Origin of the sequence: Pseudomonas sp. ICMP 561, from assembly GCF_002699985.1 — a bacterium.
GTDB classification, from domain to species: Bacteria; Pseudomonadota; Gammaproteobacteria; order Pseudomonadales; family Pseudomonadaceae; genus Aquipseudomonas; species Aquipseudomonas quasicaspiana.
On sequence record NZ_LKBT01000024.1, the window covers coordinates 1 to 46,872 of the forward strand.

A 46,872-nucleotide genomic window follows, 5' to 3' on the forward strand; every position below is an offset into this window, starting at 1 on the left:
CCGGGTAGCAGTGTTCAAAAAGCGGGTTGAAAGTAGGGGCGAGTCCATACATAGGACCGGCTTTAGCCGGGAGAGCGGTGGTTCTGGCGAAGAAGGTTTGTCGGATGTTCCGACGTCCTCCCGGCTGAAGCCGGTCCTACAGGGATAGGACCGGCTTTAGCCGGGAGAGCGGTGGTTCTGGCGAAGAAGGTTTGGCGGATGTTCCGACGTCCTCCCGGCTGAAGCCGGTCCTACAGGATTGCGCGGTCTCTGTGGGAGTAAGGCTTGCCCGCGATCACCGCAAATCAAACGCCTCATCATCCAGCAACGCCAGTTGATAGCCGTCATCGCCCACCGCGTGAATCAGCTTGGGCAGATAGCGTTCGTCGATTTTGGAGCGCAGGCGCTGGAGGGCGACGGTAACCGGACGAGGATCGTCATCAAAAATCTCTGCTGCGATTTGCTTGCGGGTAAGGACTTCGCCCTGGCGGCTCGCAAGTAGCTGCAACAAGGCAAACTCCCTATCCCCCATGGAAATCCGCTGGCCGCCACGGCTGACACGTTGCAACGTCATGTCGATTTCCAGATCAGCAATGCTGATGCTGGCCGCGTCGCCTGTCGGGCCGCGACGCAGTAACCTGTGCACACGGGCCAACAGCTCTTCGTAGCTGAAGGGCTTGAGCAGGTAATCATCAACGCCAAGCTCCAGACCGCGCAGACGGTCTTCGATGGCATCCGGAGCGGTCAGGAACAACACCGGCGTTTCGCCGCGCTTACGGATCAGCTGCAACAGTTGCCAGCCATTGAGGCCGGGCAGCATGACGTCGAGAATGATCAGGTCGTAGTGTTGCTCTTCAACGAAATGGCGACCGTCCAGACCGTTGAGCGCCACGTCCAGGGTAAAACCCGACTCGGCAAAGCCTTCGGCCAGCTCGTTCGCCGTGCTGGCATCGTATTCCACTAACAGCAGCCGCATGCATCACCTCGATTGTTCAGGCCTTCAGCATAACGATTTGGCGCGCAGGGCGTTGGCCGCTTTACGTAATTTGACCACATCGAAGATTTCCACCTGCTCGTCTACCAGACGCAGGATCTTGCGTTGATGCAGGTCCTGCAATACTTCAAGCAGCTCTTGTGGCGAGAGGTCCGCGGTGCGCTGCGCATCAATTTCGGCAAAGCTCATCAAACGTCGCGCATGACTGAGGTGACCATAACCTTCAGCCAGCATCAACAAACGCCAGGCCACGCGAGCCTTGGCGGGCAGCAATTTGATGCGCTCCGGGCGCAGCAGGTTGATGCCCATTTTCTGGCTGAGCAGGTCGGCGAAAGGGCGCCAGTGAGCAGGGTTTTTCTCCAGCAGTTCGTTGACCACCGGGTGTGAAACGTGAAGAAAGATGCTCTGTTCCATGGAGTAGACATCAAATCGACGAGGCATGCCGTCGAACAACGAGACTTCACCGAACCAGTAAGGCATGCGGATGCGCTCAAGACGCGGCACCAGACGTTGATCGGCAGCACCGCCGAAGCGAACGGCCCCCTCTACCAGCGCATACAACCCGCAAGGCTCGTCCCCCTTTTCGAACAGGAATTTACCCGGTGTCTTGCGCGTCTGGCGAGCAGCGTCCAACAAGCTATCCTGCAAGGCGGCAGGCAGATGACTGAACCAAGGGTCGTTCATTAATCGCGAGCGCCATCCAGCTCCATTTGTCATGTATTGCTCCCTGTTACTGCTGATCACATCGCGTTAAAAACGAAACCGTAGCAGAATCGTTTATCGCTCAAAGAGGAATAATAATGAAAACCCTCACCGACCACCTCAGTCAATACGCGGCCTACCACCGCGACTCGCGGAATATCGCGACACACTTTGTAGGAATTCCACTGATCGTCGTTGCCGTCACGGTGCTGCTGTCCCGCCCGGGCTGGATAATGGGCGGCTTTTGGCTCTCCCCCGCAGCCGTGGTCGCGGCAGCCTCGGTGATCTTCTATTTACGCCTTGACCGGCAGTTCGGCGTGTTGATGGGCGCGCTGCTGGGCCTTTGCCTGTGGGCAGGCGCCATCCTCGCGCAACAGGCGACCATGGTCTGGCTCAGCGCCGGGGTGGCTTTGTTTGTGGTGGGCTGGATCATTCAGTTTGTCGGCCATTACTACGAAGGCCGCAAACCGGCATTCATCGATGACATCAGTGGGCTGATTATCGGGCCATTGTTTGTGGTGGCTGAACTGGCATTTCTGATGGGGCTGCGCAAGCCGTTGCAGCATGCGATTGAAGAAAGATCAGGGCCCGTGCGCAAGCGGGATTTGAAGCCGGTGGTTTGATAGAAAACCACACCTCGTAGGACCGGCTTCAGCCGGGAGAGGGCCTGTACATTCACTGCATATACCTTGTCAGGAATGGTGCCCTCCCGGCTGAAGCCGGTCCTACAAATGAATCACCTAAATATTCGCAACCTTCTGCCAGACCTTCGGCTTGAAGAACAGCGTTTCGCCACGCGCCAGGCCGGTCAGGCTGTCGTGGTCTTTCACCACTTCGGCCTCGATCAGTTCACTCTGGCCTTCGACCTTCAGGGTGATCCGGGTGGTCGCGCCCAGCGGGCGGATGTCGCGCACTTCTGCCGCGTGGTGGTCTTCCAGTTCCGAACGTGACAGCGACACTTCATGCGGACGGAACAGCACCTGCTCTTCGCCTACATGCAGGCGGTTGGAGTCGCCCAGGAAGTGGTAAACGAAATCGCTGGCAGGGTTTTCGTACACCTCGCCCGGCGAACCGATCTGCTCGATCACCCCTTTGTTCATGACCACGATGCGATCCGCCACTTCCATGGCTTCTTCCTGGTCGTGTGTCACGAAAACCGAAGTCAGGTTGATATCTTCGTGCAGACGCGCCAACCAGCGACGCAGCTCTTTACGCACCTTGGCATCCAGTGCACCAAACGGCTCATCCAGCAGCAACACTTTGGGCTCTACCGCCAGGGCGCGGGCCAAGGCGATACGCTGACGCTGGCCACCGGACAACTGCTCCGGATAGCGATCAGCCAGCCAGTCCAGCTGGACCATGTTCAGCAGCTCATGAACCTTGACCGCGATCTGGCTTTCATTCGGGCGCTGATTCTTGGGTTTCATGCGCAGGCCAAATGCGACGTTGTCGAACACGGTCATGTGACGAAACAGCGCGTAGTGCTGGAACACAAAACCGACGTTGCGATCACGCACGTCATGGCCGGACACGTCTTCACCGTGGAACACGATACTGCCGTCATCGGGCGTTTCCAGACCGGCAATGATCCGCAGCAAGGTGGTCTTGCCGCAACCGGAGGGACCTAGCAACGCCACCAGCTCGCCACTCTGGATGTCCAGATTGATGCTGCTCAGGGCTTTGAAGGCATTGAAGTTCTTGCTGACATTACGGACTTCGATTGACATGAATTATTCCTCCGCCGCACTTTGGCGCAGACGGTTAATGCGCGCTTCGCTCCACTGCTTGAGCAGCAGGATAAACAGCGCAAGGATCAGCAACAGGCTCGCCACGGCAAAGGCTGCGACGTGGTTGTACTCGTTGTAGAGAATTTCGACGTGAAGCGGCAGGGTATTGGTGACGCCGCGAATGTGACCGGATACCACCGAGACCGCCCCGAACTCACCCATGGCCCGGGCGGTACAGAGCACCACACCGTAGATCAAGCCCCATTTGATATTCGGCACCGTCACGTACCAGAACATTTGCCAGCCATTGGCGCCGAGCAGACGTGCCGCTTCTTCTTCCTGAGTGCCCTGCTCCTGCATCAGCGGGATCAACTCACGGGCCACAAACGGCACGGTGACGAAGATGGTCGCCAGAATAATGCCCGGCAAGGCGAACACGATCTGGATGTCGTGATCCTGCAACCACGGACCGAAGAAGCCTTGGGCTCCGAACATCAAGACGTAGACCAGACCGGCAATCACCGGCGAGACCGAGAACGGCAGGTCGATCAACGTCACAAGGATGCTTTTACCCCGGAACGAGTATTTGCTCACACACCAGGCAGCGCTGACGCCGAAGACCAGATTGAGCGGGACCGATATGACCACCGCGATCACGGTCAGCTTGAGGGCCGACAGCGCGTCGGGTTCCAGAATCGCCGTGAAAAAAGCGCCGAGGCCGTTTTTCAAACCTTGGGACACCACGATAAAAAGCGGCAAGCCCAGGAACAGCAGAAACACCAGCCAGCACAGGATGATCAGAATCCGGCGCGACACCGCGCTGCCACGGCGGGCAGCGTTAGCGGAGGCGGCGGCTGAAACAGATGAATGGGACATGTTCTGCGCCTCCTCAGGATGGGGTTTCGATACGCCGCTGCAGCAAGTTGATCAGCAGCAACAGAACGAAGGAAACCACCAGCATCATCACGCCGATCGCTGTCGCGCCGGTGTAATCGTACTGGTCCAGCTTAACCATGATCAGCAGCGGCAGGATCTCGGTTTTCATCGGCATGTTGCCCGCAATGAAAATCACCGAACCGTACTCGCCCACGCCCCGGGCAAACGCCAATGCGAAACCGGTCAGCCAGGCAGGCAACAAGGCCGGTACGAGAATATGACGGAACACTTGCAGCGGACGCGCGCCAAGACAGGCAGCAGCCTCTTCGACTTCACGGGGAATATCGGCCAGTACCGGCTGCACCGTACGCACCACAAAGGGCAACGTAACGAAGGTCAGCGCAAGGGTGATACCCAGTGGCGTGTAAGCGATTTTGAAGCCGAGATCAGCAGCGAACTGCCCGACCAGACCGTTAGGTGCGTAGAGCGCGGTCAAAGCGATACCGGCGACAGCGGTGGGCAACGCGAATGGCAGGTCGATCATTGCATCGATGATCTTGCGCCCCGGGAAGGTGTAACGCACCAACACCCAGGCCAGCAGAACACCGATCACGCCATTGATGACAGCGGCATAGAACGCTGCGCTGAAGCTCAGTTTCAGAGCAGCCAGCACGCGTGGTGCGGTGATGATTGCCCAGAATTGATCCCAGGTCAGCTGAGCGGCATGGATGAACATGGCCGCCAGCGGAATTAGCACAATCAGACTGAGGTACACCACGGTGTAACCCAGCGTCAGCCCGAAGCCGGGTATGACGGGAGAAATGCGACGTGACATAGAAGTCCTTGGTTAACACACGGAACCCGCAAACGAGTGCGGGTCCTATAGTTCAGCAGTCAGCGAATAGCTGCTGCAGGAGCGCGCTTGCCCGCGAAAAATCTGACGACCACCAAAAATGTGTCTGATTGGATGGCCTCATCGCGGGCAAGCGCGCTCCTACAGAGCCTGTGTTACTGAGGCGTGTAGATCTGGTCGAAAATGCCGCCGTCATTAAAGAATTTCGGCTGCGCAGTTTTCCAGCCGCCGAAGTCTTTGTCGATAGTCAGCAGATCCAGTTTCGGGAACTGTTTTTCGTACTTGGCAGCGACTTCCGCGTCACGTGGACGGTAGAAGTTCTTCGCTGCGATTTCCTGCCCTTCCTTGCTGTACAGGTGCTTCAGGTAAGCCGTCGCGATTTCGGTGTTGCCTTTCTTCTCGGCGTTCTTGTCGACAACAGCCACAGGTGGCTCAGCCAGAATCGACAGCGAAGGTACGACGATGTCGAACTTGTCCGCGCCGCCGTCTTCTTTCAGCGCCAGGAACGCTTCGTTTTCCCACGCCAGCAGCACGTCGCCCTGACCGTTGTTAACGAAGGTAATGGTCGAACCGCGAGCGCCGGTGTCCAGAATCGGCACGTGCTTGAACAGCTCTGTCACGTATTCGTTGGCTTTGGCTTCACTGCCACCGGTTTTCAGACCATAGCCGTAGGCCGCGAGGAAGTTCCAGCGAGCGCCGCCGGAAGTCTTCGGGTTAGGCGTGATGACAGAAACGCCTTGCTTGGTCAGATCGCCCCAGTCCTTGATGCCTTTCGGGTTGCCTTTACGCACCAGGAAAACGATGGTGGACGTGTAAGGCGTGCTCGCGTCCGGAAGACGGGTCTGCCAGTTCTCCGGCAGGCTTTTGCCGAGTTTGGCGACTTCATCGATGTCACCAGCCAGTGCCAGCGTTACGACGTCAGCGCGCAGACCATCAATGACTGAACGCGCTTGCTTGCCTGAACCACCGTGGGATTGCTTGATATCAACCTTGTCGTCCGGATGGGACTTTTTCCAGAAGTTGACGAACTCAGCGTTGTATTCCTGATACAGCTCGCGAGTGGGGTCATACGAGACGTTCAACAGCTCGTAATCCTTTGCAACTGCAGAACCGGCAAATACGGCACTGGCAAGTGCGGCCAGCGCATAACGGCGAATGGACATGGGTCAAGCTCCTGGAAATCTGGTGGTGTTGTTGGCTTTTTCTAATTTTATTGTGACGCTACGCCCCGTAGGACCGGCTTTAGCCGGGAGGAGGCAGGTACATACGCTGCATTTCCTTTGTCAGAAATGTCGCCCTCCCGGCTAAAGCCGGTCCTACAGGTAATCTGTGAATCAGCTCGGTTTGTTACCCGGATTCTGCAAACGAAACTTTTCCTTGCGTTCGATCTGCACGACCTGCGCGTTGTGCACGGTGATTTCAACGGCCCCGAAACGCAGATCGCGAAGCGCACTCTGAATCTCGCGCAGAATCGCTGCTTCGTCCTGACCGTCAACGCTACGCAGAGATGCACTCATGATCGAACTCCTTGAAATTGATTGGCCTGCAGCCGCGACCGCGTGAATCTGCTAATGGCATGGAGGCAATCTTAGAGACGTGCGGATATTCTTAAAAATACTATTTAAGAATCTACATATAACCAAAGTGCATTTACTGCCCAGTCAGGACCGACATTGCCGCGTAGGACCGGCTTTAGCCGGGAGAGCGTATTTCCAGATCTGCGATATTTAGCGCACCTATCGACGCCCTCCCGGCTAAAGCCGCTCCTACGGGTTGCGTTGATGAGCCATGACGTGTGTTGGGTGATTGATTCCCCTCTTTGTAGGAGCGCACGAGCACCGCGAGGCCGCGATAGCGGTGTGTCAGGCTGACCGCCATCGCTGCCTCGCGGTGCTCGTGAGCTCCTACAGGGTGTTTTCATTTCTGTGGTTAGCAGGCAGTTGCACGGAACTGCCAGATCGATTGGCTAAAACCCCGGCGCGTGCGCCCAGTCAATCTGCTCCGCCGGCATTGGCCGTGCGAACCAGTAGCCCTGGCCCATCGGGCAATTGTTGGCCAGTAGAAACGACGCCTGATCCACCGTCTCGATGCCTTCAGCCAGCACCCGCATGCCCATGCTTTGCGCGAGGGAAATGATCACTCGCACGATAGCGATATCGTCTTCATCGCCGGGCAGCCCGGCAACGAAGCCCTGATCGATTTTCAGCTTCTGCACCGGCATGCGCTTGAGGCGTAGCAGGGATGAATAACCCGTGCCGAAATCGTCGATGGCCAGACTCAGCCCCAATTCGCGCAGCCGGTGCATCTGCTCGATGGCTTGATCCGGGTCATCCATGACCGCGCTTTCGGTCACTTCCAGCTCCAGATGCGCGGGGTTCAGCCCGGTGTCGCTCAACACCTTCGCCACCCGCTCAACCAGATGACCACTGGCAAACAGACGACTGGAGATGTTGACCGCCACAAAGGAAATATCCACGCCCGCTGCCAGCCAGGCACACATCTGCTGGCAGGACGTGTTCAACACCCAGGCATCCAGCTCGGCAATCAAACCACTCTGCTCGGCGATGGGGATGAACTCCCCGGGTGACACCAGCCCCCGCTCCGGATGCTCCCATCGCACCAGTGCTTCGACGCCCAGGATGCGGCTGTTGTGCAGGTTGTGAATCGGCTGATAGAACACCCGCAGCTCATTTCGCTCAATGGCACCCCGCAACTCGCTGGCCAGATGCACCCGCTGCTGGGCGTGGGCGGTCAGCTCCTCGGTATAGAGAGCATAGGTCTCGCGACCATCACCTTTGGCTTTGAACAACGCCGAGTCTGCGTTGCGCAGCAGCTGCGCGGGACTGGCTGCGTCCTCAGGGAACAAACTGATCCCGACGCTTGCGCTAATGAACAGCTGTCGGTTCTCCAGCACGAACGGGGTTTTGAAGCCGTCCAGAATCCGCTGGGCATACCCGGCCACCTGCACCACTTGCTGGCAATTCTCGATCAGCAATGCAAACTCGTCGCCGCCCAGCCTTGCCAGCGTCATGTCGTTATCGAACAAAGACCTGAGCCGCTCGGCGACCGCTTTAAGCACGTCATCACCGACGTTATGCCCGAGGCTGTCATTGATGTTCTTGAAATGATCCAGGTCGATCAACAACAGCGCACAGCCGCGCTTGCTGGAACGGGCATAGCTCAGTGCCTGGGTCGTGCGGTCAATGAACAGCAGACGGTTGGGCAAATTCGTCAGGGGGTCGTAATGAGCGAGCTGTAACAAGTCCTGCTCGGAACGCTTGATGGCAGTGATGTCGGAAAAGACCGCGACGAAGTTTTTTATCTCGCCGCTGTCACTTTTCACGCTACGAATGCTTTGCCATTGCGGATAAACCTCACCGCTTTTACGCCGGTTCCAGATCTCGCCGCTCCATTGCCCGGCGCTGAAGATCGAGCGATACATCTGCCGATAAAATTCCGGGCCATGGCGACCGGATTTGAATTTGCTCGGGTTGGCGCCCAGCACTTCGTCCAACTGGTAGCCAGTAATTTCCATAAAGGCACGATTGACGTGGACGATTTTCCCATCGCCATCAGTGACCACCACGCCTTCCAGCGTGCTGTCGAAAACAGCGGCCGCCAGGCGCAGTCGCTCATGGTCTTCGCGTTGTCGGCGCAGCGTGAGTTCGATGCCCATGAAGCGCAGTAACTGGCTACGAGCCACGAAGATAAAAATGGCGCTGACCGCCACCCAGACGTAACCGCTCATCTGTTGGGCAAACTTCAATCGAGCCGGATTTTCGATCAAAGCGGGTAGCCAGTGATCGCTCATGACGAACCAGAGAATGGATAAAACCCCGTAAAACAGGGATGTTCGCAGTGCGTCACGCGAAGAGTCAGTCATAAGAAAGCTAGTAACCTTATGAGGTGCGGGATTAAAGATTAGGAAACATCTGGCGACTCTTATCTCCAAGGCCGACTGGTTTTATCTGGCGGCTCAGTGATAATGCGCACTGTTGGTTTTTTTTCAAAGCGTCTTTTCGAGGGCCCTATAGCCTATGTGGTACAACGGTTTGCTTGACCTTTCCGTCTGGCAGTTAGTAGCAGTCACGCTGGCGATGACCCATGTGACGATCGTCGCCGTCACAATTTATCTCCACCGCTACTCCGCCCACCGCTCCCTGGAGCTGAATGCAGGTCTGAAACACTTCTTCCGCTTCTGGCTGTGGCTGACCACGGCGCAGAACACCCGCGAGTGGACGGCCATCCACCGCAAACACCACGCTAAATGCGAAACCGTCGATGACCCGCACAGCCCGGTCGTCAAAGGGCTTTCTACTGTACTGCGCAAGGGTGCGGAACTGTATCGGGCCGAGGCAGAAAACCCGGACACTTTGCGAATTTACGGCAAAAACTGCCCGGAAGACTGGATCGAACGCAAAATCTACACGCCTTACCCGTTACTCGGCGTGGCGATCATGGCGGTCATCGACCTGCTGCTGTTTGGCGCACTGGGCATCACCGTCTGGGCGATCCAGATGATGTGGATTCCGTTCTGGGCCGCAGGCGTCGTGAATGGCCTGGGGCATGCCGTGGGTTATCGCAACTTCGAATGCCGCGATGCGGCGACCAATCTGGTGCCGTGGGGCATCATCATTGGCGGCGAAGAACTGCATAACAACCATCACACCTACCCGAATTCGGCCAAGCTGTCGGTCAAGAAGTGGGAATTCGACATCGGCTGGGCGTGGATCAAAGTGTTCAGCGCCTTGCGTCTGGCCAAGGTCCAGCGGGTCGCACCCATCGCGCACCGCGTCGAGGGCAAAGGCAGTATCGACATGGACACCGCCATGGCGATCCTCAACAACCGGTTCCAGATCATGGCTCAGTACCGCAAGCTGGTGATTGGCCCGTTGGTCGCCCAGGAACTGGCCAAAGCCGATGCTTCGGTACGCCACCAATTCCATCGCGCCAAGCGGTTGCTGTCCCGTGAAACCAGCCTGCTGGATGACAAGCACCATCTGCGCATCCAGACCATGCTGGAACACAGCCACGCGTTGAAAGTGATCTACGAAAAGCGCCTGGCCCTGCAACAAATCTGGGTCAAGACCAGCAGCAACGGCCACGACATGCTGGCTGCCATGAAAGACTGGATCCACGAAGCCGAGGCCAGTGGTATCCAGTCCCTGCGTGACTTCGCCGACCAGCTCAAAACCTACTCGCTGCGCCCTGCGCACGCTTGAAGCCACTGATCAGCGCGCCTCAATTGGGGCGCGCCTGATTTGAACTTCACCTCCTAAATCCACTCAGAACATCTGCCCGCGACCCCGTGCGGGAAATGTTGTGGCTGTGCGCCGCACCTTATTCTGAGATGCAGTGCCATGGACAACAAAACTCTACTGACACCCAATATTGATACCCCCGCCGCCGCGGAGACGCTACTGGCGCTGATGCACGCCCAGGCAGAGGTCGCACGCCTGAGTGAGCGTGAGCAGCTGTTCAGCTCGCTGCTGGTCAGCGTCAATGCCGTGCTCTGGGCATTCGACTGGGCTACCCAGCGGATGATCTACGTCAGCCCGGCTTACGAACGCATCTTCGGTCGCTCTGCGGGTTTACTGCTGGCCGACTATGGCGAATGGCGCGACAGCATCTACCCCGATGACCTCAACTACGCTGAGCGCAGCCTCAACGAAGTTATCGAGAAAGGCGCTGTGGAAGATCGCGAATACCGGATCATCCGTGCCGACGGCGAAGTCCGCTGGATCAGCGATAAATGCTTCGTGAGTCACCAGACCGACGCCGAGCAGCGTCTCGTCGTGGTGGGCATCGCAGAAGACATTACCGAAAAGAAAGAGCTGGAAAGCGAGCTGCAGCGCCTGGCAACCACCGACGTACTGACGCAAAGTAGCAACCGTCGGCACTTCTTCGAATGCGCCCAGCGCGAATTCGAACTGGCTCGCCTGCACGGCACGCCGTTGGCGTTTCTGTTGCTGGACATCGATGACTTCAAACTGGTCAACGACACCTACGGTCACCAGGAAGGCGATCTGGTGCTGCAGAAAATCGCTGAATGCGGCAGGACCACGCTACGGCGCGGCGACCTGTTCGGACGTATTGGCGGCGAAGAGTTTGCTGCAGTGTTCCCAGGCTGCGCGCCAGACATGGCCAAGCAAATCGCCGAACGCCTGCAGCGGGAAATCCAGCGCCTGAGTTTCCAGCGCGGCGACAAAAGCTTCGGTATCACCGCCAGCCAGGGCCTGACCAACATGGGTGAGGATGACCAAAGCCTGGAAATCCTCTACGCCCGTGCCGACGCGGCGATGTACCAGGCCAAGCGTCAGGGCAAGAATCAGATTGTGTTGGTGTAGGTAATTCGCGCAAGAGCCTGTTAGAGCGAGGCTTGCCCGCGATGAACGATTACGCGCCATGACTGACAAACCGCAGCGCCTGAATCGCGGGCAAGCCTCGCTCCAACAGACTTGCGGCGCCCTGTAGGAGCCGAGCTTGCTCGCGATGAACGATAACGCGCCACAACTGATACACCGCAGCGCCTGCATCGCGGGCAAGCCCGGCTCCCACAGTAAATCTCAGTCCCGTTGGAGCGAGGCTTGCCCGCGAAGAACGATTACGCGGTTTGACTGACAAACCGCTATCGCGGCCTCGCGGTGCTCGTGCGTTCCTACAGGTCGGTGTTTGCTTCAGGCTCCGCCTCCGGCGCACCATCCAGCAGATCCGGACCTTCATCCTCGTCATCAGCCAATGTTTCCACCACCAGCCCCACCGGCGCTGCCAGCAGACTTGGATCAGTCACACCAGTCAGCTTCTTGCGCAAGCGCTGCAAGTCCGCGACAGTCAGTTTCAACAAGCGGGCAGGCTTGGTTTTGAGCAACGTCGTCACGCTGTCCTCGTCACCCAAACGCGCCATATGCCCGGCCAGGTTCATGACCAGCACTTCGCGGGTATAAACCCCGGTGTTGTACTGATAAACCGACGACGTCAGCTCCCGCAACTCAAGCGGCAAACGCCAGCGGACACGCAATGCCGAACCGTAAGCCGCCGAGTACTGCTCCAGCGCTTTTTCGATCTGTTGATCATCCAGCTTGCCGCCAGCCAACAACCACTCCTGCAAACAACCCAGCACCGCCAGATCGCCCAGTGACAGCAGCAGCCCTGCACAGAAACAACGTTCGGGGTCGACCTCAAGCATGCCCGCCAACACCCGGGCGTATTCCGCAGTACGTTGCGACATCTCCCAGAACTCGCTGGCCTTCATCTGCAACGCATTGTTGGTCAGGATCGACACACGCTTCTTGGTCAAACCCGAAACAATGCTGGCACTCTGGGGAGCCCCCAGAAGCGCCAGCGCCGCACCCAGCGTCTGTACAGGCTTGACCAGATGCTTGGCCGCCGTATTGGCAGCAGCAATCAGCACTGCAGTGATATGCGGGTCAGCGCGCAACTCCTGCTCAAGCAACACAGCATCGACGCTACTCCCGACCTGACTAAGCTTCAGCGCAGTGGCGACATCCACAAACAACGGCGCACCGTCAGCTGTGTCCCGATGTTTTTCAAGGTACTTGCTCAGCGTCTGACCCGGTGCGAGCGCTGGCACGGCACCCGGCACCGGACACGCCAGCAGCAAGCCTTCAAGACGTTGGCGCAGCTTTTCAGTGTCCAGCGGCTTGGTCAGGTAAGCGGTTGGCGCCAACGGTACAACCTCGCGAACACTGGCCGTGTCACCGCGGTTGCTGATCAGGATAAAAGGCAATGGAGGCTGACGACGCAAACCGCGTACGCCACGCAACAGGCTTAAACCATCGATAACAGGCAACTCTCTGGCTGCGATGATCAGATCAGGAATGTGTTTCTTCATGAACTCGACGGCCTGCTTGCCATCGCTGCAAATCTCGAGCGCAACGTCGTCACGCACGCTCAGGATCAACTCACTGAGCGTTTCACGAATCCATGGATCGGACTCAGCAATCAATACCCGAGGTCCCGCAGGCAAATCTACAGCTGTCATCAGAACTCTCTCGTCGAGCAACTCATAACCAATGAACTGAAATGTATCTCTATGAACCGACCTTACTGCATCCGTTGAACTGGAATGCAGCTCCTATCAAACAAAATATACCCCCCTGAATAAGCGGGTTTCCGTAGGACCGGCTTTAGCCGGGAGAGGGCCATTACATTCACACAGTAGTCTTCGCCTGAAGTAATGTCCTCCCGGCTAAAGCCGGTCCTACGGCTCCTAGCCTGCCAGGCGACAACGCCGTATCAGGAGCATCGAAACAAATAGGCCAAGATCCCCTTCCATCAATGCACCCACCTTAGCCAATGCATACGAAGGGATATAGATAAAAACCCTCATTTACCCCTTTTAGACGCAAAAAAACCCGCCGAAGCGGGTCTTTTTTGTCTGTTTGGTCACATTTTAATCAATTGCGACCCTGGCATTTTCACGCCAGCTCAGCGAAACATTCTTCGATGATTGCCAGACCTTTATCCAGTTGCTCGTCCGGCGAGGTCAGCGGTACCAGCACGCGCAATACGTTGCCGTAGGTGCCGCACGACAGCAGGATCAGACCCTTGTCGCGAGCCTTGGCCACAACCTGCGCAACAGCAGCGGCGTTTGGCTTGTGGGTGTCGCCGTTTTCGAACAGCTCAACCGCGATCATCGCACCCAGCGCACGGACTTCACCGATCACTGGATACTTGGCTTGAATGGCTTTAAGGCCAGTAACCAGACGCTCGCCGACCGCTTTGCAACGATCCAGCAGATGCTCTTCTTCAAAGACCTGCAACACCGCCAGCGCAGCAGCACACGCCACCGGGCTACCGGCATACGTGCCGCCCAGACCGCCAGGGGCAATGGCGTCCATGTATTCAGCTTTACCGCACACACCGGCCAACGGGAAACCGCCAGCGATGGATTTAGCAAACGTAGTCAGGTCAGCCGTAACGCCCATCTGCTCCATGGCGAAGAACGTACCGGTACGACCCGCGCCCGTTTGCACTTCGTCAGCGATCAGCAGGATGCCGTGCTTGTCGCACAGCTCACGCAGGCGTGCCATGAACGCTTTCGGCGCGACGTAGAAACCACCTTCGCCCTGAACCGGCTCGATGATGATTGCCGCGATGTCTTTAGGCTCGGCGTCGTTCTTGAAGATACGCTCGATGCTGGCGATGGAATCGTCAACGCTGATGCCATGCAGTTCACACGGGTACAGCGCACGGAAGATACCGCCCGGCATCAGGCCCATGCCTGCCGAGTAAGGCACGACTTTACCGGTCAGGCCCAGGGTCATCATGGTGCGACCGTGGTAAGCGCCAGTGAACGCGATCACGCCAGCACGGCCAGTAGCTGCGCGAGCGATTTTCACGGCGTTCTCTACCGCTTCGGAACCGGTGGTGACCAGCAGGGTTTTCTTGGCGAAATCACCTGGCACCTTGGCGTTGATCTTTTCGCACAGCTCAACGTACGGCTCGTAGGCCAGCACCTGGAAGCAAGTGTGAGTCAGCTTGGTCAGTTGCTCTTGCACGGCGGCAATGATTTTCGGGTGCAGGTGACCGGTGTTCAGTACGGCGATACCGCCCGCGAAGTCGATGAACTCACGACCTTCAACGTCGGTAACCGTAGCGTTCTTCGCGGACTCGGCGAAGATCGGGTGAATCTGGCCAACACCGCGTGGAACAGCGGCTTCGCGGCGTTGCATCAATTCTGCGTTTGTCTGGGACATGTTTCCTCATTCGCCGCTCATCGGTCGGCGTGGTTCAAGGATCAAGTGGTGGATCAACACGTGACAGCATTCGATGATCGACTGTCACGGCCTCCAGCCACCAAAAAGGTTTGGGGTGCCACTAAAAACCGCCGAAACGTCGCTCTCGCGCCCCGGCGGCTGCAAACCCCTGCGTTAAACCGACAGGCAGAGGTATTTGATTTCCAGATAATCTTCGATGCCATACTTCGAGCCTTCACGGCCCAGGCCCGAGGCCTTGATGCCACCGAACGGCGCGACTTCGTTGGAGATCAGGCCGGTGTTGATACCCACCATGCCGTACTCCAGCGCTTCAGCCACGCGGAACACGCGGCTCATGTTCTGGGCATAGAAGTACGACGCCAGACCGAACTCAGTGTCGTTGGACATGGCGATCACTTCAGCTTCGTCTTTGAAGCGGAACAGCGGAGCCAGCGGGCCGAAGGTTTCTTCTTTGGCTACGGCTGCATCTTTGGACACGTTGACCAGAATGGTCGGCTCGAAGAAGTTACCTTCGATGCTGTTACCACCGAACAACACTTTCGCGCCTTTGCTCACCGCGTCGGCAATGTGCTCTTTAACCTTCGCCACAGCCTTGCCATCGATCAGCGGGCCAGTGGTGGTGCCCTCTTCCAGACCGTTACCGATCTTCAGCTTGGCCACAGCGACCTTGAGCTTTTCAGCGAACGCATCATAAACCGCGTCCTGCACGTAGATCCGGTTGGCGCAGACGCAGGTCTGACCGTTGTTGCGGTACTTGGAAATGATCGCGCCTTCGACGGCCTTATCCAGGTCCGCGTCGTCGAACACGATAAACGGCGCGTTGCCGCCCAGTTCCAGCGAAACCTTCTTGATGTCCTTGGAGCATTCAGCCATCAACTGGCGACCAATCTCGGTCGAGCCCGTGAAGGACAGCTTGCGCACGATCGGGTTACCGGTCAGCTCGCTGCCGATGTCACCAGCGCTGCCAGTGACAACGCTGAACACGCCCGCCGGAATGCCTGCACGCTCAGCCAGTTCAGCCAGCGCCAGTGCGGAGTAAGGGGTTTGCGAAGCAGGCTTGAGCACCATGGTGCAACCGGCAGCCAGCGCCGGGCCTGCTTTACGGGTGATCATCGCAGCCGGGAAGTTCCAGGGCGTAATCGCGGCGGTCACACCAATCGGCTGCTTCAGCACGATCAGGCGCTTGTCCGGCTGATGGCCCGGAATCACATCGCCGTAAACGCGCTTGGCTTCTTCAGCGAACCACTCAATAAAGGAAGCTGCATAACCGATCTCGCCTTTAGCCTCGGCCAGCGGCTTGCCCTGCTCCAGCGTCATCAGGCGAGCCAGGTCATCCTGATTCTCGATCATCAGCTCAAACCAGCGACGCAGCTTGTTGCCACGGTCCTTGGCGGTGAGTGCACGCCAGGCGGGCAACGCCTTGTCAGCCGCTTCAATCGCACGACGGGTTTCAGCAGCGCCCATCTTCGGCACTGTGCCCAGGACTTCATCCGTTGCCGGGTTGTTGACCTTGATCGTCTCGCCATTGTCCGCATCCAGCCAGGTGCCATTGATATAGGCTTGCTGGCGGAACAACGTGGAATCTTTGAGCTGCATGTCGGCCTCCGCTTTGATATACCGAAAATGCGCCGCACACCGGCGGTGCAAGTTTTTGATCGTACAAAAGGCGCCTCGAACAAGGCCGCCATCAGGAAATCATTCGCCGGCCCCCGCAACGCAGAGTCACAAAGTGCAGGAAAACCGGACAAGAGCGTTTGAAATCTCAAACGAATCCTAGGGACTGCTAGGGCAAAGGACAATAGGCCGTTCGAAAAAAAGAACGCAATTGCCGACATCAGCCGGATTTTCTGATCAACGTCGTCCAAACACCTTGAAACGTGCAAAATCTACAACAGCACACACCAGCATGGACGCCCGCCAACCAGATGAGTATCATGGCGCCCGCATTGCACCAGTAGCTCAGCTGGATAGAGTACTGCCCTCCGAAGGCAGGGGTCGTGGGTTCGAATCCCGCCTGGTGCACCATATTTGATTTCAGGGCTGATTAGCAGACTGAGATTATCCAAAGCCCGCCTTGTGCGGGCTTTGTTGTTTTTGCCATATAGATTGGTCAAGTAAAGCGCAAAAGCTTCCAAAAAAGGCTCGGCACCCCCACCTAGGCAGCATAATCGAGACCTGGAGCGAGCGAGGTTGAAATCGGCCTCGCTCCCGTCCGCGAGCGCTCAAAAGGGTGCTGGCGGTAGGTAGTGTCCCCATGCGGAAATACGCTCAGCGGTGAGCAGCCCCAACATGATCAAGGTGAGAAAGGTCAGACAAAGGACTACAAGGGGCAATTTAGTGACTGCAAACCGGACACCACCCACTAGTCCAGGATATTGCTTCAGATACGCTTTGGCGACGCGCCGGTAAGAGACTCCAGACAAAAATCCCCACAGAAAAAATAGAGCTGTAACGATCATCGCGAAAGGGCGCGGGTCCTCGAATTGCAGGCAGGTAAGCCCTGCACTGATTCCAAACAACGCGCCAACGTCTTGGGAAGAGCGAAAATATCTCTCGGCAATGATTTCTTCGTCAGTTTTGAAAAGCATCGTCTCTCCTAAAATAAATCCGTTACGGTTAGATCTCTATTTTATCTGTGACACGCCACTGATCATCGCTTGGATTTAAATCTGCCAAGACGAGCAACTCTTCAAGAAAACCCATATTTCTGACGATGCTTTTCAACCGCCACAGGGCGGGCTATAAAGCAGCGGCGATTTGTGTTCAAGGGAATGCAAGCATTTGCAGGGTTATCACGGATGTATATCTACAAAATGGTTCAAGTGCCGCCGAACATTGAGGTTCGAGCAAAGGAACAGCGCGGCAATGAGGCAGCAGCCTACCTACAAAACGTAGTGAACTCTCACGCGGAGGATGGCTGGGAGTTTTATCGAATCGATACGATTGGTGTTTCGGTCAAGCCCGGTTGCTTCGATGCGTTGCTCGGCAAGAAAGACGTATTGAGCCACTACTACGTCATCTCGTTGCGCAAGCCCCGGTGATCAAGAGCTGCGCCCTTGCTGCAATTCGCTGGTATCAGCGAGTTGCACCGGCCCGATTGCGAGACGCATGCCGTTTCGAACCGACCTGCTCAAACTACGCAATTCAGACGATCGAGATGCATGGTGTTGTGAATGGCTGCCTTAAGGCAGCCGGACGCATTTGCAGGTGCCGGTATCCGAATGGTGGTCAGGATCTGCCGTGAACGTGCGCATGATTGGGAAAACACACCATCATTACTTTGCCCTCTTACGGACATAGTTTAGTCACCAACGCCCTCCGCAATGGCTGCGACCAATCGGGGATATGAACTGAGACAGGGTAGGGTTTGTACTACCGCCATCAATGACGCACGTACAACCGGGAACGCGACGGCTGCTTCTCTTCTTTGCTTTGCCTACCGTCCCCGATCGGTGCCCCCATACACGGCAACTGCTTGGAGAGTTTGTAGGAGCAGAGGGAAAATTGGGTCAGACCACCATTGTTTTAAATGTGGTCTGACCCCGATGTTATTTACCCCGATGTTATTCCCTGACTGTTTAACTTCAGTCCGAGGGCTGTCTGGGTTGAAAAGGGCCTGCTCAGGCGGGCGCTGGATTATTTATGATTTAACACGTCAGAGGATCGGTCAGGCATTGAGATATAACGCTCAGTGAAATCATGAGCCGTCATAGGGCGACCATACAGGTAGCCTTGCCCCTCTTCGCATAAATAATGCCGCATCAAACTTTCCTGTTCGCGGGTTTCTATGCCTTCGGCAGTGACTTGAAGATCAAAGCCGGCCGCCAGCCTGATAACGGCCTCGATGATTACTTCGTCTTTTTTGCTACGTTCGACGCCGCTTACAAACGATCGGTCAATCTTCAGGCGTGTGACCGGGTAGTCTTTCAGAAGGCTCAAAGACGCATAGCCTGTACCAAAATCATCGAACGCAATGCCTACACCCAATGAGCGAAGGTGGTGCAGGGGCTCCATAATTCGCTGTTCGTTTCGCAAAATTATATTTTCTGTAATCTCCAGTTCGAGTGCGCTCGCCGGTAAAGAAAAGTCGTTAAGTGCACTTTCGACCATTTCAGCAAAGTCGCGCGTACGAAACTGAGCGGCAAACAAATTAACGCCGATCCTAAAGCCATCTCTACCGGTCTTTCGCCAATGAGCTGCCTGTTCACAAGCTGAGCGCAATATCCATTCACCCACCGGTACCGCTAAAAGCCCTGCTTCTAGCACAGGTAAAAAAACCGCTGGGGACACGACGCCCAGTGTCGGATGGTTCCATCGGATAAGTGCTTCGGCCCCGGTAATAGCGCCATCTGCAAGCCGTACCTGAGGTTGGTAGTACAGCTCAAACTCTTTGTTCGCCCATGCCTGACGCATTGATGAGCTGAGAGCCCCTCTCTTTGAGGCCGTCTGTCGATGCTCGCTGGTGAACACGCGAACAAGGGATCGCCCGTCAGACTTGGCTTGATAGAGCGCCAAATCCGCGTTGCCAAGCATTTGCTCGCCATCGTAATCGGAGCCTGACCTCATGGACACACCGATGCTGGCTCCGATAAAAATAGAATTGTCCTCAAACTCTATAGGTTCTTCAATGACTGCGATGAGCGCCAAACCAAGCTCAATCGCTTTGGCCTGATCTGCTGTGTCTGATATGAAGACTACAAATTCGTCCCCACCCAGACGGGCGACCATATGACACGTCGGTACGCGTTCGCGAAGGCGATTTGACGTCACTCTGAGGACAAAATCACCCGCAGCGTGGCCGAGCGTGTCGTTAACATCCTTGAAGCCATCCAGGTCGATCAGAAGAATTGCAGCTGATATCTGTGCGTCACAAGCCTCCTTGATCCGATGCTTAAGTGTTGAGCGATTAGCGAGGCCTGTCAGATGATCGTATTCAGCCGCGTGCTTGAGTAGTTTGTCCGCCGCTACACGTTGGGTGACGTCACGAATGATCGCCCCAAATTGTGGCTCGCCTACATCAGTCCATTGTGAAAGCGAGAGCTCAACGGGTATTTTATGGCCGTCGCGATGTATGGCCGTCAGGTTTACGGATTTTCCGATAATACTGACTGGGCCGCCTGAGACGACCCTTGAGAAACCGGCATGATGCCTGGACCGCATCTCTTGCGGAATAATGATGTCGAGAGCCTTTCCTATGACGTCTTCAGACTTATGTCCGAAAATGAGCTCGGCTGAGTTATTCCACGAGGTGATTTGATTTTTGCTGTTTGAGCAAATAATGGCATCGGGTGAAGTCGACGTCATATTGATGAAACGGGTATGGCTATCCGCATTCTCGAGTTCGAGCCGACGCAACTCCATTTTTTCAATAACGATGACGGCCAAGTCCTGAAGAATAAGCTGGTCACGGTCTGAGAACATCTCTCGGGGCTTATTGTCGATCAGGCATAAGCTACCCAGCACATGACCGTTGGTTGTTATCAATGGCGCCCCCGCGTAGAAGCGAATATGAGGAGCGCCAACAACCAAAGCGTTTGAGCTAAATCTCGCATCCTGCGACGCATCAAGTACCAAAAAAACGTTACGGCCCATGAGCGCAAAATTACAAAATGAAACGTCACGACCCGTTTCGCACACATCGAGGCCAACACGTGCTTTGAAGAATTGTCGGTCGCGATGCACTAAAGAAATCAGAACAATGGGGACATCAAAAATCCGAGATGCCATTTGGACGATCTGATCATATTCGTGCTCAGGTGGCGTATCCATCAGCGCGAAAGCATTCAAAGCCTGAATGCGCTCTTCATCATTATCACTTACTGGGTAAGTAATCATTTGAGGTTCTCGCTAGAAGCTGACCGCACATGGAATGCGAAGCGATTGATAGGGATCGCTGCCACTTCAGCATTCATGAAAATAAACTGCAGAAGAATTTTCATATCATGAAAAAAAGGAAAATCTGTACATCTCATCACCTGTCAGCAGCTTATTGGCAGCTATGTCGAGCAGCTCATAAACTGTATCGTCAAAAAAACGGATATCTGTAGAAAAGCGAGCAGCATGCCAGGCATGAAGCGCAAACGCCTTGTGCGGGCTTTGTTTTTGGTGAGAGGGTTTCGCACTGGAGCCTATGCCGACATGGCAACAATCAGGATTCCCGGTGAGTATCCTTGGGAAGCGCGAATTCGCCGTAGCGCGTCGTTGATGGCGGACATTATCTCTATCGAGACACCGCGGGCTTGACTCATCCTGCCGGGCAGTATCCCGCGGCAGGTGCACTCGCTCTGATCGATCAGCGGTTGATGTACAGGCTGTTCATCTTCATGCCACCGCGCATTTTCTTGACGCCCGGCTCCATGTCGGCCGGACATGCGCCTTGAAAGCTGCCATTGACGATGGTGCGTTGCGTCTCGGTTTTTCCGTTCAGGTCGAACGAAGTGTCGGCCGTCAATATGTACGATTTCGTCAGATCGCCCTTGAACGAGGCGGCCAGCTTCGCGTCTGGGCAACTGGATATAAAGCTGTAGCCGTCGCCGTTTCCGCTTTTTGACTGGATCTTGCATTCCTGTTCGAAGTTGGCCCACAAGTCGTCGTCAATCAGACGGTCCTTTGCCTGGGCGACGCAAATTTCCCAGGAAAACGGCGAGGTGGCCGGTGTCACTTTCCACAAGCCTGAGGCGCGTTGCATACGCTGGGATGATTCATCGGCCGCCACAGGAATCGCGACCGCAAGCGCTATAGCGGGAATCGACAACAGTATGGCCGCGTACTTCATCATGAATCCTTTCTGTAAAACGCTAAATTTAGTACCGAAACCGAAGCGCGCTGCGCCAATCTTCTATGGCATGCGCTATTCAAGGTTCTCTAATACTTCACCCTATGGTCGGCTTTTGGCCGAAAGCGGTAATCGCAAAGCTCTTTCCGATGAGGCCGACGCGCAACAGGGGAATGATTCTGACCTATAGAAACAGCACAGCCAGCGAGTGACTTCGGCTGTAGGCCATTCATTACCTTGTGCATCTTCGGCTCTATTTCAGAGAGAATTGCTTCGAGTCAGACCGAGACTTAGCCCTTTGGGAAGATTCTCGATCGCAATAAGTGCGAGGTTGTCTGTGATGATCCGATCATCATTTAATACAACGAACGACGGTGCCCACAGAAGTGCTTCTTTATCGAACTCATAGACCATTTGCCGACTTATCTTTCCTTGAGATTTCAGCTTCGAAATTACCCGAGCAGCTTGAGCCGCTTCACCTGCCAACGTGTCCATGGCTTCGTGAAGCTTTTTCTCATCTTTACCTCTGAATAAAAATGAGACCTGACAGCCGTCCTGGTATGAATGGAAATCGAGAATAGGGTTACGTCTGTCGGGCATCCGACTAAGCAATTTTCGAAACCACGCATGTATTCCGGCATAGGAAGCCTTGCCCGCTTCTGCAGCTATCGCAGTCACAAAGGGATTCCAAACCAAGAGTACGTAGGGCAGGCCCACCCTAATCAGTTCTTGTAATGAATCTGCTGCGTTGTGCGACAGCTCAGAACGTTCGACTCTAACGGGTGAGTCATTCGTAATCTGATCTAACCAATCTTCATCCACCTCCCTTGCATCCGTCGCGATCTCGACCCACACATCATCCAACAGTCTTGGAAGCTGCTGGGGTGGCAACACGGCCGAGTCAACATCTATGCCCAAACCTAGGAAACTCAGTACGTCTCCTCCCGCGTAATATCCCAGGAGTGCGGCAACAAATTGTCGACCATCAGGGCTTTTGAACGATTCACTTTCCAATATCTGTCCCTTCGGACGTCCGGGATCGTGATTCTCAAGAAGAGTGAAAGGATTGCTGTTTATCTGAGCAACCAATCTGTCTGGATCGACAGCCACCAACAACTGGCCATCTGGGCCGCACGCATCCGTCCAGATCACTGCTCGCACAATTTCGCCAAATTTACACGCGTGGTGTCTCAGTTCAGCCTCTTCAGCCCATCTACCGGCGGCTGGCGTATCTTGAAGTAAATCAGACATAGATTCTCCACCCCCGCTGTAGCGTGTCAAAAGATACATCCTATCCTTAGCTTACGTCCGCGTCTGGCCGATAGCGGTGTCCATGGCTAACGGTTAGTCTCCAAAGCAGGCTAGCCCCCCCCCCCGCTCGTGCTCCATTCACGCCGTATATGAATTCTTTAAACCAAAGTTTTCAGGTGGGGAAATGCCTTCGACCAGTGAAGAATTCTAAAACTCTTACGCAGACCTTCGATCCAGAACGGGTCTGTATGAATCAAACGAGTTACTGTTTCTTTGCTTTCCGCCTCGACCAGCCACAATCCCCCTAAAGGATCTGAGGACGGATGCTCTCGGAGTGATCCACCTACTAAAATCAAATCTTCGTGGCGTTCTAACCATTGGATATGGTCGATGAGAGTTTTTTTCCGAATCTCCGATGCCTCAGGTTTATCCTCAAAAAATACGGCAAACAACATCTCATCTCCTTTTGAAATTAGTAGCGCCCTTGGCACATCACCCACTAGCAGAGTAGTCGACTTGCCTGCGTAAACGCACTCCACCTCCAAACTGATTTACGGAATCCCCCTACACCCTCCGTCCGCTTCAAATCCTTGTCGCTCCAGCCCCACAACCCTAGAGTCCACGCCGTCGCCGCAAACGTAGCGACCGGGCTTGGCCGCTCGACTAAACTCCAGGCGCACAGGCGCTCACCATTCGATCTCTGGGATGTATTCCGTCTGCGATATCGAGTTATGGCAGCTGTGCGTGGGACACCTTCGGGTGTGCCGGGTGCCTGGAGTTCCGGTCGGCCAACCCGCGTACAGTTGCCACCCTGATTTGCTTGGCCGCAAACGGTGGCAGCTTCTAACTCCAGGAGCAGTCAATGAAGCAACCGCATACCTCAAACAAAACCCTCGGCACCACCACCTTCTCCACCCGCGGCCCATCCCGTCAGCCGCTGTTCCGCATCAATCCCGACATCCCCATCGAATCTGCACTGGAGCACGCTTCCAGCTTATTGGCGTGTATCCATGAATTGAGCCTCGACGCGGCGTTGGGTGATGCGGGCAAGCAGAGTGTCTGGGCGGTTCATCATTTGAGTGATATGGCGAAGGCGATTCTGGAGGATGCGTTGTCAGCGGGCGCGGCAAAGAATCAGCTGAGTTGAACGGCCCTTGGCTAATGCCCCGGGCCGTTTTTGTCGGTCATGAATTACGCGCTGCGAAGCTCCACGGTCAGGTGCGTCACTTCGTGCACCGGCGCCAGGCGCTCGCGGATCATGTCGGCAGTTACGGACGCGTTGCCGACCACGCTGACAATGGCCGCACGGGCTTCGGGGCCGACCTGCCAGACGTGCAGGTCGGTGATTTTTGTATCACCCGACTGCTCGATTATTTCGCGGATTTCCTGAGCAAAACGCTCCACTGACTCGATAGCGATGGCCACCAAACCGAAGATAAGCGCCGACGCAAAGCTACCGAAGTCGACTACCTTACCGGTGCCTAAACTGTGTTGGCTGCTGACGGCGTGGAGTTTGGCATAGCTGTAGCAAGAGGCGGCGATACCGAGGAGTCCGGCGTGGCCATATGAAAACCGTTCGCCAACAGAGCCATCGAGTCCCGCGATGGGAAAAATCGGGGCAGACCGCCATTGTTTTAAATGTGGTCTGACCCCGACTTTACAAACGAAAAAGAACACATTGAGTGGAATCAAATCAAAAAGTTGCGATTAGCATGCTATGGAGGCATATGTACTATACAAAAGTACTCCTGAGAACATTGTTGACGGCGAAAACATGGACATCACACCAGTAGTAGATCGACACTATTAAATCCCAGCAGGGTGAGCGAAGAGCATAACCATTGGCAATCCTAGACCTTTCTAGAAGCCTATCGAAAATCTATAATTTCCGCCCCGGGGAGGCAACTAGTTTACCTAAGGAAGTCTATGCTGGCCGAACCAAGTAACAAGTGATTAGTCAGGATCAATAAATAGTCGTTGGTCACAACAATCATCAACGCCCCAAGGTACCCGGTAAAGCCAGCGGTTTCTGGCCGATAACGGCATATCCGCTCAGCGAAAAGCGACTGACAATGCCTAGGTCAACCTACTCAACAATGACTCACGCCGGCTAGACAATTGTGATTTTGGTCACTACAGGAACCATTGCCGCAACAGCGATCGCCCAAAAGATCAAGTAATACCATATGCTGGAGAGAAACCATAAAAAGGAAACCCATTGCGCCTCAAGCCAACTTATCTGCTTTTTGGAAAACTCTGGAGACCCTCGATGTTGAGCAACAAAAAATCTGTCATCAAGTGAGGAGTGATTTATATCGCAACGACCCTGAATCTCTTCATACATTTCAAGGGTTTTCGTAGCAGCATCCCAATTTTGAGCAGCTCCGGCGTTAGACTTAGCAATATCTAAAAATATCGTCCGTTGCAGGCCATTCAGCTCCTCCGCATTTTTATATAAGGCGTCAGCGTTTGATCCATTCCTCGAGCCCCACTCCATCAAAGATATAACAATAATGAAGATACCCGCTAAAACCGAGACAACAGTGGCATAGTCATCTAAACCTGGTATCGCAATAAACTTCGAGGAAAAAATTTTCTGAATTACAGCCAACGCTATTGTTTGGACTGAAAAGAAAGCCAAACTAATGGTAGAAAATAACTCTTTACGTTTAAGCCTTCGAGCTGCGTTGTATCGAGCGCTGGACGTACGCCAAATCGTGGTTCTTAGGGACGTAATATAATCCGTCATGGTTACTCCTTGGGGCTGGGTGGCGCCTGAATTATCAGTCAGATCCTCTTCCCAAGCACCTAGTGTTAGGCCCGGAGAAGGTTTAACACAGTGGTGTTACGCTCAAGTCGCTGAGCCCGGAGCACTTCCGCTTTGGTTTAAGCCAAAGGTACCGCTGTCGACATTACTGCCGTCATCGGTAGGCGCCACCCGAGCGAGACTATACCAGAGAATCAATAAATTTCTCCCTCGTCCGCATACATTTTTGCCAAAATAAATTTTACGTAGGATTCATATCGCTCATTGATCTGGGCGTCAGTAAGCGCTACGTCCGGGTCAACCCGACCCCGAGCATCCAAGAATCTTAGCTTTTGGGCTACAGAAATGTTCAGATCGTAATCGCGGATATAGCCACCCCTCACATTAAATTTAAGTTCGTGATGTGCGCGCACTAATTTTTTTAAAGAAGGGGCCCCTTCCGTTATGAGTAAAGGCACTCGCGACACCATTCGTGCCACCGCGAAATCCATCTGATGAAGCAGCTTTTCATCCGTGATCTGGTTGAAATAGGCCATCCAACCATAGCGTTTATTACCACTGATAGCGCCTGTGATTTTCTCATTCAACTCGAGATAAAAAATGTCGATTAGCCGCTCTTGATTCAGGTATTTATGCTTCTCCAATCTTTTGGAAAAGTTGTGCTTAAAATCGCTCACCTTTGCAGCAACGGCCTGTAGAAACTTTTCGAAAGTTTCATTACGTACAGTTATATGCGGCAATAAAAAATCATATCCTAGATAGGAGAAGCGTTCGCTAATTGGCCCGAGATGCGTTTTGGAAGAGTTACGGCCATGCAATGTCAATCCGCGCCTGGCAAGCCGTCTACGCACCGAATCATAAGCCTTGGCCACTATTAAATCACTTCCGTACATCAACACGTCATCGACATAACGATAATAAGTAAGTCCGGGAATGGAACTCATGTGCCTGTCTACATCAGCCATGTAAATCGCAGCCAAAATATTAGAAATCGCGAGCCCTTGTGGAACGCCATACTCTTGCCTGTATGACGAATAGAAATTGCGTCGGCAGTTTTGGGGGACCGTAGGAGTCTGTAACGCATGGGCTATGAGAGAGAGCACCTCCGCACATTTTATTTTCTTGCTCAGAAGCTTTAGCAGTCTATCTTGCTGAATTGAATCATAGAATTTTTCTATATCGGTACAACATATCCATGTATTGCTCCCCTGTAAGTCAACCATATCCTCTGCGACTGATCGAACATAAGTACTAGCAACGTTCTTAGGTACGTTGTCGGGGAAAAGCAAAGCTAGGTATCTATGAACCTGGTGTAACACCACGCGATCCCTTACAGTCGGAATCCCTATAATTCTCGGGGCTTTACCGCGACCTTTTAGCTTCAGCTTTTCTAAAAAGGGGGTGAAACGAAATGTTCCACTTAGGCACTTATCAGACACAACTTGGAGCGCGCCCTCAGAACGCGCTGAATACTGAAATCCATTAATACGATCCAGCCCTTTAGCTAAGGAACTCTTGAACCTTTCCCTATAGGCAAATATCAAAGAGTTGGCCGAAAACATTCTTCGAAAAAGCTCATCATCCCCAATAAAACCTGCAGCGTAAAGAATTGCATCAGTATCCTGGCTCATCCCTTGTCCTTGATTAAATAGCTATCTAATCCATCGTAAACATAAAAAATTCAAGCCTTCAATCTTAGTCGTGTCACCAAAGGAAATACGCTACGCACACCCCCCGCTCAGACCATGGTACCTATTCAGATCTAACGGCCGGAATTACTCCAAACTTAAACAATCTTCAGTAGCGAGCATTCAAACAAGCCTTAACTTGGCGAGGTCCTTCTTAATTATATAACCGCCAGTTAAACCCCCGGAGACCACTGACAATTTTGTCAATTGGAAAGTTAGGGCATTAACTTCATCCACACTTAGACTCAAGCTTTCCGCAATTTCACGACGGCCTTGCTTTCGGCTATGCAGAACGTCTAAAACCTTAGTAAGCAGTTGCGATGTCTCTCGCTCCATGGGCTCTGGCTCATTAGTCCTATATCCACGTTTAGCAATATCTATGCACAGGCTGCGATAGTTCCACTCACTAATCAAGTCTAATGAGTTAAAACGGTAAGCCATAGCTGCAAGCGACACGCCAAAATAATGTTTGAGCTTCATCAAATGTTTAATAGTATAAGTGGGTGGCTGATTAGCAGCTACACTTTCCCTAGGCATTAGAAACGCTGAGGCAAATGCATCAGCCTGTCGCTCCATTTCAGGCCCGTGTGCCTTGCCGTGCTGCATGGTGTAAACGTCACGCACTAAATGGCCTAACTCATGCGCCGCGTCAAAGCGGCTTCTCTCTGCGGACTTGATAGTGTTAAGGAAAACGAATGGTTTACCCTCATACCAAGTACAGAATGCATCCACCTCTCGTGTTTCCTCGGCAAGAGAAAAAACACGAATGCCTTTCGCCTCAAGCAAGTGGATCATATTGGGTATCGGTGCATTACCCAGCCCCCAAACCCGGCGGAGCGTGGCAGCGGCCTCTTCAGGCCCAAGATCGCTTAGGTCAGGCAACTGCGCAGAGGGAAGACTGAACCTTTCCTCTATCCAGTGATTGACTCTGAACGCGATGGCACCAGCCGCAAATGTGCACGCTTTCAGAGCGTCAGTCATTTTCGAGAGCTTACGAAAGCTTACTGAATCCTCCCTCAGCTCTGGCATGTCTTCATCGATGTAAAAAAACTGAGGAGGGAAGTTCAACAGTCTTGCGATTTTTTCCAAGGTTGCTGGATCAGGATAAGATGCCCCAGTTTCGTAATTCTGCAGACTACGACTAGTGACATCGAGCGCCTTTGCCAACTGAGCTTTGGTAAAGCGTCTTCTCACCCTAGCAAATGTTATTTGCTTAGGATTTATTTCAGGCATAGCAATTTACTCAAAATATACCTACTTTAGGCTCTACTTCCACCGAAATCTGAGAGTTGGATTCATCTTTGCGGATGGTGAAATCATCTGGATTGTTGGAAATGCTTCCCAAGAGTATCCGGACACCCCAGTTGGTAATTTTTTTATTACGGAACCCGGTCGGAAGGGATAATTCATAACGAACTTCTTTTAAAGCCTTGTCGTAGTGATAAAGCAGTGCCCAGACTTGGGTTTCTCTCTGGTGCTCCTTAGCGAACTGGAACGAGACACTATTGAAAAGCTCTAATTGCCGATTATTTGTTTGGACAAAACCCTCCGCCACCGCTCCTTTCTCTGCCTGATTCGTGGGGTCATCAACTCCATCTCTGCCGGTCTCGCTGTTACCAGTCATAACAACAATGGAAACGCTGCGATCGGGTGAACTGATGAACGGGCAGTTCTGCTGTTCATGAATATGCCAGTGCGCTGTTGCCAATAAAGTGCGCAGATCCTCAACAGTTTTCAACCATTGCTGCACCCCAGCAGCAGTCGGCGCCGACGCACGACTGGTCTCGTTACGTCCTCGAAGACCACCCGTGATGATTTCACGGAGAATGACTGCGCGTAGGTCAGGATGCAGCTCACGCAAACGTGCTTCCACGTCTGCGGCGTCAAGAATAACCGTAGCTCTCCGGATGAGAGCGTTTGAGGGTGTCAGTTCAAATGTGCCCATCGTCGCTCCTCATCTTTTTCCGAAATTCAGACCTCATGTTGAGGTATGGAAAGCAGAAACACAAGCGACCTATGCTAAGGCACTGCTAACATGGCGTAGGTCATCCCGAACAGGGCCAAAAAACGGTAGCTAATCCGATCGCTGCCTGGTGCCAACTGAAAGGAAATGCCACAAATTTGCCACTTTGCCCCCCGCTGGTAGGGGCGAAAAACAGCTAACCTCAGCTAACCCAACCCGTTGATTTCCCAGCTAATCCCCGCTAATGTATTGATTCTAAACGTCGACTTTTAGGACTCCGGAGGCAGGGGTCGTGGGTTCGAATCCCGCCTAGGCACCATATTTGATTTCAGGGCTGATTGATGGCCTAAGATCGCTCAAAGCCCGCCTTGTGCGGGCTTTGTTGTTTTTGATGGAAAGTTTCGCCGAGGCTTGTGCCGAAATCGCACCAATCAGCAATCGCCTTGACTCGTCCTACCAATCAGTGCCCCACGGCCAATGCACTATCTCTGACCGCTCAGCGGTTGATGTACAGGCTTTTCATCTTCATGCCACCGCGCATTTTCTTGACGCCCGGCTCCATGTCGGCCGGGCATGCGCCTTGAAAGCTGCCATTGACGATGGTGCGTTGCGTCTCGGTTTTTCCGTTCAATTCGAACGAAGTGTCGGCCGTCAATATGTACGATTTCGTCAGATCGCCCTTGAACGAGGCGGCCAGCTTCGCGTCTGGGCAGCTTGATATAAAGCTGTAGCCGTCGCCGTTACCGCTTTTTGACTCGATCTTGCATTCCTGTTCGAAGTTGGCCCACAAGTCGTCGTCAATCAGACGGTCCTTTGACTGGTCGACGCAAATTTCCCAGGAAAACGGCGAGGTGGCCGGTGTCACTTTCCACAAGCCTGAGGTGCGTTGCATACGCTGGGATGATTCATCGGCCGCCACAGGAATCGCGATCGCAAGCGCTATAGCTGGAATCGACAACAGTATGGCCGCGTACTTCATTACGTATCCCTTCTGTAAAACAATAAATTTAACACTGAAATAGAAGCGCGCTGCGCCATTCGTTTATGGCATGCGCTATTCAAGGCTCTCTAATACTTCACTCGATAATCGACGTTTGGCTGAACTCGGTCAGCATCCAGCCCGATATTGCAAACCGGGCAAGCACACCTGAAACCTCCCGTTACCGAGCGTTTATTGACCCTCATAAGGCTAATCGGCACCCTGCGCGCCCCGACGTTAAGGACAGTCTCGGTCGCGTTATGAGAGAGGACGATCTGAAAAAAGATCCATTCGAGGAGCCATGGTATGCCCAGTATTTTGGTGGCAGCAGCTCATGGGGTGGACGGGTAAGACCTGCTCAACCTCCGGAGCCTGTCTACATCGAAAAAGACTACTGGCCAGCGCCCAAACCCCGCACAGATTTGATCTTCGCCAAGTCGTGTACCGGTGCAAACTGGTGCCAGACCGAAGCAGGCACCAGCACCGAACCTGTGTCCAACTTCGGAGCCGTGATGGTGGCCGGGTCTATGGCCATACCGGTAGCCAATGCCGCTGTTGCAACAAAAGTAGGGGCAGAGCTGGCGCTGGGTCGAGTGGCTGGCGGCGGGATCATGCAACAGGGTCTGACCTGGGCAATCCGCGGCGCGAGTTTGCCTGCCAGTGTATTCATCCTCGGCATGCTCCCGACCAAGATGGGCGACGGCACGCTGTACACCGACGAACAACTGCGCAATATGACCCGCGCGCCCAGTCGCGTGCGCTTCCAGTTTCGTCAGGATGCAGAAGGTGTTTTGCAGATTTACGGTATACACACTGGACCGACGGGCGATGATTCCGTCCGCACGGTGCAAGCAGGCTGGGACGCCGACCAGACCGCACTGGAAGCCAAGCTCAACGGCATCACGATTCTCTGGACACCCAAGCGCGGCCCGCTGGGCGAAATGCCGCCCCTGATCTACCCCGACAACAGCGGCGAGCAACTGGGCACCATCCTCGTCCACCCGATCCCGGAAAACACCGACAGCCAGATCGAAGGCTTCCCCGGCGAAGACATCACCACCGATGACTGCATCGTGGTGTTCCCGGCGGATACGGGGCTGAGTTCGTTGTATGTGGTATTTGCACGGGCGGTGGGTGGGGACATCAAATACCACAAGCCGCCTTTGGATCTGCCTGGATTCCCAGGCACCTTCCCTGTTAGATCCAAGAGCAGTGTTCAAGGGGGTGGCAGTAAACGTGCCCGCTGGAAAGATCGTAAGGGGCGTATTTATGAGTGGGACAGTAAGACGGGGTCAATCGAGCTGTATGGCAAGCAAGGTAAGCATCTTGGCGAGTTCAACCACAAAACGGGTGAACAGATAGATCCACCGAAACCCGGCAGGACCACACCAAAATAGAAGGACGACAACTATGTTTTTATGGATCTCCGGATTTTTGAAAGATGACGCTGAGGACGACGCGTTGAAATTTGACCTCGTCGTAAAGCCAGAATATGAAGGCGCTGTATTGAATATTCTCGGATGGAAAAGCTTGGAGGAAAGCCCTGATGGTGAATGGCTGCTATCCATAGAACAGGTGGGTCAAGTATCCACAGCGGTCAACGAGCCATTGCCAAGCAATCTAGACGTGTTTATCGGCGTTCGGGCGTAGCGACGAAGAGGTGGCGGCAGTAATGGCGCTAGCGGGTGACCCAATAAAGGATGAGTTGGTGTATTGCGTTGGACGTTACAGATAGGGGAACGCCAGCGGATCGAGGCTCTAGAGGAAATTTATGCTTATAGCAATCGCAGGTTTTCCGGCTGACTCAAGTAAAGACGATTCGGTCAAACTAAGAATTAATGTTAAGCCTGAATTCGAACGAACGGTGATGGACCTAATGGGTTGGAAACACCTGGAGATAGGGCATTGGGAGCCATTAATTAGCATAAGGGCTCAGCAAATTTCTGCAGTAATCAACGAAACGATTTCAACTGATCTGAATTTGTCCATTGGCGTACGGTTTAGCGACGAAGAGGTGGCTGAAAGACATCGAAATACAGTAGAGGTTATATTCCTCTCAATCAGTGGTTTTTACTCAGACTCTTGGGACGACTCATTACAGTACGAGGGGGACATAACGCAGGAACTTGAGCCGGGAGTGCTCGCCTCAATGGGCTGGGCCTCAATGCAACATGTGCCCCCGGGTGAGCACATTCTGACGACGGATCAAGTGAAGGCGGTGATGAAGATACTTGGTGATCCCGTCAGACGTGACTTGGTTTACTACATAGGTGCCTGTGTAAAACGCGTTCCGCTGCCAAGCTAGTTTACAGAATCCCCCTACACCCTGCGTCCACCTCACATCCTTGTCGCTCCCGCCCCACAACCTTAGAGTCCACCCCGTCGCCGCAAACGTAGCGACCGGGCTTGGCGGCCCGACAGATATAGGCGAAAACAGCGCCCCGATTTAAGATGGCAGGCGCTGTTTTTTCGCGTGTGACCTGGCTTTATGACGGGTTGCGCAGGGACTCTTTCGGGAGTGCCGGGTTCCTATATCTCCGGTCCGCCAACCTTGTGCAATCCGTCACCCTTCTCTGCTTGGCGGCAGAGATGACGGTTCATCAAGATATATGAAAGCGAACCATGACTACCTTTGACGATTTACACCCAACCAAAACCCTCGGCACCACCACTTTCTCCACTTGCGGCCCATCCCGTCAGCCGCTGTTCCGCATCAATCCCGACATCCCCATCGAATCCGCACTGGAACGCGCTTCCAGCTTATTGGCGTGTATCCATGAATTGAGCCTCGACGCGGCGTTGGGTGATGCGTGCAAGCAGAGTGTCTGGGCGGTTCATCATTTGAGTGATATGGCGAAGGCGATTCTGGAGGATGCGTTGTCAGCGGGCGCGGCAAACAATCAGCTGGGCTGAACGGCCCTTGGCTAATGCCTCGGGCCATTTTTGTCGGTCATGAATTATGCGCTGCGAAGCTCCACGGTCAGGTGCGTCACTTCGTGCACCGGCGCCAGGCGCGCGCGGATCATATCGGCGGTTACGGACGCGTTGCCGACCACGCTGACAATGGCTGCGCGGGCTTCGGGGCCGACCTGCCAGACGTGCAGGTCGGTGATTTTTGTATCACCCGACTGCTCGATTATGTCGCGGATTTCATGGGCGACATGCTCGTCTGTACGGTCGAGCAGAACACCTGAAGTGGTGCGTATCAGCGACCAGGACCAACGGGCAATAACCAGTGCGCCGACGATGCCCATGACCGGGTCAAGCCAGACCCATCCCAGGTAGCGGCCAGCGAGCAATGCAGCGATGGCGAGAACGGAGGTCAGTGCGTCGGCGAGCACATGCACATAGGCCGAGCGCAGGTTGTTGTCCTGACCGTGTGCGTGGTGGGTATGGTCATGCCCGTGGTCGTGTCCATGGTGGTGATTGTGGCCGCCGGACAGCAGCAGTGCGCTGACGATATTGACGATCAGGCCGACAACGGCAATCCACGTGGCCGTGCCGAACGCGACTTGGGTAGGCTCGAAAAGACGCACCACTGACTCGACACCGATGCCGATGGCAACCAGGCCCAGTATCAACGCAGAGGCGAAGCCGCCCAGGTCGCCGACTTTGCCGGTGCCAAAGCTGTATTGGGGGCTGGCGGCGTGGCGTTTGGCGTAGCTGTAGGCAGCGGCGGCGATACCCAAGGCGCCGGCGTGGGTCGCCATATGGAAACCATCCGCCAGCAAGGCCATGGAGCCGGTGATGTAACCGGCAGCAATTTCGGCAACCATCATGACAACCGTCAGCGCGACCACCCACAGGGTGCGCTTGGCGTTTTCATCATGGGATGAGCCCAAAAATACGTGATCGTGGGCGTAGTCCGCGTGCAGGTTGCTCATGTCGGTGCGCTCCTATTTGGTGTATCGGCGGATGGCTTCGATCAGTTCCTCAACGCCTTCGGCCCGCTCTTCATCACTCAACCCCGGCTTGGCGACGTGCTCGCGGGCGTGGGCTTCGATGATTTCGTCCATCAGGCCGTTGATAGCCCCCCGCGTTGCCGCCACCAGATGCAGGGTTTTGGCGCAGTCGTCTTCGGCCTCAAGCGCCCGTTCCACCGCCTGGATTTGTCCGGCGATGCGTTTTACGCGCTTGAGCAAGTCGTCTTTGCCCGTTTTGATGTGCGACATACCATACCCCCCCTACCTATACATGTTATGCATGCTCTGTGATGTCGGTCGGGAACGCAACCAGCAGATGAAACTGCCGCGCATTTTTGTTCTGATGGCCGCAAACCATGATCACTCCGGATTCCCTATGCGCATCGAACCCCTGCCGCCGCTGCAAACCCTGATTGCTTTCGAGGCGACGGTGCGTCATGGCAGTTTCACTCGCGCGGCCACTGAGTTGCATTTGACGCAGAGTGCGATCAGTCGCCAGGTGCAGCAGCTTGAGGAGTTTCTGGGGCGGGCGTTATTTCGGCGTGAGCACAAGCGCATTCATCTCACAGTGGCCGGGCAGGTGTATGCCGAGCAGGTGCATCGGGTGCTTGCCCAATGCGCTGAAGCGACGGCGCAGGTCATGACCCACAGCGGCGAGCAGGAGCTGACGCTGGCGTGTTCCAGCGGTGTCGCGGCGTTATGGCTGGGGCCGTTGATGGGGCGTTATGCCGATGAGTTTCCCAATGTGGACGTGCGACTGCGGGTGGTGGACGGGCTGGATTCGCTGGTGCGTGCGGAGTTTGATCTGGCGGTGTATTTCCTGCGCTCGGGCTCGCCGCCGGGGCTGGACAGTCGGCTGTTGTTCGCAGAGTCGGTGGGGGCTTATTGCGCGCCGGGCTATCTGCAAGGCCGGGTGCTCAAGCCGCAAGCGTTGTTCGAACATCGGTTGTTGATGCTTGAGGATGGTCAACGCCAGTGGCTGTCCTGGACAAACTGGTTTGCGCGTCAGGGTATCGATGCTTCGGCGATTTCCAAGCGCCTGACCGTTAATAACTATCCGGTGATGGTGGACCTGGCCATTGATGGACGCGGCATTGTGTTGGGCTGGAAGCCGATGATTGATGGGCACGTTAAGTCCGGGGCATTGGTGCCGGCTTGTGATGTCCATGTGGGCGAGATCGGTGGTTATTATTTGCTCAATCCGTCGGGGCAGTTTCCGAGTCGCGCGGCGCGGTCGTTTGAGCAGTGGTTGGCGGTTCAGAATTCAGAGGCTGAGTAGGACCTTCTGTTGGAGCGAGGCTTGCCCGCGAACCAGACGACGCGGTATGGCAGACCGACGCGTTATCGTTCTTCGCGGGCAAGCCTCGCTCCAACAGAAAATCTTCTTTAATTAAATAGTTACGCGTTGTTTGATGAAGTCTATTGAGCACCGCGAGGCTGCGATAGCGATTTGTCGGACGCACCGATATCGCAGCCTCGCGGTGCTCGACAGCTCCTACAGATCCACGTCCTCTTGCATGCATCCAGCGCATGCATATCTTCCCAATGAGCGTTTTCCCGCATTCAATTTCGCGAGTTATTCTCGGGCCTACAAGGGCACAAGACCCTGACGATGTTTCACCCGATTGCTTCTCTGCCCCACTCGTGCGCGGGACCACTCCCTGCGTAATTTGCATGCAGGAGTTAAACGTGAACGCTATAAAAAACACGCCAACCCACAACCAGAAAGCACGCAAAGCCGTGATCGCGACTGTGATCGGCAACGGTCTTGAATGGTTCGACTTCACGGTCTACAGCTTCTTCTCGGTCATCATCGCCAAGGTGTTTTTCCCCACCGACAGCGAACTCACTTCTTATCTACTGGCATTGGCGACTTTCGGCGTAGGCTTTTTCATGCGTCCGGTCGGCGGCATTGTGCTGGGTGTTTATGGGGACAAGCACGGTCGTAAAGCCGCGCTGTCACTGACCATCCTGTTGATGGCGCTGGGGACGCTGATCATTGCGATCACCCCGAGTTATGCACAGATCGGCATGATTGCGCCGGTGTTGATTGTGCTCGCACGGCTGCTGCAAGGTTTCTCGGCGGGCGGTGAAATGGGCAGCGCGACGGCCTTCCTGACCGAGCACGCCCCGGACGGCAAGAAAGCGTTTTACTCCAGCTGGATTCAGGCCAGTATCGGCGTCGCCGTGCTGCTGGGTTCCACACTGGGCGCTATCCTCTCGAACTACCTGACTCAAGCACAGTTGGAAAGCTGGGGCTGGCGGATCCCGTTCATCATCGGCACGCTGATCGGTCCGGTCGGTTTCTACATCCGTAGCCGCATCGACGAGACGCCGGTCTACAAAGAGTCCAAAACCACCGAATCGCCACTGCGCGAAGTCTTCCGCACCTATCCACGGGAAACCCTGACCAGCTTCTCGCTGGTTGTGCTGTGGACGGTCTGCACCTACGCGATTCTGTTCTACATCCCGTCCTATTCAACCCGCGTTCTGGGCCTGCCCAGTGGCATCGGTTTCAGCGCCGGGATGATGGGCGGCGCGGTGTTGATCGTCGCGACGCCAATCGTCGGCATGCTGGCTGACAAAACCGGTCGCAGGCCTTGGCTGCTGGGTTCGGCGGCGGCGATTTTCGTTGCGGCTTATCCGATGTTCCTGTTCATCAACCAGATGCCGGGGCTGGCCTCGCTGCTGATCTTTGAAGTGGTCATGGGCCTGCTGATCGCCGGTTACATCGGTTCGATTCTGGCCGCGTTCAGCGAACTGCTGCCGACTCACGTGCTGTCCACAGGCCTGTCCGTGGCCTACAACTTTGCGGTCACGATCTTCGGCGGTTTCGCCACGTTCACCATTACCTGGCTGATCGCCAACACCGGCAGCAATGTCGCGCCGGCCTTCTACATCATGTTCGCGGCGGTGGTCAGCGGTTGCGGCGCGTTTCTGTACCGCGACCGCAAGACCACCGCCAATGCCACCTTCAAGGGAGCCGCTCTGCAATGAGTACTCAAAACGCTGCACGTCTGATCCTGCGTAACGGCCAGTTGCTCGACCTGAACAAAGGCGAGTTGCTGGGCGGTCTGGAAGTTGTGATCGAGGGTGGACGCATCAGCGCTGTTCGCCCACAAAATGACGCTGTCGAGGCCGACGCCCAAATCATCGATCTGAACGGCCGCACGCTGATGCCCGGCCTGATCGACTGCCACGTACATGTGCTGGCTTCCAACGCCAATCTGGGCATGAATGCGCTGCAACCCAACGCCATCATCATGTACCGCGCCTTGCCGATTCTTGAGGCGATGCTCAATCGCGGTTTCACTACCGTGCGTGACGCGGGCGGTGCCGACTGGGCGCTGGCTCGCTCTATCGCACTGGGCCTCGTGCCGGGGCCGCGTATTTTTGCAGCCGGTAAAGCGCTGTCGCAAACCGGTGGTCACGGGGACATGCGCGCTCGTGGGGAGCTGCTGCTGAGCGAGCCGTGTTCGTGCTGCTTCCGCGCTGGCGCTATCGCCCGCGTCGTTGACGGCGTTGATAACGTGCGCCTGGCCGTGCGTGAAGAACTGCAACAAGGCGCCAACCAGATCAAGATCATGGCGTCGGGCGGCGTGTCCTCACCGACAGACCCGATTGCCAACACGCAGTACAGCGAGGCGGAAATCCGCGCCATCGTCGATGAGGCCGAAGCCGCCAATACTTACGTAATGGCTCACGCTTATACCGCACGGGCGATTCGTCGCGCTATCGAGTGCGGCGTGCGCACCATTGAACACGGCAATCTGGTCGACGCCGACACAGCGAAACTCATGGCCGAAAAAGGCGCGTTCGCTGTACCGACCCAAGTCACCTACGAGATGCTGGCCAAACATGGCGCCGAAGCCGGTCTGCCGCCTGACTCCGTGGCCAAGATTGAAGACGTGCGTTTGGCCGGTCGCAACGCGCTGAAACTATTCGCAGAAGCGGGCGTGGAAATGGGCTATGGCTCCGACCTGCTGGGCGACATGCATCAATACCAAAGCCATGAGTTGCAGATCCGCGCCGAAGTGCTAGGCAACCTCGCCGCCCTGCGCAGCGCCACCACTGTCGCAGCAAAAATCCTGCAACGCGAAGGCCAACTGGGCTGCATCGCCGAAGGCGCCATCGCCGACCTGCTGGTGGTCGACGGCAACCCGCTGGAATCCATCGAGTGTCTGGTGGGCCAAGGTGAAAACCTGGCGATGATCATTCAGGAAGGCAGCATCAAGAAGAACACCCTGGTGTAAATGCTGAAGTGCTGCAGAGCCCGCCTTGTGCGGGCTTTTTTGTTTTGCAGGCTCACCGCGCTGTCTCGCGCCAACCGGTAGACCTGTAGCAGCGCACGAGCACCGCGAGGCCGCGATGGCGGTGGGTCTGACAAAACGCTATCGCTGGCCTCGTAACCTCGGTGAGCTCCTACAGGATTTGGGGTCAACTCACAAAAATGCATGTTGATTGATAGAGCGCCCCCTTCGTCCAGACGCCTCGCTGTAACGCAGCAAACCCCGGACCTGTAGGAGCGCACGAGCAACGCGAGGCCGCGATAGCGGTGGGTCTGACACTCCGCCATCGCGGCCTCGCGGTGCTCGTGCGCTCCTACAAGTACGGGGTTGGCATCCTGATCGCGCACAGATCCGAGGCATGTCACTCGTCCAGGTAATTATCCTTGATGCCTTTGGACCTACTGTACAGATAGAGGCCGACCCGTAAAAAAATCAGCACCACAGCAAACACCCCAACCGTCATCCACGTGTCGCCTAAATACTTTTCCAGAAGGTTATAAAAGTAGGCAACGGGAATGGCGACTGCCGTCATTATTAGAAAGTATTTGATCACTGGTTTTGACACTCCTTGTCTTCATCCTTCAAGGGATATTTGACGATCGCTTTGTCCGTTTGCCAGGCCGCCTATCACAGGGCATGGGTCAAACAAACTCAAGCCGATACTGCCCCGGTTGCGTCCACGAAACCCTGACAAATCCACCACCGAGCAACGCCTTATCACGCAGATATTCAAACACCTCTGCGGGGCACCATTCCTTGCCGTTGGAGAAGGCGATGTGGAGCAAACGAAGTGAGTCAAATACCTTGGCTTTTTCTGCATCATCAGCGACGTAACGCTCAAAGACACCATCCTCAAGCGCCCCAACGAACCCGACAGCACCTAGCTCGGTAGAGAGACTGGGGTCGTTGACCTTCACACGAATGACATCGCCATCTGCCTTTTCAACAAAGGCCTTCAATTCTTCGCTGATCAATCAAAAAACTCCGTTTAGGTAACCCCATCCGTATCTGTAGTGGGAAGCGATTCAACAGCAGTCTTTGAGGCCTGTCACAGTAACTCTTATCGGCCAACGTTCGGCGGGCGAGAAGCCCAGGAAATTATAGTCAATTGCGGCTTCTGATCGCTGCCTCCACAACCTCTTCCAGCAGCCGCTCTTCGCTGAAAGTGAAATCACCATACTGTGCAATTGCGCTACAGGTCGAAAGTTCTTGAATCGCAGCATCGGCGGTCACTGTTGCCTGCAGCTCGACGGACTTCTTTGCGAAGAAATTCGCAGGGCCGATTTTGCCTGTACTTTTCAATGCCAGAATCAGCTCGTCCAATGCGGCCGGTAAGTCAGGGGGTTTACTCACGATGGCGTCCAAAATTTTTGATCACACAGGTACGAGGCGAATTCGTCACCACTGCCTGGATGGCCGCCTTCACTTCAATGAGGCGCATAAAAATCGTCATTCTCAAGGTAGTAATTAATCGAAAAAATAAAATCGCTCACGGCAGAGTCAGGCATTTTTTCAATTTGTAACTCGACCACGCTCTGGAATAGCTCCACATCCAGAAGGTATTCGGCGTCATTCTCTGCAGCCAAAACAGGACATCCCTGGTCGTTCAAGTCTTCTAACTCATCATCGCCGACCAATAAAAAAATCTGGGCATCCGCAGGGTACCTCGCCCACTGCACCCGGTTTACAAACAGTGTTCCAAACTTGTCTAAAGACTTAAATTCTGAGATCAAAATATCCAAATTTTCATACACAACCATCTCGCCCCCCCACTTTTTCTCTGCCACAAGCGCTACAACCGCCCCGCTCCCTCCAGCACTTTCATTTACAGGGTGGGAGTTTATATAAGCCAACCTGCGCAACCAACTCACTGATTCGGTTGATCGTAACAGCGGCCTCTTCAGCCACCGCTGTGACAGGCCAAACTTCACTTCCTCCAAAAAACTCTATTTTCAGCAAGGCCATTAGATAAACAACCCGCCTATCAAACTCATCGCCAACATTGCTTTCCTGATCAAAATCAGAGTCCAGATTTTGGCCTTCAAGAAATCGCCTGTGAACGTTCATTTTGACCGTGACTTGTAAGTCCGTACCTGTTTTTAGTGCGGTAGTCGCGCATTCTAAGGCCACCTGATAGGTCTGTTCGTCCTTGCGCTCGATAGCGAGCTTTCCCTGGAGTACTAACGCTCCCTCGATCCAGGTCCAGTAGTCGTAACTATTAGAAAATGGGATTACCGCAATTGAGTCAACGATGATCGAAGCAGTCTGCTTTTCTCCCGTCGCGTAAAGAATGTAGGCCAGCTTTACGGTGGACTCCAGGAGAGCCTTAGCCGTCTTTTTCTGCTTGGCTGGCAGCATTTCGATATAACGAGCAAGGGTTTCTTCCGATGCCGGGAACAGCGCAAGCGCTTCAATAGCGTTCATATGACTCTCCCTTGAAGGGTGTTGCCCAACACTTGGTAACGCGCTTGCGATGTGCCGTGGTCATCCGATGCACATCAAAAATATTCGAAGGGTAGACTCGACAACCCCAGATTGAGCGAGCCCAAGGCTGTTTCTACATCTGACCTGTCAGCTGCAGAATCCAAACCACTTTCAATTTTTGTTTCAAGCTGAGCAATAATATCAGCCAAAACCACCCACTGCTCAAGGCCGACGCTCATGGACTTTATATTAGAAAGCTGCAAGTCCTCGTCATTATGCTCGTAATATCCGATCGTATTTTCTTCACATTTCAACAACCAGAAGTCACCTTGACCGCTAGTGGCGAAAACCATCCAAACACCCTTGGCAGCTGGACACTCGGAGTACAAGAAATCATTATACTTCTTCAGATACTCTGCATCGCACACACTAAAATCAATGGCCAGTTCCACACCAATCAAATGTGACAGTATCTTATTTGCATAGGGCGGAAAGTCGACACTTCCGGTGTCGACACATGGGTACTTCGAAAGAATGTCCGTCAATGCTCTCGGCTGGATTTTCATTTTATTTCCCTCCACATTTTGCTTGAAACTTAGAAATACGCGCTTTCTTAGCGATGCTACGCAAATGCCGCTTTATTGAAGTTGCAGCCTTCTCTGTACCCATCGCACTTAGTTTGGCTTTATTCTTCGCCAACCAGCCTTTCCAGTGAGCATTCCACTCCTGCCCAAGAGGGCTGGACTTGGTATGTACTCCGTCCGGTTTGAGAATGTGCTTTTCCGCGGGTAGATCGTAGAAAAACTCACCATTATTGACGTCCAGCTTGGCCAACGACATAAAGTCACCTTTCAACTCCTCGGGAAGCCCATGGTGTATCTGATATGAAGAGCTTTCACCGGTGTAATCTTTCCAGATACTTCTGAGTTTTGCAGTGGATGTTTTAGCCAGACCAAATGGATCAACGTAAGCAACCGGATTCGGCGCATACGCATACAGATTAATCCCACCCGCCAACCCAATCGGGTCAGGCGTGGTAAACCGGCCGATGTCCGGATCATAAAACCGAAACGTATTGAAGTGCAGCCCCGTTTCGCGGTCAAGGTATTGGCCTTGGAACCGCAGGTTCTGTTCTTCGATGTAATACGGCTCACGGACTTCCTGGAGGGTGTTACCCCACACCTGATAACGCGCTTGCCAGACACTGTGGCCGTCGGATTCGGTGAGCAGTTCCGGCAGGCCGTTGAGGTCGTTGTGGTAGTAACGGATCTTTTGCAAAGCACCGATGCCGTCGACACGGGCAAGCGGGTCATAACCGTCATCGGCATAGAGGTACAGGCTGGTCTGGCTGTTGCGATGTTCTTGCAGCAGGCGTAGCCCATCCCAGATAAAGCGGGTTTCGCTGAGCAGGACGCCGTTGGCATCGTATTCAGTTTTTGCGGTGCGACGGCCCAGTGGATCGTAGGTCATGCGCGCTACGTGGCCGTTCTGGTTATGCACTTCGCTCAGGCGATGTTCAGCGTCGTAGGCAAAGCGCTGAACGCCATGCCTGGCGCTACGTTTTTCCAGCGTGCGACCGAATGCATCGTAGCGATAACGCTTGTCCTGGTAGGTCAGCAGCTTGTTGTGCCGGACTAGCCCACTACCGACTAGCGGGCCGTCGAGCAGGTTGGCGGCGGCATCATAAGCGAAGGTCTCGCTGTGGCCATTGAGGCCATCCTGGCTGGCGATGATACGGCCCGTGGCGTCATAACCCAGCAATTGCTGGCGCGGGCTGGCCTGCGCTGTGTCGCGTCTGATCCTGCCGATCAGGTTATCGGCAGGATCGTATTCATAGCTGTTCTCGGCCTGAGCAGGTAGCTGCGGTGGCTGTTGGGTCGGACGGCGCAGTCGCGAGCGTAGACGCCCGCTACGATCGTACTGACTGCGAGTGCTGATCTGGCCTTGGCTACGCAGTACTTCACGATGCAGCCGGTCGCGCTCGAAGTCACTGATGACCTGGCCATCCAGATTGATCTGGTGCAGGTGGCCGCTGCCGTAGTACAGCCTGTTGACCCAGCGCCCATCGGGCAGTTGGGTCTGGATCAGGTTACCTAGCTCATCGTAGTGATACTGCAAGCGGCCTGCCGCGCCCTTCTCTTCGAGCATCTGGCCTAAAGCGTCGTAGGTAAAGCCGATGCTCTGCTTGCTCCCGGATTGATCGGTAAAAACGACACCGGTCAATTGGTCCAAGACATCATATTGATACTCGGTGCGACCATCGTCCGTGACCTTGGCAATCAAGCGCCCTGCTTCATCACGTTCCAGCTCATGCACGATGGGCACAGGCGGTGTTTCAGGAATAAGCGCCAGACCACTGCCGTAAGGCGCGGGCAGGTACTCGACGCGGACCAGGCTGTCCAACGCATCATAAGCGTAGCGCCGGGCGCTACCATCAAGGTCCTGCTGCTCGGTCAGTCGATCACCTGCATCCCAGGCGAAGCGGTACTGCTCGCTATTTTCATTGGTCAGCGCCAGCAGGCGGCCATAGCTGTCGTAATTGAACTGCACCTGCCGACCGTGAGCATCCACGCGCTGGCGAACGACACCGCGACGATCGTATTGATAGCGAGTGGTTTGCCCGGCAGGGTCGGTATAGCCCGTGAGTTGGCCATGACTGTCACGTAAGTAATGTTCTACGCGGCCATCCGGCAGCTCGCTGCTCAGCAGTCGGCCGTCTGCGTCATGCTGATAGATCGAGCGCTCGCCCAACGCATCCGTCACCGTCTGCAGATTTCCACGCCGGTCATAGCTGAATGCCGTCGGATAGCCCGAGCAATCAACGTGCTGAATCAACTGGCCAAGTTCGTTCCAGCGCAGTTGCTTGCTTTTGCCAGTGGCATCGATGATCTCCACGGTTCGGCCGTGGCTGTCATAGCGATAGCGGGTGACGTTGCCCAGTGGATCGATTTCGCGGATGCAATTGCCACGCGAGTCGTAACGCAGCTGCCAGGTATTGCCCGCCGCGTCAGTCTCGAACAGCGGTAACGACCAATGCTCCAGCCAGACAGTGGCTTCCCGCCGACCGAGTGGATCAACGGTCCCGCTCAGGTTGCCTGCGTCGTCGTAGTCGAAGCCGTAGTGACCGCCCAGAGGGTCGGTAGCGCTGAGTAACTGGCGTTCGTCGCTCCAGGAAAACTGCCAGGTATTGCCTAAATTGTCTGTGTACTCGGTCACCTGATGCTGAGCGTTCCAGCGCCGGGTGCTGACCCGATTCAAACCGTCGCGAACTACGGTAGTACCAGCCGATAAATCGTAATCGAAGAAGTACTCTTCGCCGTCGTCAGTCCAGTGATGGACGACACGCCATTCCCGGTTATCAATCAGTGCCCAGTCGTAGAAGCAACGCAGACCGGTGGGACGCTGGTGTTCGACCATGCGCCGCCCGGCGTCGTAGGCAAAGCGACGTCGTACGTTGCCGAGGGCATCTTGAACCTGCGCGAGATCTCCGCTGGCATCGTACTGATATCGGCTGAGCACCTCGCGCTGCTGATCAGGAAAAAGGCGCTCGATGCAGGCAACGCGGCGCGGCCATTGTGGGTCGTATGTCAGTTCAACGATGACCAGATCAAAGGTGTCGCGCAGCCGTTCAAGCTGCCCGTGTTCGTTGTAGTCCAGGTAAATGCGGTTGTCGTTGCGGTCACCCAGTTGGCTGAGACGTAGCCGCGTGGAGTCCGCAGGTGTTGGCTCGAACAGGCGATAAAGGCCATCCTCACTTTCGATCAGTAACTGGCCGTTACCATTGCGGCGCACGCTGAGACCTTCGCCTGCACTGAATACGGCTCCGCCCAGAGCAATAGCGCCCATGTCGATACGGCGCGCCTGCTCGTCGAGATAGATCAGCGATTCGCCGCCGTCCGGATGCCTTTCAATCCATACCTGAATTTCGTAAGACACGCTCCAGCCTGAGCCGAACAAACCCTCACGACGCTCGTCGCGGCTGCTGTAGAAGCGCTGCCATTCGATAGGCAGCAATGCGGGCAGGACAAAATCCAGTTCATCCGCCTCGCCCAGCACCTTGGCGCCGGTTGGCGCGTGCACCGGGTTTGGTGAGCCGGTCACTGCGTTGGTAAGCGCGCCCATGGCTTCGCCAACCACGAAGCCATTGACCATGCCCATCAGCATGCAAGGCAGATTGGAGACGAATTTGCCTTTGCCGCCACGCAGCATCATCAATGCGCTGACCGCAAGCCCGACACCGGGTGTTTTGCCGCTACGAATTTCCCGGACCACGACTTTGCCGCCACCGATGCGTACATCGGGCGAGATCAGACCCGAGGACACCACGGTGGCATCGCATGTACTGCGGTCACCGCTGCGCACGGCGGGCTGGCCGTTGATGGTGACTTTGTCAGAACCTTCGGCAAGCATCTGCGGCGGCATCGGCGGGTGCCGCGTACAGGCCACCAGATCGAGCGGTTTGGGCACTACGCCTGGGCCAGGCATAGCGACCGTCGGGCGCCACATCTGCGAGAAAAAGCCCTTGGCCATGTCCAGAAAACCTGGCTCTGGATCCTCCCCTATCGAGAGCTGACCGCTGCCCTGCTCGTTATCGCCTTGTTCAGACTCTTCGTCAGCAACGTCGCTGACAGGCATGCCCGTGGGCACCAGGCTGGACGGCACGCTGCCAGCGGCGCGGGCGGCAGGGATGCCATTGATCAGCGTATTGGTGGAGCCGGTCAGAATAGTCGCTTGTGGCGTGGGCGGGAATAACGCATTGGCGAAGTCCTCGCATAACGAGCTGAGGCCTTTGTCCGCCCCCGTCTTGCTCATGGCGATACCGACGATCGCGCTAACCACCAGTCCGAGGATGCAGCCTCCCACTCCGGCGGTGGCTAGAGTGATGCCCGCTGCGGCGGCAACTGCCGCAGTTGCCAACGCACCAATAGCTACCGTCGCAGCAACCTCCAGCACCCCACCCAGAATGTCGGCCATCATGGAGGTGTGCGACAGCGCATCGCCGACCCGGGCGGCCCAGAGTGCGTCAGACATGCAAAGTGCTCATAGCAGAATCAGGCACGATGCATTTACACCAGACGGTCAAATTGCAGAGAGTTCTTGATTGTTGCCCAATGGGTCGCTTCAGCATCACCCAACGGTTGGGCTTTTACGTAGCTCAAGGCGATCATCTTGCGAGTACCGGGCAGCACCAGCGCCAGCTGATACTGATAGACGTGCTCTGCGCCCTTACTGAACTGGCTGCGCAACTCGATGCCTTCAATGTCCTGGGCCGCACCGACTCGGACACTTTGTCCGGGTTGATAGCGCAAAGCCTTGACCTGCTGCTCAAGACGTTTGAGCTGCGCATCGAAGTTGCTCTGCAGGGTTTCACCCTCGGTCAACAGGCTGCGGCTGATCACCAGCGATGTGCCGAGGTCGGGGAATTTCAGAATGTTAATGGTTGCATCCTGCATATCGCCGCTTTGCGGCAGGTCGAACTGAAACTCATTGATGCGATACGTCATGTCAGCTGTTCTCGTTTACAGGCAGGGCACGGCAAAAGCCGGTTTCAGTTGCCGGATTTGGGTTTGGAAAAAAGGGCGTTGACCGCAGCATCAATGGACCCTTTTTCGCCCTGTCCATCAGGTGTAGCGCCGGGCGCGCCACCGATGTTCAAGTGCAGCAGGCCACCGGTGTTGATTTCAGCACTTCCGCTGGCATTGAAATTAAACTGCACGCCGCTCAAATTTATCTGCCCGCTGGCGTTGAGCTCCAGCACGCTCTTGCCACAGACAAGCCGAAGGTTTTCGCCCACCTCAATCAGATAACTGCGGCTGACGCTGTCGGTCTTGGTCGAGCCCACCAGCAAAATATCGTCATGCTTGACCGCCCGAACGCGATCCGCACCAATCGTCACCGTCTCGTTATTCCCCACACTCTTATTCCGGTCATGCCCCACCGAG

Annotated in this window: 45 protein-coding genes, 1 tRNA gene and 1 pseudogene; 14 read left to right on the forward strand and 33 right to left on the reverse strand. The window is 55.0% G+C overall.

All coding sequences use genetic code 11. The annotated features are described in order from the left end of the window. Positions 1–274: 274 nt before the first annotated feature. Positions 275–955 (reverse strand): response regulator, encoded by a 681-nt coding sequence (locus AO242_RS18530; protein ID WP_099269882.1) that lies wholly within the window; start codon positions 953–955, stop codon positions 275–277. Positions 956–979: 24 nt separating this feature from the next. Next, positions 980–1,690, reverse strand: a complete 711-nt coding sequence (locus tag AO242_RS18535; protein ID WP_099269883.1) for a Crp/Fnr family transcriptional regulator — start codon at positions 1,688–1,690, stop codon at positions 980–982. An 83-nt stretch (positions 1,691–1,773) separates the two neighbouring features. Here AO242_RS18535 and AO242_RS18540 point away from each other — a divergent pair, with 83 nt between their 5' ends. After that, on the forward strand, positions 1,774–2,298 hold the full coding sequence (locus AO242_RS18540) for an Mpo1 family 2-hydroxy fatty acid dioxygenase (protein WP_099269884.1): 525 nt from the start codon (positions 1,774–1,776) through the stop codon (positions 2,296–2,298). 117 nt (positions 2,299–2,415) lie between these two features. Here AO242_RS18540 and AO242_RS18545 read toward each other — a convergent pair whose 3' ends face one another. The 6 genes from AO242_RS18545 to dibA form a co-directional block, all read right to left on the reverse strand. Next, the gene (locus tag AO242_RS18545; protein WP_099269885.1) at positions 2,416–3,402 is read right to left on the reverse strand and encodes a sulfate/molybdate ABC transporter ATP-binding protein; all 987 of its coding nucleotides are present in this window, start codon (positions 3,400–3,402) and stop codon (positions 2,416–2,418) included. Between the two features lie 3 nt (positions 3,403–3,405). Beyond that, positions 3,406–4,278, reverse strand: coding sequence for a sulfate ABC transporter permease subunit CysW (gene cysW, locus AO242_RS18550; RefSeq protein ID WP_027898479.1), 873 nt, complete (start codon positions 4,276–4,278; stop codon positions 3,406–3,408). Positions 4,279–4,291: 13 nt separating this feature from the next. Then, positions 4,292–5,113, reverse strand: coding sequence for a sulfate ABC transporter permease subunit CysT (gene cysT / locus AO242_RS18555; protein ID WP_027898478.1), 822 nt, complete (start codon positions 5,111–5,113; stop codon positions 4,292–4,294). Between the two features lie 173 nt (positions 5,114–5,286). Continuing rightward, on the reverse strand, positions 5,287–6,294 hold the full coding sequence (locus AO242_RS18560) for a sulfate ABC transporter substrate-binding protein (protein ID WP_099269886.1): 1,008 nt from the start codon (positions 6,292–6,294) through the stop codon (positions 5,287–5,289). A gap of 171 nt (positions 6,295–6,465) precedes the next feature. Beyond that, on the reverse strand, positions 6,466–6,648 hold the full coding sequence (gene oscA / locus AO242_RS18565; RefSeq protein WP_003170956.1) for a sulfur starvation response protein OscA: 183 nt from the start codon (positions 6,646–6,648) through the stop codon (positions 6,466–6,468). Positions 6,649–7,097: 449 nt separating this feature from the next. Further along, the gene (gene dibA, locus AO242_RS18570; RefSeq protein WP_099269887.1) at positions 7,098–9,014 is read right to left on the reverse strand and encodes a phosphodiesterase DibA; all 1,917 of its coding nucleotides are present in this window, start codon (positions 9,012–9,014) and stop codon (positions 7,098–7,100) included. A 154-nt stretch (positions 9,015–9,168) separates the two neighbouring features. On the opposite strand from dibA, the gene desA reads away from it, so the two are divergent. Both desA and AO242_RS18580 read left to right on the forward strand, forming a co-directional pair. Beyond that, positions 9,169–10,353, forward strand: a complete 1,185-nt coding sequence (gene desA / locus AO242_RS18575; RefSeq protein ID WP_027901283.1) for a delta-9 fatty acid desaturase DesA — start codon at positions 9,169–9,171, stop codon at positions 10,351–10,353. Between the two features lie 138 nt (positions 10,354–10,491). Next, positions 10,492–11,478: a GGDEF domain-containing protein gene (locus AO242_RS18580; RefSeq protein ID WP_027901284.1), complete on the forward strand. Its 987-nt coding sequence runs from the start codon at positions 10,492–10,494 to the stop codon at positions 11,476–11,478. A gap of 311 nt (positions 11,479–11,789) precedes the next feature. Here AO242_RS18580 and AO242_RS18585 read toward each other — a convergent pair whose 3' ends face one another. The 3 genes from AO242_RS18585 to gabD all read right to left on the reverse strand — a co-directional run bounded on the left by AO242_RS18585 (position 11,790) and on the right by gabD (position 16,467). Further along, positions 11,790–13,133 (reverse strand): HDOD domain-containing protein, encoded by a 1,344-nt coding sequence (locus tag AO242_RS18585; RefSeq protein WP_176560663.1) that lies wholly within the window; start codon positions 13,131–13,133, stop codon positions 11,790–11,792. Positions 13,134–13,569: 436 nt separating this feature from the next. Then, entirely contained in the window at positions 13,570–14,850 is a 1,281-nt protein-coding gene (gene gabT, locus AO242_RS18590) for a 4-aminobutyrate--2-oxoglutarate transaminase (RefSeq protein ID WP_027901286.1), read from the reverse strand. Between the two features lie 174 nt (positions 14,851–15,024). Further along, entirely contained in the window at positions 15,025–16,467 is a 1,443-nt protein-coding gene (gene gabD / locus AO242_RS18595; RefSeq protein WP_027901287.1) for an NADP-dependent succinate-semialdehyde dehydrogenase, read from the reverse strand. A 352-nt stretch (positions 16,468–16,819) separates the two neighbouring features. Between gabD and AO242_RS18600 the strand changes: the two genes are divergently transcribed. Then, positions 16,820–16,896: transfer RNA gene (locus AO242_RS18600), tRNA-Arg, on the forward strand. Positions 16,897–17,093: 197 nt separating this feature from the next. Here AO242_RS18600 and AO242_RS18605 read toward each other — a convergent pair. Next, a complete protein-coding gene (locus AO242_RS18605) occupies positions 17,094–17,459 on the reverse strand; it encodes a hypothetical protein (RefSeq protein ID WP_099269888.1) in 366 nt (121 codons plus the stop codon). A 210-nt stretch (positions 17,460–17,669) separates the two neighbouring features. Here AO242_RS18605 and AO242_RS18610 point away from each other — a divergent pair, with 210 nt between their 5' ends. After that, positions 17,670–17,912: a DUF4177 domain-containing protein gene (locus tag AO242_RS18610; RefSeq protein ID WP_095092946.1), complete on the forward strand. Its 243-nt coding sequence runs from the start codon at positions 17,670–17,672 to the stop codon at positions 17,910–17,912. Continuing rightward, a complete protein-coding gene (gene yidD / locus AO242_RS18615) occupies positions 17,909–18,115 on the forward strand; it encodes a membrane protein insertion efficiency factor YidD (RefSeq protein WP_099269889.1) in 207 nt (68 codons plus the stop codon). Before AO242_RS18610 ends, yidD begins: the two co-directional genes overlap by 4 nt. A 392-nt stretch (positions 18,116–18,507) precedes the next feature. Here yidD and AO242_RS18620 read toward each other — a convergent pair whose 3' ends face one another. From AO242_RS18620 to AO242_RS18635, 4 genes are all read right to left on the reverse strand, one after another. Continuing rightward, a complete protein-coding gene (locus AO242_RS18620; RefSeq protein WP_099269890.1) occupies positions 18,508–20,706 on the reverse strand; it encodes a putative bifunctional diguanylate cyclase/phosphodiesterase in 2,199 nt (732 codons plus the stop codon). A 457-nt stretch (positions 20,707–21,163) separates the two neighbouring features. Next, a complete protein-coding gene (locus tag AO242_RS18625) occupies positions 21,164–21,646 on the reverse strand; it encodes a DUF3617 domain-containing protein (protein ID WP_099269891.1) in 483 nt (160 codons plus the stop codon). Positions 21,647–21,904: 258 nt separating this feature from the next. Continuing rightward, positions 21,905–22,897, reverse strand: a complete 993-nt coding sequence (locus AO242_RS18630; protein ID WP_099269892.1) for a hypothetical protein — start codon at positions 22,895–22,897, stop codon at positions 21,905–21,907. A 158-nt stretch (positions 22,898–23,055) separates the two neighbouring features. Continuing rightward, a complete protein-coding gene (locus tag AO242_RS18635; RefSeq protein ID WP_099269893.1) occupies positions 23,056–23,352 on the reverse strand; it encodes a YciI family protein in 297 nt (98 codons plus the stop codon). Positions 23,353–23,759: 407 nt separating this feature from the next. Between AO242_RS18635 and AO242_RS18640 the strand changes: the two genes are divergently transcribed. After that, a complete protein-coding gene (locus AO242_RS18640) occupies positions 23,760–24,044 on the forward strand; it encodes a DUF6124 family protein (protein ID WP_099269894.1) in 285 nt (94 codons plus the stop codon). Between the two features lie 44 nt (positions 24,045–24,088). Here the strand turns inward: AO242_RS18640 and AO242_RS30400 are convergent. From AO242_RS30400 to AO242_RS18670, 6 genes and pseudogenes are all read right to left on the reverse strand, one after another. After that, a pseudogene (locus tag AO242_RS30400) lies at positions 24,089–24,292 on the reverse strand (cation transporter); the annotation flags it as partial. A 715-nt stretch (positions 24,293–25,007) separates the two neighbouring features. Next, complete coding sequence (locus AO242_RS18650) at positions 25,008–25,646, reverse strand: SLATT domain-containing protein (RefSeq protein WP_099269895.1); 639 nt, start codon at positions 25,644–25,646, stop codon at positions 25,008–25,010. Positions 25,647–25,858: 212 nt separating this feature from the next. Continuing rightward, entirely contained in the window at positions 25,859–27,295 is a 1,437-nt protein-coding gene (locus AO242_RS18655) for an RNA-directed DNA polymerase (RefSeq protein ID WP_099269896.1), read from the reverse strand. A 180-nt stretch (positions 27,296–27,475) separates the two neighbouring features. After that, positions 27,476–28,585, reverse strand: coding sequence for an XRE family transcriptional regulator (locus tag AO242_RS18660; RefSeq protein ID WP_099269897.1), 1,110 nt, complete (start codon positions 28,583–28,585; stop codon positions 27,476–27,478). Positions 28,586–28,595: 10 nt separating this feature from the next. Then, positions 28,596–29,297, reverse strand: coding sequence for a hypothetical protein (locus tag AO242_RS18665; RefSeq protein ID WP_099269898.1), 702 nt, complete (start codon positions 29,295–29,297; stop codon positions 28,596–28,598). A 514-nt stretch (positions 29,298–29,811) separates the two neighbouring features. Further along, positions 29,812–30,294 carry a hypothetical protein gene (locus AO242_RS18670; RefSeq protein WP_099269899.1) on the reverse strand — a complete coding sequence of 161 codons (483 nt, stop codon included), beginning with the start codon at positions 30,292–30,294 and terminating at the stop codon, positions 29,812–29,814. 260 nt (positions 30,295–30,554) lie between these two features. Here AO242_RS18670 and AO242_RS18675 point away from each other — a divergent pair, with 260 nt between their 5' ends. From AO242_RS18675 to AO242_RS18690, 4 genes are all read left to right on the forward strand, one after another. Continuing rightward, a complete protein-coding gene (locus AO242_RS18675) occupies positions 30,555–31,691 on the forward strand; it encodes an S-type pyocin domain-containing protein (RefSeq protein ID WP_099269900.1) in 1,137 nt (378 codons plus the stop codon). Positions 31,692–31,704: 13 nt separating this feature from the next. Then, complete coding sequence (locus AO242_RS18680) at positions 31,705–31,944, forward strand: pyocin S6 family toxin immunity protein (protein ID WP_099269901.1); 240 nt, start codon at positions 31,705–31,707, stop codon at positions 31,942–31,944. Between the two features lie 121 nt (positions 31,945–32,065). After that, a complete protein-coding gene (locus tag AO242_RS29785; RefSeq protein WP_257153468.1) occupies positions 32,066–32,599 on the forward strand; it encodes a pyocin S6 family toxin immunity protein in 534 nt (177 codons plus the stop codon). 317 nt (positions 32,600–32,916) lie between these two features. Beyond that, positions 32,917–33,207 carry a DUF3077 domain-containing protein gene (locus tag AO242_RS18690; RefSeq protein ID WP_099269902.1) on the forward strand — a complete coding sequence of 97 codons (291 nt, stop codon included), beginning with the start codon at positions 32,917–32,919 and terminating at the stop codon, positions 33,205–33,207. A gap of 44 nt (positions 33,208–33,251) precedes the next feature. Here the strand turns inward: AO242_RS18690 and dmeF are convergent, their stop codons facing one another. Both dmeF and AO242_RS18700 read right to left on the reverse strand, forming a co-directional pair. Next, the gene (gene dmeF, locus AO242_RS18695; protein ID WP_099269903.1) at positions 33,252–34,178 is read right to left on the reverse strand and encodes a CDF family Co(II)/Ni(II) efflux transporter DmeF; all 927 of its coding nucleotides are present in this window, start codon (positions 34,176–34,178) and stop codon (positions 33,252–33,254) included. A gap of 12 nt (positions 34,179–34,190) precedes the next feature. Then, positions 34,191–34,466: a metal/formaldehyde-sensitive transcriptional repressor gene (locus AO242_RS18700; protein ID WP_027899987.1), complete on the reverse strand. Its 276-nt coding sequence runs from the start codon at positions 34,464–34,466 to the stop codon at positions 34,191–34,193. 127 nt (positions 34,467–34,593) lie between these two features. On the opposite strand from AO242_RS18700, the gene AO242_RS18705 reads away from it, so the two are divergent. From AO242_RS18705 to AO242_RS18715, 3 genes are all read left to right on the forward strand, one after another. Beyond that, positions 34,594–35,496: a LysR substrate-binding domain-containing protein gene (locus AO242_RS18705; protein WP_099269904.1), complete on the forward strand. Its 903-nt coding sequence runs from the start codon at positions 34,594–34,596 to the stop codon at positions 35,494–35,496. Between the two features lie 395 nt (positions 35,497–35,891). Continuing rightward, positions 35,892–37,214 (forward strand): MFS transporter, encoded by a 1,323-nt coding sequence (locus AO242_RS18710; RefSeq protein ID WP_099269905.1) that lies wholly within the window; start codon positions 35,892–35,894, stop codon positions 37,212–37,214. Continuing rightward, positions 37,211–38,470, forward strand: coding sequence for a metal-dependent hydrolase family protein (locus AO242_RS18715; protein WP_099269906.1), 1,260 nt, complete (start codon positions 37,211–37,213; stop codon positions 38,468–38,470). Before AO242_RS18710 ends, AO242_RS18715 begins: the two co-directional genes overlap by 4 nt. Positions 38,471–38,867: 397 nt before the next feature. Here the strand turns inward: AO242_RS18715 and AO242_RS18720 are convergent, their stop codons facing one another. From AO242_RS18720 to AO242_RS18760, 9 genes are all read right to left on the reverse strand, one after another. Continuing rightward, positions 38,868–39,059 (reverse strand): hypothetical protein, encoded by a 192-nt coding sequence (locus tag AO242_RS18720; RefSeq protein WP_099269907.1) that lies wholly within the window; start codon positions 39,057–39,059, stop codon positions 38,868–38,870. Between the two features lie 88 nt (positions 39,060–39,147). Continuing rightward, the gene (locus AO242_RS18725) at positions 39,148–39,480 is read right to left on the reverse strand and encodes a hypothetical protein (protein WP_099269908.1); all 333 of its coding nucleotides are present in this window, start codon (positions 39,478–39,480) and stop codon (positions 39,148–39,150) included. Positions 39,481–39,610: 130 nt separating this feature from the next. Further along, on the reverse strand, positions 39,611–39,859 hold the full coding sequence (locus AO242_RS18730; RefSeq protein WP_257153470.1) for a hypothetical protein: 249 nt from the start codon (positions 39,857–39,859) through the stop codon (positions 39,611–39,613). Positions 39,860–39,933: 74 nt separating this feature from the next. Then, entirely contained in the window at positions 39,934–40,359 is a 426-nt protein-coding gene (locus tag AO242_RS18735) for a DUF7716 domain-containing protein (RefSeq protein WP_141562228.1), read from the reverse strand. After that, the gene (locus tag AO242_RS18740) at positions 40,328–40,930 is read right to left on the reverse strand and encodes a DUF6707 family protein (RefSeq protein WP_099269910.1); all 603 of its coding nucleotides are present in this window, start codon (positions 40,928–40,930) and stop codon (positions 40,328–40,330) included. Before AO242_RS18740 ends, AO242_RS18735 begins: the two co-directional genes overlap by 32 nt. 74 nt (positions 40,931–41,004) lie before the next feature. Continuing rightward, the gene (locus AO242_RS18745) at positions 41,005–41,496 is read right to left on the reverse strand and encodes a hypothetical protein (RefSeq protein ID WP_099269911.1); all 492 of its coding nucleotides are present in this window, start codon (positions 41,494–41,496) and stop codon (positions 41,005–41,007) included. A 1-nt stretch (position 41,497) separates the two neighbouring features. Next, the gene (locus AO242_RS18750; RefSeq protein WP_099269912.1) at positions 41,498–45,961 is read right to left on the reverse strand and encodes an RHS repeat-associated core domain-containing protein; all 4,464 of its coding nucleotides are present in this window, start codon (positions 45,959–45,961) and stop codon (positions 41,498–41,500) included. A gap of 35 nt (positions 45,962–45,996) precedes the next feature. Next, the gene (locus AO242_RS18755; RefSeq protein WP_099269913.1) at positions 45,997–46,434 is read right to left on the reverse strand and encodes a DcrB-related protein; all 438 of its coding nucleotides are present in this window, start codon (positions 46,432–46,434) and stop codon (positions 45,997–45,999) included. 44 nt (positions 46,435–46,478) lie between these two features. Beyond that, a partial coding sequence (locus AO242_RS18760) for a bacteriophage T4 gp5 trimerisation domain-containing protein (RefSeq protein ID WP_441343363.1) occupies positions 46,479–46,872 on the reverse strand: 394 nt, incomplete at its 5' end.

Excerpts from the sequence above, each read along its gene's own strand:
- AO242_RS18530 (WP_099269882.1), bottom strand. The coding sequence starts at position 955 with ATGCGGCTGCTGTTAGTGGAATACGATGCCAGCACGGCGAACGAGCTG.
- AO242_RS18535 (WP_099269883.1), bottom strand. The coding sequence starts at position 1,690 with ATGACAAATGGAGCTGGATGGCGCTCGCGATTAATGAACGACCCTTGG.
- AO242_RS18540 (WP_099269884.1), top strand. The coding sequence starts at position 1,774 with ATGAAAACCCTCACCGACCACCTCAGTCAATACGCGGCCTACCACCGC.
- AO242_RS18545 (WP_099269885.1), bottom strand. The coding sequence starts at position 3,402 with ATGTCAATCGAAGTCCGTAATGTCAGCAAGAACTTCAATGCCTTCAAA.
- cysW (WP_027898479.1), bottom strand. The coding sequence starts at position 4,278 with ATGTCCCATTCATCTGTTTCAGCCGCCGCCTCCGCTAACGCTGCCCGC.
- cysT (WP_027898478.1), bottom strand. The coding sequence starts at position 5,113 with ATGTCACGTCGCATTTCTCCCGTCATACCCGGCTTCGGGCTGACGCTG.
- AO242_RS18560 (WP_099269886.1), bottom strand. The coding sequence starts at position 6,294 with ATGTCCATTCGCCGTTATGCGCTGGCCGCACTTGCCAGTGCCGTATTT.
- oscA (WP_003170956.1), bottom strand. The coding sequence starts at position 6,648 with ATGAGTGCATCTCTGCGTAGCGTTGACGGTCAGGACGAAGCAGCGATT.
- dibA (WP_099269887.1), bottom strand. The coding sequence starts at position 9,014 with ATGACTGACTCTTCGCGTGACGCACTGCGAACATCCCTGTTTTACGGG.
- desA (WP_027901283.1), top strand. The coding sequence starts at position 9,169 with ATGTGGTACAACGGTTTGCTTGACCTTTCCGTCTGGCAGTTAGTAGCA.
- AO242_RS18580 (WP_027901284.1), top strand. The coding sequence starts at position 10,492 with ATGGACAACAAAACTCTACTGACACCCAATATTGATACCCCCGCCGCC.
- AO242_RS18585 (WP_176560663.1), bottom strand. The coding sequence starts at position 13,133 with ATGACAGCTGTAGATTTGCCTGCGGGACCTCGGGTATTGATTGCTGAG.
- gabT (WP_027901286.1), bottom strand. The coding sequence starts at position 14,850 with ATGTCCCAGACAAACGCAGAATTGATGCAACGCCGCGAAGCCGCTGTT.
- gabD (WP_027901287.1), bottom strand. The coding sequence starts at position 16,467 with ATGCAGCTCAAAGATTCCACGTTGTTCCGCCAGCAAGCCTATATCAAT.
- AO242_RS18605 (WP_099269888.1), bottom strand. The coding sequence starts at position 17,459 with ATGCTTTTCAAAACTGACGAAGAAATCATTGCCGAGAGATATTTTCGC.
- AO242_RS18610 (WP_095092946.1), top strand. The coding sequence starts at position 17,670 with ATGTATATCTACAAAATGGTTCAAGTGCCGCCGAACATTGAGGTTCGA.
- AO242_RS18620 (WP_099269890.1), bottom strand. The coding sequence starts at position 20,706 with ATGATTACTTACCCAGTAAGTGATAATGATGAAGAGCGCATTCAGGCT.
- AO242_RS18625 (WP_099269891.1), bottom strand. The coding sequence starts at position 21,646 with ATGAAGTACGCGGCCATACTGTTGTCGATTCCCGCTATAGCGCTTGCG.
- AO242_RS18630 (WP_099269892.1), bottom strand. The coding sequence starts at position 22,897 with ATGTCTGATTTACTTCAAGATACGCCAGCCGCCGGTAGATGGGCTGAA.
- AO242_RS18635 (WP_099269893.1), bottom strand. The coding sequence starts at position 23,352 with ATGTTGTTTGCCGTATTTTTTGAGGATAAACCTGAGGCATCGGAGATT.
- AO242_RS18640 (WP_099269894.1), top strand. The coding sequence starts at position 23,760 with ATGAAGCAACCGCATACCTCAAACAAAACCCTCGGCACCACCACCTTC.
- AO242_RS18650 (WP_099269895.1), bottom strand. The coding sequence starts at position 25,646 with ATGACGGATTATATTACGTCCCTAAGAACCACGATTTGGCGTACGTCC.
- AO242_RS18655 (WP_099269896.1), bottom strand. The coding sequence starts at position 27,295 with ATGAGCCAGGATACTGATGCAATTCTTTACGCTGCAGGTTTTATTGGG.
- AO242_RS18660 (WP_099269897.1), bottom strand. The coding sequence starts at position 28,585 with ATGCCTGAAATAAATCCTAAGCAAATAACATTTGCTAGGGTGAGAAGA.
- AO242_RS18665 (WP_099269898.1), bottom strand. The coding sequence starts at position 29,297 with ATGGGCACATTTGAACTGACACCCTCAAACGCTCTCATCCGGAGAGCT.
- AO242_RS18670 (WP_099269899.1), bottom strand. The coding sequence starts at position 30,294 with ATGAAGTACGCGGCCATACTGTTGTCGATTCCAGCTATAGCGCTTGCG.
- AO242_RS18675 (WP_099269900.1), top strand. The coding sequence starts at position 30,555 with ATGAGAGAGGACGATCTGAAAAAAGATCCATTCGAGGAGCCATGGTAT.
- AO242_RS18680 (WP_099269901.1), top strand. The coding sequence starts at position 31,705 with ATGTTTTTATGGATCTCCGGATTTTTGAAAGATGACGCTGAGGACGAC.
- AO242_RS29785 (WP_257153468.1), top strand. The coding sequence starts at position 32,066 with ATGCTTATAGCAATCGCAGGTTTTCCGGCTGACTCAAGTAAAGACGAT.
- AO242_RS18690 (WP_099269902.1), top strand. The coding sequence starts at position 32,917 with ATGACTACCTTTGACGATTTACACCCAACCAAAACCCTCGGCACCACC.
- dmeF (WP_099269903.1), bottom strand. The coding sequence starts at position 34,178 with ATGAGCAACCTGCACGCGGACTACGCCCACGATCACGTATTTTTGGGC.
- AO242_RS18700 (WP_027899987.1), bottom strand. The coding sequence starts at position 34,466 with ATGTCGCACATCAAAACGGGCAAAGACGACTTGCTCAAGCGCGTAAAA.
- AO242_RS18705 (WP_099269904.1), top strand. The coding sequence starts at position 34,594 with ATGCGCATCGAACCCCTGCCGCCGCTGCAAACCCTGATTGCTTTCGAG.
- AO242_RS18710 (WP_099269905.1), top strand. The coding sequence starts at position 35,892 with ATGCAGGAGTTAAACGTGAACGCTATAAAAAACACGCCAACCCACAAC.
- AO242_RS18715 (WP_099269906.1), top strand. The coding sequence starts at position 37,211 with ATGAGTACTCAAAACGCTGCACGTCTGATCCTGCGTAACGGCCAGTTG.
- AO242_RS18740 (WP_099269910.1), bottom strand. The coding sequence starts at position 40,930 with ATGAACGCTATTGAAGCGCTTGCGCTGTTCCCGGCATCGGAAGAAACC.
- AO242_RS18745 (WP_099269911.1), bottom strand. The coding sequence starts at position 41,496 with ATGAAAATCCAGCCGAGAGCATTGACGGACATTCTTTCGAAGTACCCA.
- AO242_RS18750 (WP_099269912.1), bottom strand. The coding sequence starts at position 45,961 with ATGTCTGACGCACTCTGGGCCGCCCGGGTCGGCGATGCGCTGTCGCAC.
- AO242_RS18755 (WP_099269913.1), bottom strand. The coding sequence starts at position 46,434 with ATGACGTATCGCATCAATGAGTTTCAGTTCGACCTGCCGCAAAGCGGC.